This window comes from Actinosynnema sp. NPDC059797, from assembly GCF_042732085.1.
Classification (GTDB): Bacteria; Actinomycetota; Actinomycetes; order Mycobacteriales; family Pseudonocardiaceae; genus Actinosynnema.
Genome location: NZ_JBHWIE010000027.1, coordinates 1 through 55,758 on the forward strand (window position 1 = coordinate 1; position 55,758 = coordinate 55,758).

Consider the following 55,758-nt stretch of genomic DNA (forward strand, 5'->3'; position numbering starts at 1 on the left):
CCTCGACGGCCTGGTTGCTCGACCTCACGAACCAGTCCTGCGCGGCCGCCGCGTGGCTGCCGGCCGCGAGCAGCACGACCGCCACGGGCAGCGCGGCCACGACCGCGGCGATCGTCCTCGGCGGCGCGCTCGGGCCCGCCGGGATCAGGGACCCCACCGGAGCCGGCCCGTCGCGCGCCGACCGCCGTCGCCGGCGTCGTGGTCGTGGTCGTGGTCGTCCATGGTCGGTTCCTCCGATCGGGCATCGGTGGTCCGCCTTCGGCGGGCAGGGCCAGTCTCTGCCGGCGGTGGGCCGCGGCGCGTCACGGAAACCCGGGATGCCCGGAAGCGTGCGACGGGGTGCGACCGGGTGCGGCGGTGCGGCCGTTGGGGTGGTCGTGGGTGCGCGCGGTTGGGCCGGCGGCGGGTGTGCCGGCATCCTGCCGGCGTGCGCAGGTCGTGGGGATCCGTGATGTTCGGCCCGCGGTCTCGCGCACGATCCATCGTTGCCGGATGGTGTGGGCATGCTGCGCGTGCTCGTGGTCGACGACCAGGTCTCGTACCGGCGGCTGGTCGCGCGGCTGCTGCGGACCGGCGGGTTTGACGTCGTGGGCGAGGCCGGCACGGGGCGCGAGGCGCTCGCGCTCGTCGCGGGCAGCGTGCCGGACCTGGTGCTGCTCGACGTGCTCCTCCCGGACTTCGACGGGTTCGAGGTCGCGAGGCGGCTGGAGGCGGGACCGGTGCGGCCGGCGGTCGTGCTGGTGTCCAGCAGGCAGCGGGAGGACTTCCGGGACTTCTCGGACCTGGTGCTGGTGCGAGGTTTCCTCGGCAAGGCCGAGTTCACCGTCGAAGGGCTCGTGGCCCTCCTCGGGGAGGGCTGATGCGCCGGCCGTTCGTCCTCACGTGGGCGCTGTCGACCGCGTCGGCCGCGGTGGCGGTCGTGGACGTGGTGCTCGTCGCGACCGCCGGCAGGCAACCCGCCGCCCGGTACGCGTGGGAGATCGGCTCGCCGCTGGTGTGGGCCGGCGTGGGCGTGCTCGCGGTCGTGATCCGGCCGGACCGGCGGTTCGGCCTGCTGACGCAGGTGCTCGGCCTGGTCCTGCTGCTCGACGCCCCGGCGGGCTTCGTGATCGAGACGACGCGGGCGTGGGCCGCGGTCGACCTCGTCGTGGCCCGCGCCGCGCAGCCGTTCCAGGTCGTCGTGTTCGCGCACCTGTTGCTGTCCTACCCCGAGGGTCGGCTGCGCGACGCGGTGCCGCGCCGGTTCATCGCCGCCCTCTACGGCTACGGCGCGGTGGTCGGCGCCCTCGACGCCGCGCACACCGTTGACACCATCACCTCGCGGCCGTGGACCGGGGCGTCGCCGGAAGCGGGTTTCGCCGGCGGCGGCTCGTCCACGACGATCAACGCCGGCTGGCTCGCCTTCGCCGTGACCTACCTCGCGCTGATGTGGCTCAAGGTCAGGCGGGCCAGCCCCGGCAGGCGCCGGACGCTCGCCTACCCCCTGGTCTGCGGTTTCGTCATGATCACGCTGTTCGTGCTGACGACGGCCCTGGCCGCGCTGAACGCGGAGCCCGCGGGCAGCGCGGTGTCGGACGCGCTCCCCTACCTCGCCGTCCTCACCATGCCCGGCGCCTTCCTGCTGGGCCTGCTGCGCGAACGGCTGCGGTACGGCTCGGTGGCGGACTACGTGCGCGCGATCGAGCACGCGCCCATCGGCGGGCTGCAACCCGCGCTGCGCAAGGCGTTGCGCGACCCGACGCTGCGGCTCGCGTTCCCCCAGGGCGACCGGTGCGTGGACGAGGACGGCGACCACGTCGCGATCGGCGGCGACCAGGCCGTGCTGCCCATCGGCGGCACCCCTCCGATCGGCCTGGTGCTGCACGACCCGGCGTTGAACGACGAGCAGCGGCTGCTGGCGGCGGCCTCCGCCGCGACCCGCCTCGCGCTGGACAACGCCCGCCTGCACGCCACCGTGCGACGACAGCTCGTCGAGGTCCGGGCGTCGCGGCGGCGCATCGTCGAGGCCGCCGCGGCGGAACGGCGGCGGCTGGAACGCGACCTGCACGACGGCGCGCAGCAGCGGATCCTCGCCGTCGGCATCGCCCTGCGGCTGCTCCAGCAGCAGCTCGACCCGGCGGACCGCGCGGTCAACGAGGCGCTGGAGGAAGCCCAGCGGGAGCTGGCCGGCGCGATCACCGGGTTGCGCGAACTGGCGCGCGGCATCCACCCGGCCGCGTTGACCGAGCAGGGGCTGTCCGCCGCCGTCCGCGCCCTGGTCCGCCGCCAACCGATCCCCGTGACCGTGGACGACGCGCTGCCCGGCCGCCTGCCCCCGCCGGTGGAGACGGCGGCCTACTTCGTGGTCAGCGAGGCGCTGGCCAACGTGGTCAAGCACGCGCGGGCGGGGCGGGCGCACGTGCTGCTCGCCCGGCGCGGACCGGTGTTGCGCGTGGACGTGGTCGACGACGGGGTCGGTGGCGCCGATCCCGAGCGCGGCAGCGGGTTGCGCGGGCTGGCCGACCGGGCGGCCGCGTTCGACGGCACGCTGTCCGTGACCGACGTCGAGCCCACCGGCACCCGACTGCGAGTGGAGCTGTCGTGCGACTGATCCTCGTGGACGACTCGTGGCTGATCCGGGAAGGACTCGCGCGGCTGCTGTCCGCGCGGGGGCACGCCGTCGTCGCCGTGGCCGAGGAACCCGGTCGCGTCGGGGAACTGGTCCGCGCCACCGCGCCGGACGTCGTCGTCCTGGACATCAAGATGCCGCCGACCTTCACCGACGAGGGGCTGGAGCTGACGCGCGCGCTGCGCCGCGCGCACCCCGACCTGCCGCTGCTGCTGCTGTCCCAGTACGCCGAACCGGGCTACGCCACCGCGCTGCTCGAACTCACCGGCTCGCGCGCCTGCGGCTACGTCCTCAAGGACCACCTGCTCGACGCCGCGCAACTGGAGACGACGCTCGCCCGCCTCCGCGCGGGGGAGGTCGTGATCGACCCGACCGTGGTGGACGAGGCGCTCGGCGCCCGGCTCGGGGCGCTCACCCGCCGCGAACGCGAAGTGCTCGCGCTGATGGCGCAGGGGCTCACGGACCGGGGCATCGCCGAGCGCCTCTTCGTCTCGCTCAACACGGTCGGCACGCACGTCCAGCGCGTGCTCGCCAAGCTCGACCTGCCCGACACCCCGGCGGACAACCGGCGCGTCCTCGCGGTGCTCACCTACCTGGACCGCCTGCCCGGCCGCTGACGACCGGCGCCGTCGGCTCATGATCGGCCCACCCCCGGTTCGCGTAGGCTGCCGTCCGTGGCTGTGGATGGGCGCGCGGGCGGTGAGGTGCGGGTTTCCCGGATCGCGGACCTGGCCGGGGTGTCCGCCTCGACCGTGTCGAAGGTGATCCACGGGCGGCCCGGCGTCTCCGACGGCACGCGCAGGCGCATCGAGGAGCTGATCCGCGAGCACGGCTTCCAGAAGAACGAGAAGGCCGAGGCGGTCCCGATCGTCGAGGTGGTCTTCCAGTCCTTGGACAGCCTGTGGGCGCTGGAGATCATCCGCGGCGTCGAGGAGGCGATCCGCCCGAACGGGCTGGCGGTGACGCTGACGGAGATGCAGGGCGGCCACACGCCGGAGAGCGCCTGGGCGCGGCAGATGCTGGCCCGCCGGCCGGTCGGCGTCATCGCGGTCTCCGCGGAGTTCAGCGAGGCGCAGTTGGCCCAGCTCGGCAGCCGCGCCATCCCGCTGGTCGCACTGGACCCCACCGGCGAGCCGACCCATTCGATCCCGTCGGTGGGCGCGACGAACTGGAACGGCGGCCTGGTCGCCACCCGCCACCTGGTCGGGCTCGGCCACCGCCGCATCGCCATGGTCAACGGCCCGTCGGAGTTCCTGTGCTGCCGGGCCCGCCTCGACGGCTACCGCGCGGCCCTCGACGCGGCCGGCGTGCCGCAGGACCGCAAGCTCGTGCGGACCGCGCCCCTCTACCACGACGGCGGCCGCGCCGCCGCCCGCGAGCTGCTGCGCCTGCCCGACCGGCCCACCGCCGTCTTCGCCGCCAACGACCTGCAGGCCCTGGGTGTCTGCGAGGCCGCCCGCGAGGCCGGGTTGCGCGTGCCCCGGGACCTGAGCGTCGTCGGTTTCGACGACCTGGCGTTCACCCAGTGGTCCGACCCCCCGCTGACCACCGTGCGGCAGCCGCTGCGGCGGATGGGCGCGGAGGCCGCCGGGATGCTGCTGACCCTGGCGGCGGGCGGTGAGCCGGACAACGACCGCGTCGAGCTGCCGACGAAGCTCGTCGTCCGGGGCAGCACCGCGCCGCCGCCGTGACGGGGCGGTCGTGCCCGCGGGCCGGCCGGGTCAGGCCTTCTCCGCCGCCCACGCCGACAGCCACGCCAGCGCGGAGTTCCAGTTCAGCGCCACCTCGTTGACCGACCAGGCGTTGATGTCGTCCAGGTAGCACTTCTGGGGCTTGCAGCCCGCCAGCCGCTCCTGGGCGACCGGGTCCTGGAGGTCGGCGTTGGGGCCGCCCGCCAGCAGCCCCGCGGGCGGGGTCGGCAGCGACGGGTCGAGCTGGTTGGCCCAGAACCGGTGGTGGGAGTTGCGGGTGGCGCGCTCGCCGTAGCCGGTCACGTAGGAGTGGTTGAACGGGTTGCGCCCGAACAGGTAGTCCAGCGCCTGGTACACGCCCGCCCGGTACTCGGCCCGCCCGGTGAAGTCGTGCGCCAGCGCCAGCACGTTGGCGCCGTTGGCGACCACGCCGTTGGAACCCCAGTAGTAGCCGGCGGCCGGAGCCGGGTAGCCCTGCGTCGACGCCTGGGCGAGCAACCGGTCGCCGTGGGCGGCGAACGCGGCGCGGGTGGCGGCCACGTCGGCGGCGGGCAGCCCGTTGGGCACCAGCGCCAACGTCGTGTCACCCAGGCCCGCGGTCCACCACCAGTCGAAGCCGCCCTGGTCGAAGCCCTTGCCGCGGAACAGCGGCGACCCGGTCACGTCGGCGCGGTAGGCGCTCGACCCCGTGGTGGTGAACAGCTCCGCCGCGGCCCAGTAGAACTCGTCGGTGACGTTGTTGTCGACGTACGTGCCGCCGCCGTTGCCGTCGTCGGGGTCGGCGTAGCGCGTCGGGTCGGCCTTGGCCGCGGCGTAGGCGCGCCGCGCGGCGGCCAGGGCGCGGGAGGCGAAGCCCGCGTCGACGGTCTTCCACACCCGCGCGGCCTGCGCGGCGACGGCGGCCAGGTTCAGCGTCGCGGCGGTCGTGACGGCCGACAGCAGGCGGGGCTGGGGGTCCTGGTCGGGGCGCATCGGCAGGCCGGTCCAGTTCTCGTCGCTGACCTTGTGCCGCACCATGCCCGCGTCCGCGCGGCCCTCGGGGACCTGCATCCTCATCAGGAACTCGACGCCCCACCTGGCCTCGTCGAGGATGTCGGGCACGCCGTTGCCGCGCTCGGGGATCGCCAGCCTGCCGTCGCCCAGGGCCGCCCGGTCCGCGCCGCGCACGTGCAGGGTGCGCTCGTACTCGTTGATCAGCTGCCACGCGGCGATGCCGGTGTTCACGCCGTACTTGCCGTGGTCGCCCGCGTCGTACCAGCCGCCCCGCACGTCGGAGGTGTAGCCGCACGACACCCGGCACGGCACGCCGTCGTCGCCCCGGTTCGGCGCGACGTTGAGGTGCCCGGCGGGCCGCGCGTACCGGTCGCCGACGTACCGCGCCTGGATCGGCGTGCCGCTGCGCTGGTGGTGGAAGAACGCCAGGGCGTCGTACCGCAGGCGCTTGAGCGGCTCGGCGGAGATGTCGAACGGGGCGCTGTCCGCACCCGCCACCGACAGCACGTACCCCCTGCCCCGCCGGTCGAACGACGAGAAGTCCGCGACGTGCACGTTGTCGCCGGACAACGGGTCCGGGCCGCGCACGCTCGTCCACCCCGAGGCCGCGGTCGCCCCCGAGGCGTCGCGCAACGCCCACGCCACGGGCGACCCCGAGTCGTTGACCACGGTGGCCCGCTTCGGCAGTCCGGGCACGTAGGCCACCTGGTTGACCTTCACCGCCGGACCGGCGTCGGGGGCCGCCAGCGCGGCGGGCGCGGACAGGGCGGCGGCGGCCAGCGCCAGCACCGCCGTGACCGCCACCCGCCATGGGAACCGCTGCTGAGCGCGCATGGGCAGATCCTCCTTCGGATCATGCCACCCTGGCCGAAATGTTCTCGATCCAGAACGACAGTGTTGCGGACCGGGAGCGCTCCCAGAAGAGCACTTGGAGCTACCCATACTGGCGCGTCAGCGGCGACGTGGTCAACGTTCGCTCTGGAGAGAGAAATTTTCCTGAGGCCGGTCCTCCTGCTGCCGACGACGCGGGACGATGTGACCGCGGCGGTGGGCCAGCCACAGGAAGGCGGCCGTCAGCAGCACGCCGGCCGCCACCGCGCACAGGCTCCCCTCGGGCCCGAACGCGCCGCCGGTGATCGGGTCGGGGCCCGAGGCGGTGGCGTCCAGCAGGCCCTCGGCCGCGTCGTTGCCCGAGACCCCGGCGCCGAAGACGCCCGCCAGGGCGAAGTTCCAGCCGAAGTGCAGCCCGATCGGCACCCACAGGGTGCGGGTGGCGGCGTAGGCGGCGGCGAGCAGGAAACCCGCCTCGATCGCGATCGCGATCGCGCCCCACATGCCGGCGTGCGGGTTGAACAGGTGCGACGCGCCGAACACCACGCCGGTCAGCGCCAGCGCGACCCACGTGCCGGTGCGCTCCTCGACGATCCGGAACAGCACGCCCCGGAAGATCAGCTCCTCCGTCACGGCGGCGGCGGCCATGAAGCCGAACAGCCCCACCGCGCCCGTGGCGGAGCCCAGGCCGTCGATCTCGTAGTCGCCGAGCCAGGCGATGCCGGCCATCACGGCGCCGCACATCGCCACGCCGATCAGCGCCCCGCGGCCGACGGCGGCGACCGCACCGCCCCGGCCCACCTCCCGGGGCTCCCGGCGTTCGGTCCGCCGCACCACCCACGCGTAGGCGAGCACCGCGAGCACCGCCGTCGCGATCCCGATCACCAGCGTGAGCCAGGGGTTCTCCCCCACCGCGGCGACGCCCTGGCTGCCGACCAGCGCGATCGCGGCGACGACCAGGAGCTGCTTCACCAATCTCATGACGACCCTTCCCCCGTGCCGCGGCCGGAGTGCCGCGACACGGGGGAACGCTAGGGATCGGGCGGCCCGGGGTCGTCACCGCGCGGTGGACACTCGCGGGTAGCTCGCACGGGGGACACGGGCCGCTCCCGCGGTCAGAAGTTCTTCCGGGCCACCGTCCAAGGCGCCCTGGACGCCAGCCCGGACGGTTCGAGGATGTAGTCGCGGGCCGTCCGGTTGCCGTTCAGGACCATGTCCAGGAACTGCACGACCGTGGTCACGCCGTCGTTCATCTGGTAGCCGGTGATGAAGCCGCCGTGCCCGGCCTGCGGGTGGCGGGCCAGCACGGAGGGGACGGTGGCCAGGTCGTAGGTGGCCTGGTTGTTGGCGTAGGCGACGTCGGAGGAGCCGCCGTCCATGAACAGGGCCGGGGTGTGGAGCTTGCGGACCTCGGAGCGCGGGTAGCCGAACGAGCCGTCGGCGAAGAAGCCGCTGTTCAGCGAGACCACGGCGTCCACCCGCTGGTCCTGGGCCGCGACGAGGGCCTCCAGGCCGCCGCACGAGTGGCCCGCGGTGGCCATCCGGCTCAGGTCGAGGCGCTGCTGCAGCGGCGCACCGGAGCGGTTCTGCTCCCGCTCGGCCCAGGTGAGGGCGTCGGTCAGCAGCGAGGGGATGGGGGAACCGCTGGGCAGGCCGTTGGACGAGCCGTTGGCGGAGCCGATGTCCACCACGGCGAAGCCCTTCGACGCGACGGCGGTCAGCAGTTGCGTGACCTCGCTGTTGTTGGTGTGCGCGCAGGCGCCGTTGCCGAAGGCCAGCACGGGCAGCGGTCGGCCGAGGGCCTGCGGGTTCGACGGGCGGAACACGGTGAAGCGGTTGTCGCCGTACGCGCCCTCGCGGGTGACCGGGAAGTTGTTCTCGACCATGGGACGGCCACCCGGCTGGGGTGACGTGGTCGTCGTGGTCGTCGTGGTCGTGGTGGTGGGGTTCCCGCCGCCGACGCGGACGAGCTGCCACTGCTGGTTGGGACCGCCCCAGTCGCTGTACTGGACGATGTTGCCGCCGTCGTTGGTCGCCGCGCCCTGGACCTCGACCGCCTTGTTGCTGTTGCGGTTGACCAGGCGCACGTAGCCGCTGTCGGAGTCGGCCAGCCGGAACTGCTGATTGGCGCTGTTGTTGTCGGTCCACTGCACGATCGCGCCGCCATCGGCGGTGGAGTAGTTGTGGACGTCCAGGACCTTCCCCGACAACCGGGACTTCACCCGGTAATAACCGTTGCCCGAATCCACGAACTGCCACTGCTGGTTGGTGCCGTCGGCACGGGTCCACTGGGTGATGCGGGCACCGTCGTTGGTGGCGAAGTTGTAGACGTCCAGCGCCTTGCCGCTGTTGCGGTTGACCAGCACGTACCACGCGGTCGTGTCGACGGTGGCGGCCGATGCCGGCGTCGAGCCGAGTGCCGCCACCAGGCCGCCGAGCAGCACGGCGACGACGGCGGCGGCACCGGCCAGGCGGCGCCCGCGGGCTCGGGGGACGGCGGTGGGCGGGTGGTGGCCTGATCCGGCCATGGGCGTGCTCCTCTTCGTCGAGGTGGGGAGAACCGCGGCGCGGGCGGCGTGCGAACGACCGCTCGCGCCGAGTGGTCCACCGCCCGCCCCGCCGGGGGAACGACGATCACGTCAACGCGGACAATTCGACGACCGAAAAGAGCCGCATGGGCCCGGGAGCCACTGCCGCGAATGACGGTCGCATTCCTCAGACTGTGGAGGACGGATTCCACGGCGTCAAGGTGCGACGAAAATGTTTCGCACGGACAAATGGCCGACCGGACCGCATTGCGCATTGCTAAAAGTGGTGTGAATTCTTTTAGCCGCGCGGGTCCGGGTCAGGGGGCCAGGCGGGACGCGAGGCCGGCCAGCTCCTCCTCGGCGACCTCGTCGTAGCCCTCGGCCGTGACGACCGCGACGGTCGGGTAGATGCGGCGCCCGAGGTCGGGACCGCCGGTGGCCGCGTCGTCGTCCGCCGCGTCGAACAGCGCCCGCAGCGCCGCGCCGACCGCCTCGTCCCGGGTCAGGTCCCGGCGGTGCAGCTTCTTGAGCGAGCCCTTGGCGAAGTGCCAGCCCGAGCCCGTGCCGCCGAAGTCGTCCTCCTCGGCGGGCGCGCCGGCGATGTCGAAGGTGAAGATCCGACCCCGCTCCTCGGCCTCGTCCCAGCCGGCGAACAGCGGCACCGCGGCCATGCCCTGCAACGCCTTGTCGAGGTTGCCGCGCACCATCGCGGACAGGCGGTTGACCTTCGCGGGGAAGCTCAGCTCGACGCCCTCGATCTTCTCGTAGTGCCGCAGCTCCAACTGGAACAGCCGCACCAGGTCCAGGCCGTGGCCGACGGTGCCCGCGAAGGCGACGCACGAGTGGCTGTCGGCCGGTTCGAGCTTGCGCAGGTTGCGCTGCGCGATGAGGTTGCCGGAGGTGGCGCGGCGGTCGCCCGCCATCACCACGCCGTCGCGGAAGTGCAGCGCCAGGATCGTGGTGCCGTGCGGCGCGTCCACCACCCCGTCCGGCCGCGGCAGGGCGTCGGGAGCGGTGTCGCGGAGCAACCCGTAGAACGACGAGCCCTTGGCCGCCATCAGGTCGGCGAAGGAGTAGGGCAACCGCTCAGGCGAACGCAAGACGAGATCCCCTCATCATCCGTTGATCCTCTGCGACCTCAAGACTACACACCGTGGCGGTCGAACGCGTTCAGGACGAGGTCCGCCGTCGCCGCCGCGGGCTCGGCGTCGAGCACGCCCCAGTGGTCGCCCGGCGCGGGCACGACCTCGATGCCGCCCGGGTACAGGCGGGCCGACCGGGCGGCCAGCCGCCGCGCCCCGGCGTCGTCCACGCCGGTCTTGAGCACCACCGCGGGCGCCCGGACCGGGCGCGGGCGGTAGGCCAGCACGGCGCGGACCGCGCGGTTGTGCGACCGGACCAGCTCGTGCCCGCCCGACAGCACCGCCGCGATCCGGTCGATGCGCGGCACCCGTGACCCGCCCGCCAGCTCCAGGGTCCGGTCGAGCGGGGCCGACCGCCCGAGCCGGGTGCCGGCCAGCAGCGCCACCGCGCGCAGCGCCTGCTCCGGTCGCAGCCCCATCGGTCGTCCCTTGGTGTCGGGCAGCAGGCCGTCGAAGCTGACCAGCAGCCGCACCCGCGCCCCGCTCTCCTCCAGCTGCGCGGCCAGTTCGTGGGCCACGGCGAAGCCCGCCGACCAGCCGCCGAGCAGGTAGGGGCCCTCCGGCTGGACCTGCCGGACCAGCGCGGCGTGCGCGGCGGCGATACCCCGGACGCCGCCGCCGGGGTGGTCGGCGGGCACGTCCAGGCCCAGCACCGGCCGGTCGCGGCCGATCAGCGGCGCGACGTGCCGGTAGCACAGGCTGCTGCCGGTGGCCGGTGCGCACAGGAACAGCGGTGTGCCGTCGCCACCGCCGGACAGCGGCAGCAGGTTCGGCACCGGCCCGTCGGCGCGCGGGGCCCGTTCGGCGACCAGCTCCACCAGCCGGCCGAAGGTGGGCGTCGGCGCGAAGCGGGACGTCTCGACCCGGGCGCCGAGGGTCCGGTGGACCTCGCCCAGCAGGTGCACCAGGGCCAGCGACTCCCCGCCCGAGCGGAAGAAGTCGTCCTCGTCGCGGACCGCGCCCACGCCCAGGTTCTCGCACCACAGGCGCGCCAGCACGGCCCGCCGGTCGGTCGCCGGGGCCGGGGTGGCGACCGCGGTGGTGGCAGGTGCGGTGGAGGTGGCGGTGGACGCGGTCGGGGCGACTGCGGCCGAAGTGGTGGGGGCCGGGGCGGCGGGGGTTGAGGCGGTGGGAGTCGAGGTGCTGTTGGGCACAGCGCCGTTGGGCACAGCGCCGTTGGACCCGGGAGCCTCGACCGCGTGCGGCGCGCCGCCGAGGGCCCGCGGGGTGTCCGGCGGCGGGTTCCAGCGGGCCGACCGCGGCAGGTCCGCGGCGGTCAGCAGGCGGGGCAGCCCGGCCAGCACCCGCCGGTCGAACGCGGCCACCCGCAGGTGGTGCCACGGCGCGGCCTCCCCGTCGGGCGGGTCGAGCCGGTCGCGGAGCAGTTCCGCCCGCCAGTCGTCCGGGTCCTCGGTCAGCACGACCGCCCGCCGCGCGCCGCGCTCGCGCACCGCGGCGCAGAACCCCGGCCACGCGCCGGCCGCCGCGCCCGAGGCCAGGTAGAGCACGGCGTCGGGCCGGTCGTCGCCGAGCAGGCGGGACAGCTCGGCCTCCGGTGACGGCTCACCCGCCGGCCGGGCCAGCACCACCGCGTGGTCGGCGCCGGCGTCGGCCGAGGCCACCTCGCAGTCCAGGCCCGCCCGGCGCGCGGCGCGCCGCCACCCCTCCGCGTCCAGGTGGAGCGAGTCGGTGCGCAGGTCGTCGGCGTAGTCCCACCAGCCCGGCAGCAGCCCGTACACCAGGTGGGTCCACAGCGCCGCGCTGGTCAGCTCGACCAGCGCCAGCAGCCCGTCCGGGCGCAGCAGCCGCCCCAGGCGGGTCAGCGCCACCGCCACGTCCGGGGCCACGTGCACCACGTTGAACCCCAGCACCACGTCGTAGCCGCCCGCCGCGAAGCCCTGCTCCACGGGATCGGCCGTGATGTCGTACCGCGCGCCGCGCAGCCACCCGACGCCGCGCTCGGCGGCCTGCCGCTCGGCCTTGCGCACCTGCAACCCGCTGACGTCGGTGAAGACGTAGTCGACCTCCGCGTCGACGCCCAGCCGGTCGACCACCCGCCAGGTCAGGTCGCCCCGGCCGCCGCCGATCTCCAGCACCCGCAGCGGGCGGTCGCGCCCGGCGCGCAGCCGGGCCACCGCGCCGGCCAGGGCGTCCAGGCACGCCTGCTCGTCGGTCAACGCCACCCGGTTGTCGGCCAGCAGGCGGGCGATCCGCTCGTCCGAACCGTCCTGGTACAGCACCGCGTGCGGGGCGGTCTCCCCGGCGAACACCGCCGGGTAGCTGCGCACGCAGTGGTCGATCAGCTCGGCCAGGCCCCGCACCTCGGCCAGCCGGGCGTCCGCCACCGCGGCCTCGACCCGGGCGGCGGCGTCCTCGGTGAGCAGCAGGCCGCCGTCCCCGGCCACGAGCAGGCCCCGTTCCACCGGGGCCCGCACCACCCGCTCGGCCAGCCGCGGCAGCCGCCCGGCCGGGTCCAGACCCGCCACCAGCGCCGCCGCCGGCACGGGGGTGCCGACCGCGAGCAGGCCGCGTTCGACGAACAGCCGCACCACGTGCGCCGCGCCGCAGTCCTCCACGGCGGCGAGCAGGTCGGGCCGCCCTGACAGGCTCGCCCGGCGCGTCCACTCCAGGTCACCAGCCAGCGCCGGGAGCTCTTCGCGCGCCGGCGCGGACCGCAGGTCGACCGTGGCGGTCACCGGCACCCCGGTGGCGGACCAGGTGTGCGCGGCGGCCAGCGCCGCGTCCGGGTCGTCACCGGCCACGACCACCGGGCCCGGCGTCCCCGCGCCACCGGGCACGGGCTCGGGCGTGGTGGTCAGCGCCCACCAGCGGCCCGCGCGCCAGGCGTACGCGGCGCAGTCCGGCTCCGCCCGGGGCGGACGCGCCGGCGCGTCCTCGGCGCCGAGGTCGAGCAGGGTGGTGTCGTGGCCCGCGCGACGCCGGTGCGCCACCCACGCCAGCAGGTCGGGCCGCCCGTCGTCGGGCAGCGCCGGGTCCCCGGACACGGCCAGCACCAGGCGCACCCCGGCCGCGCGGGCGTGCGCGGCCACGTCGTCCAACCCGGCGAGGTCGATGCCACCGGCCTCGCGCACGCCGGCCCGGTGCACGCCGGCTCCGTGCGCGTCAGCCCCGTGCGCGTCGACACCGTGCACATCGACACCGTTCGCGTCGGCCCCGTGCGCGTCGACACCGTGCACGCTGACCCCGTGCGCGTCGACACCGTGCACGACGATCCCGCCGCGCGGCACCGCCGCCGCCAACCGGTCCGCCAGCGGCGCGCCGGCCGGGTCCCCGGGCAGCTCCACGACCTCCCCGCCCCCGGCGAGCAGCCCGGCCGCGACCCGCGCGGCCGGGTGGTCGGCCGTCAGCACCACCGGTTCGTCGCCCGGCGCGCGGGTGCCCGTGTCGACCCACCGACGGGTGGTCAGCCCGCTCTCCGCGACCGGCGCGACGACCACCGGCACGGTCCCGGTCGGGACCACCGGCGGCGGCACCGGCTCGGGTTCCAGCGGCGTGCCGGGCAGTGAGGTGACCGCGGGGACCGGGAACAGCTCCGCCCACGGCAGCTCGACCCCGGCCGCCCACAGCGCGCCCAGCGCCCGGTGCAGCGCCACCCGCCGGTCCTCCCGGCGACCGCCCAGCAGCGGGACCGCCGCCACGCCGTCCCGGTAGCGCTCGTGCCGCCGCAGGCCGCCGACCATGGTGGACCCCGGTCCCAGCTCGACCGCCACGTCACAGCCGTCGCGCAGCAGCGCGCCCACGCCGTCGGTCAGCCGCACCGGGCTGGTCAGGTGCGCCACCCAGTAGTCGGGGTCGGGCACCCGGTCCGGGTCGACCGGTTCGCCGGTGAGGTTGGAGATCACCGGCAGCTCCGGCCGCCGGGGCGCGCTCGCGGTGATCGCGGCGGCGAGCCGGTCGCCGGCGGGCCGCATGGCCGGGGTGTGGAACGCGCGGTCGGACTCCACCGGGGCCGTGCGCACGCCCTCGGCGGTCAGCGCGCGGACCAGGTCGTCGAGCGCGGGCACCGGGCCGGCCAGCACCGTCTGCCCCGGCCCGAGCGTCGCCACGGCCAGGGCGGGCCGCGCCGCCAGGTGCGGTGCGAGGACCTCCGGCGGCGCGTAGGCGGCCAGCAGCGCGCCCGGTGGCGTGTCGCGCATCGCCAGCGCCCGCTCCCCCACCACGCGCAGCCCGGCGGCCAGGTCCCAGGCGCCCGCCACCGCCGCGGCGGCGTACTCGCCCGCGCTGTGCCCCAGCATCGCCACCGGCCGCACGCCCCACTCCAGGAACTGCCGGCCCAGCGCCCAGCCGATGCCGAACAGGCCGAGCTGCTGGCCCAGGCTGGTGCGCAGCGGCGCGTCGTCCGCGCCCTCGTCCAGCACCGCGCCCAGCTCCACGCCGAAGTCGCGGCGGGCCAGGGCGATCGCCCGGTCCAGCTGCTCGCGGAACACCGGCAGCACCGCGTGCGCCGCCGACGCCGCGCCCGCGTGCAGCGCGCCCTGACCGGGGAACAGGAACGCCACCCGGGGCGGCCCGTCCGGCGCCACCCGCGACGCGCGGCCCGGGTCGCGCAGTTCCGCGATCGCCACGTCCAGGTCGTCGCCCGCCACGGTGAACCGGTGCGCGAACCGCCGCCTGCCGCCCAGCAGCGTCCACGCCACCTCCGCCGGTTCCGGCCGGTGCCCGGCCAGGTGGTCGGCCAGCTCGCGGCGGGCCCGCTCCAGCGCGCCCGCGCTCCGCGCGGACAGCGCGAACACCGCCGGTCCGGCGCCGCGGGGCCGGCTCGGCGCCGCCTCCAGCACGGCGTGCGCGTTGGTGCCGCCGATGCCGAACGAGCTCACCGCCACCAGCCGCCCGCCCAGCGGGCCGACCGCGTCGACCAGGCGGAACGGACTGCGCTCCAGGTCCAGGCGCGGGTTCGGCCGGCGCAGGTGCGCCTGCGGCACGACCTCGCCGTGCCGCAGCAGGAGCACCGACTTGATCAAACCGGCCACACCCGCCGCGGACCCGGTGTGGCCGATGTTGCCCTTCACCGACGACAGGGCGCAGGACCCGGTGCGGTCGGTGCCGTGCCGGAACGCCTCGGTCAGCGCGGCCACCTCCACCGCGTCGCCCACGCCCGTGCCGGTGCCGTGCGCCTCCACGTGCGCCACGTCGCCCGGGTCGACGCCCGCCTGGCCCAGGGCCAGCAGGATCGTGTCGCGCTGACCTGGCACGGACGGCGCGGTGTAGCCGATCTTCTCGCCGCCGTCGTTGGTCAGCGCCGAACCGCGGAGCACCGCCAGCACCCGGTCGCCGTCGCGGACCGCGTCGGCCAGCCGGCGCAGCACCACCAGGCCCGCGCCCGCGCTGGGCACGGTGCCGGTGGCCCCGGCGTCGAACGACCGGCACCGGCCGTCGCGGGAGAAGATGTGCCCCTCCTGGTACAGGTAGCCGTGCGCCTGCGGCAGCCGCAGCGACACCCCGCCCGCCAGCGCCGCGTCGCACTCGTGGTTGAGCAGGCTCTGCCCGGCCACGTGCACCGCGACCAGCGAGGTCGAGCACGCCGTCTGCACGGTCAGGGCCGGGCCGCGCAGCCCGAGCTTGTAGGCGACGCGACTGGCCAGGAAGTCCTTCTCGGTGCCGACCAGGCTGCTCATCACGGCCGGGTCGGTGAAGTCGTGCGGCACGGGTGCGGCGTCGCAGCCCGCGAACACGCCGACCCACCCCGGGAACCGCTCCGGGTCGAGGCCGGCGTGGTCGAGCGCGTGCACCGCGACCTCCAGCAGCACCCGGTGCTGCGGGTCGAGGGTGCGCGCCTCGGCCGGGGAGTAGCCGAACCACGACCGGTCGAACAGCTCGCCACCCGGCAGCACCCCGCCCACCGGCACGTAGTCGGGGTCGCGCACCAGCTCCTCGGGCACGCCCGCCGCGCGCAGCTCGTCCGGCCCGAACCGGGTCAGGGCGTCCGCGCCCGCGCGCAGCACCCTCCAGTAGGAGTCGAGGTCCGGCGCGCCGGGGAACCGGCAGGCCGCGCCGACCACGGCGATCGCGCCCTCCGCCCACTCCTCGCCGGCGGCCTCGGCACCCCGCTCGCCGCTGTCGGTGTTCGCGCCCCACTCCCCACCGGCGGTTCCCGCGCTCCACCCCTCGCCGGCGGCCTCGGCACCCCGCTCGCCGCCCGCCGTCCCCGCGCCCCACTCCCCACCGGTCGCCCGCGCGCCGCTCATCCCACTCCCCTCCGGTTGCCGCCCAGGCGCGCCCGCTGCTGCCGGCGGGCGCGGTCCAGCACCCCGGCGCCACCCGGGCCCTCCGGCCCGGACCGGTCGCCGCGCGCCCACGCCGCCATGCCGCGCACGGTCGGGTGCGCGAACAGCCGGGCCACCGGCACGTCGCGGCCCAGTTCCGCCTCCAGCCGCGCGTGCAGCGACGCCAGCAGCAGCGAGTTGCCGCCCAGGTCGAAGAAGTTGTCGTCCACGCCGACCGCGCCCACGCCGAGCACGTCCGACCACAGGCGCGCGATGCGCCGCTCCAGCTCCGTGCCCGGCCCGGTCACCGCCGCCCTGGCCGCCGGGAACGCGTCCCGCGCCGGTTCGGGCAGCGCGGCCACGTCGGGCTTCCCGTGCGGCGTCAGCGGGATGCGGTCCAGCCACACCACCGCGTCGGGCACCATGAACGCGGGCAGCCGCCGCGCCAGCCGGTCGGCCACCGCCGCCCCGTCCCGCTCCGCCCGCGGGCGCGGCACCACGTAGGCCACCAGCCGCCCGCCCCGGGCGGCCACCGCGGCGGAGGCCACCGCCGGGTCGTCGCCCAGCACCGCCTCCACCTCCTCCGGCTCCACCCGGTGCCCGCGCACCTCCACCTGCCGGTCCACCCGGCCCAGGAACTCCAGCTCACCGGCCGCGGTCCAGCGGGCCAGGTCGCCGGTGCGGTAGACGCGGGCCGGCGCGCCGTCGGGATCGGCGGCGGCGAACCGCTCCGCGGTCAGGTCCGGCCGCCGCCAGTAGCCCAGCGCCACCGACGCCCCGGACAGGTGCACCTCGCCGGGCACGCCGACCGGGCAGCGCCGCCCCGCCGGGTCCAGCACGTGCGCCGCGGTGCCGTCGATCGGCCGGCCGATGGTGGTGCGCGACCGCGGCCGGTCCGGGTCCAGCGGCAGCGCGGTGGCCACCACGGCGTTGGCGGTGGGCCCGTAGGCGTTGCACAGCCGGAACGACGTGCCCGCGGGCAGGTCGGCGCTCGGCGCGGCGCCGCCGAACAGCAGCAGCCGCAGGTCGGGCAGGTCGGGGTCCCGGGCCAGCACCGCCTCGGCCAGCGGGGTCGGCAGGAACGCCTGGGTCAGCCGGGAGCCCGCGATCCAGCGGGCGACCTCCCCGGCGACCAGCGGGCCGCCCGGGTGGGTCACGACGGTCGCACCGGCCACCAGCGCGGGCCAGTGCTCCCACTGGCAGGCGTCGAACCCGACGCTGGCCACCGCGCCCACCCGGTCGGCCGGCCCCAGCGGGAACACCCGCAGGTGCCAGCGCACGAGCTGCGCCAACCCCCGGTGCGTCACGGCCACGCCCTTCGGCCGCCCGGACGTGCCGGAGGTGTAGAGCACGTAGGCCACGTCGTCCGGGTCCGGCGACACCGGCTCGACCGGCGGCCCGGCCGCGTCGGGCCGCAGCACGGCCACGCCGGACGCGTCCGCGACACCGCCCACGGGTCCGTCCGCGACGATCGCGACCGGCCCGAGGTCGTCCAGCACGGTCCGCACCCGCTCGGCCGGGTAGGTCGGGTCGACCGGGCAGAACGCGCACCCGGCCCGCCAGGCGGCCAGCATCGCCACCACCAGGTCCGGCCCGCGCGGCAGCAGCAGCGCCACCGCGTGCGGCCCGTCGCCGGGCGGCAGCACCGCGCGCAGCGCGCCGGCCAGGCCGTGCGCGCGCCGGTCCAGCTCGGCACGGGTCAGCTCGCCGGCCGGCCCGGTGACGGCGGTGCCCCCGCCGCGCAGGGCGTCGGCGAGCAGGGCGGGCACGGTCGTGGCGGGCGCGGGCGGCGCCGGCCGTTCGAAGGACCGCACCCGGCCCAGGTCGGCCGGGTCGAGCAGGTCCACCTCGGCCACCCGCTCGTCGAGCACGTCGGGCAGGCGGCCGAGCGCGGTGGTGAGCACCCGCGCGAACTCGACCGCGTCCGCCGCCGCGATCCGGTCGCCCCGGAACGACAGGTGCCCGGTCAACCGCCCGTCCCGCTCGGTCAGGGTCGCGGTCAGGGTGAACTTGGTGTCGTAGTCGTGCAGGGCGGTCAGGTCCAGCGGGCTCAGCACCGCGCCGCCGAACCGGACGGGTTCGGCCGCGCCGAAGTTCAGCACGACCTCGGAGTACGGCGTCCACCCGGCGCGGCGCGGCGGGCGGCACCCCTCCACCACCCGGTCGAACGGCGTGGTCGCGTGCCGCAGCCCGGTCAGCACCGAGTCCCGCACCCCGGACAGCAGCCCTCCCACCGTGGTCCGGTCGTCCACGGTGGACCGCAGCACGACGGTGTTCAGGCACGGCCCGATCACCCGGTCGCGGCCGGGCAGGTCCCGGTTGGCCACCGGGACCGCCACCGTCACGTCGTCCGCGCCGGTCCAGCGGTGCAGGGTCGCGCACAGCGCCGCCGCGGCGGCGGTGAACGGCGACACGCCCCGCAGGCGCCGCAGCCGGGGCAGCAGGTCGTCGGGCAGGTCCAGCGGCACCGACCCGGGCGGTTCCGGCACCACCGGCGACCTCAGCGCCGGGTAGGCCGGGGCGCCCGCCAGCCGCCGCGCCCAGTGCGCCAGCTCGGCGCGCTCGGCCTCCGACCCGGCGTGCGCCCGTTCCGCCTCGACCACCGAGCGGTACTGGGTCACCGGCCCGGTCGCGCCGGCCAGCTCCTCGACCAGCACGGGCAGCGACCCCAGGTCCCACACCAGGTGGTGCAGCACCAGCGCCAGCACCGGTCGGTCACCGGGCCGCTCCACCAGCGTGCAGCGCAGCAGCCGCCCGGTCTCCGGTGACATCCCGTCGGCCAGCTCGGCGCGCAGCCACCGGTCCAGCGAACCGCCGTCGAGGCGGACCCGCGCGACCCCGGGCCGCCACGGCTCGCCCACCACCTGCCGCGCCCGCCCGTCGACCACCTCGAACCGGGTGCGCAGCACCTCGTGCCGCCGCACCGCGCGGGCCAGCGCGTCGGCGAGGCGGTCGACGTCCAGCTCCCCCTCGACCGACCACAGCAGCGGCACCAGGTAGCGGTGCGCGCCGGGATCGACCTGCGCGGCCAGCCGGATGCGCTCCTGGAACGCCGACGCGGGCACCGGCCCGGCCGGCGCGTCGTCGCTCCCCGCGCCGCCGTCCGCCGCGCCGCGAGGGGCGAGTTCCCGCACGGCCTCGGCCAGGTCGGCCAGCACGGGGTGCTCCAGCACGGTGCGCACCGGCACCGGTGCGCCGATCACCTCGCCCAGCCGCACCGCCACCCGGCCGGCCTGCAACGAGTGGCCGCCCAGCTCGAAGAACGAGGCGCCCGGCGGCGGGGTGGGCACGTCCAGCAGCTCCGCCCACAACCCGGCGATGACGCCGACCAGGCCGTCCCCGACCGGCGCGGTGGCCGGCGCGGCAGCCGGCGCGGGGGCGCGCCGCAGCAGCGCCTGCCGGTCCAGCTTGCCGTTGCGGGTCACCGGGAACGGCCCCGGCCACCGGCGAAACTCGCCCGGCACCGCGTACGGCGGCAGCAGGGCGGCCAGGTGCGCGCGCAGCGCGGCGTCACCGGGGTCCTCGCCGTCGGTGCGGACGAACGCGACGAGCCTGCCCTCGGAGCCGCCCACCAGCAGCACCACCGCGTCCAGCACGGCCGGGTGCCCGCGCAGCGCGGCGGCCACCTCGCCCGGCTCCAGCCGGTGCCCGCGCAGCTTGACCTGGTCGTCGGCGCGGCCGAGCACCTCCAGCGACCCGTCGGGCAGCCGCCTGCCCAGGTCGCCGCTGCGGAACGCCCGGCCCGCGCCGAACGGGTCGTCGAGGAACCGGGCGGCGGTCAGCGCCGGGCGGCGCAGGTAGCCGCGGGCCACCCCGGAGCCGCCGACCACGATCTCGCCCACGCACCCCTGCGGCACCAGCCGCCGGCCGGTCACCCGGTCGACCAGGTGGACGGTGGTGTTGGGCAGCGGGCGGCCGACGACGCTCGCGCCGCCGGCCAGGTCGGCCTCGCCGACCAGGTGCACCGTGGAGTGCACGGTGGTCTCGGTGATGCCGTACATGTTGACCAGCGCGGTGCCCGGCGCGCGGCGCGCCCAGCCGGCGAGCCTGGCCGGTTCCAGGCGCTCCCCGCCGAAGATCACGTAGCGCAGGTCCGGCAGCGCGGCGTCGCGCCGCTCGGCGACCTCGGCGAGCTGGTGGAAGGCGGTCGGCGTCTGGTTGAGCACGGTGACGCGCTCGGCCGCGAGCAGGTCGAGCAGCCGCTCGGCGTCGCGGGCGGTGTCCTCGGGCACGACCACCAGCCGCGCGCCGGTCAGCAGCGCGCCGAACAGCTCCCACACCGAGAAGTCGAAGTGCGCCGCGTGGCACAGCGCCCAGGTGTCCCCGGGCCCGAACGACAGGTGCGGGATGTCGGCCCGCACCAGCCCCACCACGTCGCGGTGGCTGATCGGGACGCCCTTGGGGCGCCCGGTGGTGCCGGAGGTGTAGATGCAGTAGGCCAGGGCTCCCGGCTGCCCGGCCGGCCGCCGCGCGACGGGGTCGTGGGCGAGCAGGTCCGCCGGCGCGACCGCCACCGCGTTCTCCGGCGCGTCGTCGGCGGCGATCACCAGGTCGGCGCGGGCGTCGGCGACCAGGAACGCGCGGCGGTCGACCGGTGCGGCCGGGTCCAGCGGCAGGTAGGCCGCGCCCGCGCAGAGCACGCCCAGCACCGCCCGCACCTGGTCCAGCCCGCGCGGCAGCTGCACCCCCACCAGGTCGCCGGGTCGCACGCCGCGGGCGAGCAACCCGGCGGCGACGCGCTCGGCGTCGGTGAGCAGCTCCCGGTAGGTCAGCTCGCGGCCGGCGTCGGTGACAGCCGTCCGGTCCGGGTCGAGCGCGACCCGCTCCCGGAACAGCTCCACCAGGTCGCGGTCGTCGTGCGGCGCGGCGGTGTCGTTCCAGTCCACAAGCTCCAGCCGGCGCTCCTCGTCGGTCAGGGGGTCCAGCTCGCCGACCGGGCGGTCCGGCTCCGCCTCGCCGGCCTCGGCGAACCGCGCGAGGTGCGCGGCCAGGCGCCTCAACCACGCCTCCGGCACACCGCCGTCGCCCACCAGTCGCGGCCGGTCGGTGACCAGGCGCAGCCGGTGCGGTCGCGCGGTGCCCCGCCCGCCCGGGTCGACCAGCACGTCCAGCCGGTCGAACGGCACGGGCGCCCGGGGCGCGCGCAGCGCCGCGCGGACCCGCTCGGTCAGCGCGGCGAACCCGGCCGCCGGGTCGGCCTCGACCCGCAGCGGGGCCACCTCGCCGTCCTCGCCCACCACGCCGACCACCACGTCGGTCGTGCCGCAGTACCAGGACAGCACCCCGACCAGGGCCGCCACCAGCACCTCCGGGTCCGCGGCGGCGACCGGCGCGGTCGAGCCCCCCTCGGCGGGCGGCGGCAGCGGCAGGGCCGGCGGCTCGGCGCCGGCCAGGTCCACCCCGGACACCACCACCGCGCCCGGCTCGGCCACGACCTCGGCCAGCACGCCCAGGTAGGTCGCGGCCAGCGCGTCGACCACGTCGCCGCCGATCGTGCCGCCGGGGTCCTTCCACAGCAGCGACAGGCCGTCGCGGTCCACCCGCAGCATGGCCTGGAGCCGGTAGGTCGTCACGTCCAGCATGTCGCCCAGCCGCAGCGCGCCGGCGCGGTCGCCGTGCCGCAGCGGCAGCCGCAGCACGTCCACGCCGTCGAGCACGGTGGTGTCCCAGTACTGGAACACGGTCTGGCCGATGCTGCGCGCCACGTCCGCGTGGCGCACGCCGGCCGCGCGCAGGATCGCCGGCTGCGGCAGGTCGGCGAAGCGCAGGCAGCCGCGCAGCGCGGCGTCCACCCGCCGGACCAGGTCGGCGAACCGCTCGCCGGCGGTCAACCGGACCCGCACCGGCACCGCGTTGGTGAAGAACCCGTACGCGTCGCGCAGCTCCGGCAGGGCGCGGCGGGGGTGCGTGGGGAAGGAGACCACCAGGTCGGTGTCGCCGGTGTGGCGGTGCAGCGCGACCAGGTAGGCGGCGAACAGCACCGCGAACCGGCTCACGCCCAGCGAGGCGGCCAGCGGGCGCAGCGCGTCGGCCAGTCCGGCGGGCACCGGCCTGGACGTGGTGTGCGGCGGGAGCCCGGCGCGGTCGGGCGCCAGGGTCAGGGCGGGGGGCTCGGCGCCCAGGTGGTCGCGCCAGAACGCGCGGTGCGCGGCGCCCGCCGGGCCGTCGGCCAGCTCGCGCTGGCGGTGCGCGAACGCCGCCGCCGCGGCCGGGTCCTCCGGTCGGCCCAGGTCGGCGCCACCGTAGGCCAGCGCCAGGGCGTGCACCAGGGCCAGCACGGAGTGCCCGTCGCCGACGATGTGGTGCAGCGCCAGGACCAGGGTCCGCCGGTCGCCGGACTCCACCAGCTCGAACCGGGCCGACGGCCCGACCCGCAGGTCGAACGGGGCGTGCGCGGAGCGCTCCACCTCCGCGTCGTGGTCGCCGGCCGCGGTGCGCCGGGTCAGCACCAGGTCGTCGTCGCCCCAGCGCAGCACGGGCGGCTCACCGGCCTCGACGCGCGCCCGCAGCACCGGGAACCGGCGGCCGACCGCGACCACCGCCGCGGCCAACCGGTCGAGGTCCACCTCGCCGGTGACCTCCAGCGGCATCCCGATCAGGTCGGTGCGGTCCCCGGGCCGCACCTGCCAGGCCAGCCACAGCGCTTCCTGCATGACGGACAGCGGGATCATCGCGGCACCCCGTCCCCCGCGCGGTCGTCGGCCGGGCGCACCAGGTCGGTGTCGGGCGTCCACCCGGCCCCCGAGGTGGTCCAGTGCTCCTCGCCCGGCGGGTCGGCGTGCTCCCGCTGCGCCAGCTCGCGCCAGTGCGCGGCCAGCCGGTGCCGGGCCGAGCGGCAGGCCGCGGCGGCCAGGTCGGCCTCCGCCGGCGCGCCCGCCGCCCGCGCCAGCACCAGGGCCGCGGTGTGCAGCTCGTTGCCGATCGCCCCCAGCAGCACGAGCAGGCGCTGGCGGGCCAGCAGCTCGGCCCGGTCCGGGAAGCGGCGGGCCAGCCGCAGGCAGGTCGCGGCGAACCGGTGGACCTGCCGCACCACCTCGCGCAGGTGCTCCCGGTTCTCCGGCGACAGCGGCACCTCGTCGCACCAGCGGTCGTCGGGCGGACCCGCGTCGATCTCGGCGGCGTCGTCCGGCTCGGGGTAGTACAGGGTGAGCGCGATCAGCGTCATCGACCAGTAGTCGAGCAGGAAGTCCACGCCGCCGGAGATGCGGAAGTTCCGCGCGTCCCGGAACGCCCGCTCCAGCGGCACGTCCGGCGCGCCGCGCCCCCGCTTGCTGGCCGCGGTCTCGTAGCCCTCGGCGGCCATCAGCGCCATCGCCCGGTCCACCACCCGCCAGGCCGCCACCGAGCTGATGTTCTTGGTGGCCATCTGCTCGGGCAGCGCGTTGCCCGGCGTCGCGGTCGCGCCGTCGTCCACCAGCATCGCCCACCGGCACGCCGTCTCCACCGCGTAGGTGTCGGCCAGGCACTCGGCCAGCTCGTGGCGCACCTGCTCGTAGCGGCCCAGCGGCACGCCGTCCACCGCGCGGCGGCCGACGAAGTCCCGCGCCCACCCGGCCGCGCGCTTCGCCAGCGCCAGCGACGGCGCGGCGATCAGGTACATCCGCCCGCGCACGATCAGGTTCAGCATCCGGGGGGTGAGCCGGGTGTCGTCGCCGTCGGGCCGCTCGTCCAGCAGGTGCCAGGCGGGCACCCGGACCCCGCGCAGCCGCACCGCGCCGTTGGGGAAGCCGCGCACGCCCAGGAACCGGTGCGCGGTCACCACCTCGAAGCCGGGCGCGGAGGTGTCGACCAGGAACAGCCGCCGCTCGGCGCGGTCGCCGTCGCGCAGCGTCGCCGACACGGTCAGCACGTCGGCGATCGGCCCGTTCCCGATGTGGATCTTGTCGCCGTCCAGCACGTAGGCGGCGCCGCCGTCCACCGGCCGCGCGGTGGTCTCCCGGTCCCGGTTGGCCGCGCCGGACGGCTCGGTGTCGGCCGACCCGGACACCTGCCGGGCCAGCACGCGGCGGCGCAGCTCGTCGCGCAGCGGTCCCGGCGACACCGTGGCGTGCATCGCGCCGGTGCCGATGGACTCCTGGATGGCCAGCACCAGCGCCACCGGCACCGACCAGCTCGCCGCCGCCTGGATCACCCGGAACACGTTCGTCGCGGACAGGCCGCGCCCGCCCAGCTCCGGGTCGACGCCCAGGGCGAGCCAGCCGCCGTCGCGCAGCGCCGCCAGCGCCGCGTCGGGCAGCTCGCCGGTCCGGTCGACCTCCTCCGGGTCGACGTGCTCGCGCAGCAACCGGCCCAGCTCCGCCACCGCCCCGTCCCCGGCGGCGCGGTCGTGGTCGGGTTGGCTCGGGAAGGGGTGCAGCAGGTCCCACCGGACCCGGCCCAGGTAGAGCTGTTCGAGGAAGCTCGGTCGCGTGCCGCTGAACTGGTTGCGGGTCGACCGGTCGCGCGTGCCGTGCACGATCACCATCCCTCGCTGGTAGGGGTTCAGCGCGTGGTCAGCGGCAGGGCCTCCAGGGCGCGGACGAAACCCGTGCGCCAGCGCAGCGCGGCGGGTTCGACGGCGAGGCGGAGCCCCGGGTGGCGGGACAGGAGCGCGCCGATGGCCTCCTCCCCCTCGATGCGCGCCATGCGCGCGCCCAGGCAGTAGTGGATGCCGTGCCCGAACGCCAGTTGCCGCTGCCGGCGCTCCCGGGTCACGTCGAACTCGTCGGGCCGGTCCCAGACCCGGGGGTCGCGGTTGGCGGCGGCGGTGGCGAGGATGACGTGCGCACCGCGCGGCACCACCACGTCGCCCACCGGCACGTCCTCGGTGGCAAGCCGCGGCAGGCCGGGGTTGGCGGAGCCGTCGAAGCGCAGCACCTCGTCCACCGCGTCCGGCAGCCGGCCGGGGTCGGCGCGCAGCAGCGCGGCCTGGTCGGGGTTGGCGAGCAGGGCGAGCACGCCGCCGCCGATGAGCTGCACCGTGGTCTCGTGCCCGGCGAAGATCATCAGCGCCAGCATGGCGACCAGTTCGTCCCCGGTCAGCCGGTCGCCCTGGTCGGACACCTCCACCAGCGTGGTCAGCAGGTCGTCGGCGGGCCGGCGGCGCTTGTGCGCGACCAGGTCGGCGGCGTAGTCGGCGAACCGGTCCATCGCCCCGATCATCTCCGGCGCCGACGCCTCGTCGGCGAAACCGCCCAGCACGCGCGCCGCGGCCCGGAAGACCTCGGTGTCCTCCGCGGGCACGCCGAGCACCTCGCACACCACGGTGATGGGCAGCGGCCGGGCGAGCACGGCCATCAGGTCGAACTCCCCGCCCGCGTCGTCCAGGGCCGCCGCGACCAGCTCGCGCACCCTCGGGCGCAGCGCGTCCATCGGCCGCGCGCCGAACGCGGCGGACACCAGCCGCCGCAGCCGGGTGTGGTCGGGCGGGTCGGTGTTGGCCATCGCCCGGCCGAGCAGGTCGTTGGCGCGCAACAGCACCCGCTGCCCGGCGGGCAGCTCGGCGCGGTCGACGTCCGGTGGCGCCAGCGCGGGCACCACCACGTTGCTCAGGCGGGGGTCGGTGAAGCCCGCGACCACGTCGGCGTAGCGGCCGACGAACCAGCGCGGCACGCCGAACCCGTCGGCGAACAGCACCGGGGTGGCGGACGCCCGTTCCCGCAAGCGGTTCAGGGCGGGGAACGGGTCCTGGAAGAACGACTCGTCCACGACCACCGGGTCCGGAGTGGACGCTCCCGGCGTGGGAGCGGTTCGGGTGGACACTGCTTCGGGCATGAGGACCGACCTCCTAGGCGGGGCGGACCGACAGCGCGTGCCGGAAGACGTCCAGCGGGTCCCAGCGGGCCTTGGCGCGGGACAGCCGCGCGTAGTTCTGCTTGTAGTACAGCTCGTGCCACGGCACGCCGGACCGGTTGACCTCCGGGTCCGCCAGGTCCACGTCCGGGTAGTTCACGTAGGCGCCGTCGCGCCGGTCGGGCACGCCGCCGGTGTCGGCGTAGACCTCGCGGTAGAACTCGCGGACCCAGTCGACGTGGACCGCGTCCTGCGCGGGGTCCTCCCAGGCCGACACGTACAGCAGCTTGATCACCGCGTCCCGGTGCGCGGTGGCCGTCGCGTCCGGCGCCACCGCGTTGATGGCGCCGCCGTAGCTGCTCAGCCCCACCGACCCCAGCAGCCGGCCGTGGGTGTCGGTGCGGGTGAGCTGGCGGTGGATGACGCCCAACTGGTCGTCGGTGAACGGCTCGCGCAGGTAACCGGACTTGAACTTGATCCGGTACAGCTTGGACTCGTCCGGTCCGGCGAAGACCGCGGTCAGCCACGGCCGCCACTGGCGCACCACCCGGACCGGCCGGCCGACGCCCTCGGCGAGCACGTCGAGGAACCGGTCGAGCTGAGCATCGGCGTCCGCGCCGGACACCTCGCCGATCAGCAGGTGCGTGCCGGTGCCGACGTCGCGCAGGATCAGCTCGGCGTAGAAGCGGTCGGTGGGCGTGCCCGGGGCGGCGTTCTCCGCGCACCACCGGGCGTGGTTGCCGGCCAGCCTGCGGAACGCCGCCTCGTCCATGCCCTCCCACGACCACTCGGCGGTGAAGTCCAGCACCATCGCGGGCGGGTTGGGCAGCAGCCGCGACGGGTCGGTGCCCGTCGAACCCGGTGTGCGCAGCCAGTACCGGGTCACGATGCCGAAGTTGCCGCCACCGCCGCCGGTGTGCGCCCACCACAGGTCGTGGTTCGGGTCGGCCGGGTCGCGCGTGGCGATCACGGTCCGCGCCGCGCCGGAGGCGTCCACGACGACCACCTCCACGGCGTCGAGGTGGTCCACCACCAGGCCGTGCCGGCGCGACAGGACCCCGTAACCGCCGCCCGCGATGTGGCCGCCGGCGCCGACCCTCGGGCACCACCCGCCGGGCACGGTCACGTTCCAGCCCAGGAACAGCCGGCGGTACACCTCGCCCAGGGTCGCGCCCGCCTCCACGGCGAACGCCTGCCGCTCCGGGTCGAAGTAGACCTGCGTCAGACCCGACAGGTCGATCACGGCCCGGATCCCGGACGAGTCGACGAAGTCCTCCAGGCAGTGCCCGCCGCTGCGCACCGCGAGCCGCTTCCCGGCCCGCACGGCGCTCTCGACGGCTCGTCGAACCTGCTCCGTCGTGCCGACGACGTCGACGTAGTCGGGGGTGCCGACGAAGCGCTTGTGGCCCCGGCGAACCAGTTCCGGGTACCGGGCGTCGTCCGGCAGGACGCGCACCGGCCCCAGCGGCGGCGCCCCGCCGACGGGATCGGCCGCGGCGGCGCCGGTGAACAACCGCCCGGCGGCCAGGCCACCGGTCGCCAAAGCGGTGGCGCGCAACGCATTCCTGCGACTGAGTTGGTCCAACGCGAACTCCCCCAGGTCATTGCCGTCCGAGCTTCCCCGTCAGCGCCGCTCGACGGCCGTCGCGCCCGGGCACCTGCCGGGCGCCTCGCAATCCGTTCTGCCACGGATTCCACCTGGCTGCAACCGGAAGGGCGCGCCGGCCGGGCACGCGCGCCGCCGAGAGCAGGGAGGATTACCGAGCGGGTGTCATATGCACCACCCATCCGGCCTAATGCCCGCCGCCACCTTCAGTCTACAGTGGACAGTCACGGGAAAAGCGAACCACCTGGCGGGACAAAGCTCTTTGCGCACCGAGGTGGAATAACCTCCCGCCGGCGGGCGGGAACCTCAGGTGGGGTCGAGGTCGCGCACGCCGCGGGACCCGGGCCCGCGGTTCGGCGCCGCCGCGAGGGAGGCGGGCAGGCCGTCAGGCCCCGCCCTTGCGACGACGGGGCGCCGCCGAGCGGGGCGGCGTCGAGCGCATGTGGTCCCGCACCGGCGCCAGCAGGCCGGCGAGGGCCTCGACGTCGTCGGGTGAGAGCGGTTCGAAGAGCAGGCCGCTGACGACCTCGACGTGACCGGGCAGCACCTCCGCGAGCAGCGCGCGCCCGGCGTCGGTGATGGTGACCGTGGTGCTGCGCTCGTCGTCCGGCGTGGGCGCGCGCACGACCAGGCCCGCCTTCTCCAGCAGGCCCGCCTGGTAGGTCAGGCCGCTGCGGCTGTAGACGACGCCGTCGGCCAGGTCGGTCATGCGGTGGCTGCCCGTGGGCGAGTCGCCGAGCCGGGCCAGCAGCTGGAACTGCACGTAGCTGAGGTCGCCGGCTTCGCGCAGCTGCTGCTCGACCGCGTGCCGGAGCAGGCTGGTCACCTCGATCAGCGCGAAGTAGGCGCCGAGCTGGACGGGGTCGAGCGACCGCGGCGAATCGGACATGGCGGGAGTCTACTGCTTCGAATTCGAAGGAGCACCCGTCGGCGCCCCCGGGCAGTGCCGCAGGTCACTTTGCTTCGAATTCGAAGCAGTAGTAGCGTCCTCCTCAGTGCTTCGAGTTCGAAGCAAATCTGAGCGGAAGAAAGAGGCTCCCCCATGAAGGCAGTGCGCTTCCACGAGCACGGCGGTCCCGAGGTCCTGCGCTACGAGGACGTGGACCGGCCCGTGCCCGGCGCCGGCCAGGTCCGGGTCCGGGTCGCCGCGACCTCGTTCAACCCCGTCGACGGCAACATCCGCGCCGGCTTCATGCGCGGTCCCATCCCCGTGGCGCTGCCCCACACGCCCGGCTTCGACGTCGCCGGCACGGTGGACGAGGTGGGCGAGGGCGTGACCGGCCTCGCCGTCGGCGACCGGGTGATCGGCTTCCTGCCGATGACGGAGCCCGGCGCGTCCGCCGAGCACGTCCTCGCGCCGGCCGGCGCCCTGGCGCCGGCGCCCACCGGCATCCCGCTGCCCGACGCCGCCGCGCTGCCGGCGGTCGGCCTCACCGCGTGGCAGTCGCTCTTCGACCACGGCGGGCTGACCGCCGGGCAGCGCGTGCTGGTCAACGGCGCGGGCGGCGCGGTCGGCGGCTACGCCGTGCAGCTGGCCAAGGGGGCCGGCGCCCACGTGATCGCCACCGCCGGTCCGCGCAGCCGCGAGGCGGTCCGGTCGGCGGGCGCCGACGAGGTCGTCGACCACACCACCACCGACGTGACCGCGGCGGTGACCGAGCCGGTCGACGTCGTGCTCAACCTCGCGCCGATCGACCCGGCCGCGCTGGCCGCGCTGGTCACCCTGGTCCGACCGGGCGGCGTCCTGGTGAACACGACGGTGTGGATGCCCGCGCCCTCCGACGAGGGGCGCGACGTGCGCGGGATCGACGTCTTCGTCCGCAGCGACGTCGAGCAGCTGTCGCGGCTGGTGGCGCTGGTCGACCGCGGCGAGCTGCGCGTCGACGTCGCCCGGCGGGTGCCGCTGGCCGAGCTGCCGGCGATCCACGCCGAGGCCGCCGCGGGCACGCTGCACGGCAAGGTCGTCGTCCTCCCGCCCACCGACTGACGCCTCCCGGTGCGCACCCCACGGCCCGGTGAAATTCCGGGCCCCGGGTTTCCCTCCCCGGGACTTGCTGGTTCCGTGGGGTCACATCGTCTTCCTGGGGGTGTCGTGCGTCGGTCGGTGGCCCGGGTGGCGGTCGCGGGACTGGTGGCCGCCTCGGTCGTCGCGGTCGGGCCCGTCGCCGCCCGGTCCGTGTCGGCGGGCCTGGCGCCGACCCCGCCGATGGGGTGGAACTCCTGGAACAGGTTCGGCTGCGACGTCGGGGACCGGATGGTCCGCGAGATCGCGGACGAGATCGTGGAGTCGGGGATGCGCGACGCCGGCTACGCGTACCTGAACCTGGACGACTGCTGGATGGCGCGCGAGCGGGACGAGGGGGGACGGCTGGTGCCGGACCCGGTGAAGTTCCCCGACGGCCTCCGGCCGGTGGCGGACTACGTGCACGAGCGCGGGCTGAAGTTCGGCCTCTACGCCGACGCGGGCTCGAAGACGTGCGCGGGTTACCCCGGCAGCCTGGGGCACGAGCAGGTCGACGCGCGCAGCTTCGCCGAGTGGGGCGTCGACTACCTCAAGTACGACAACTGCAACAACGACGGCAGCCCGGCCGTCGAGCGGTACGGGAAGATGGGGCGCGCGCTGCGCGAGTCGGGCAGGCAGATCGTGTTCAGCATCTGCGAGTGGGGGCACGAGCGCCCGTGGGAGGGTTGGGGCCGCAAGGTGGGCGGGCACCTGTGGCGCACGACCCGCGACATCACCGACTCCTGGGCCGGGTGGACGGCGCTGCTGGACCTCCAGGTCGGACTGGAGGACCACTCCGGGCCGAACGGCTGGAACGACCCGGACATGCTGGAGGTCGGCAACGGCGGCATGGCCGACCACGAGGACCGAGCCCACTTCACGCTGTGGGCGCTGCTGAACGCGCCGCTGATCGCGGGCAACGACCTCAGGACGATGGGCCCGGCGACCAGGGAAACCCTGTTGAACCACGACCTCATCGCCGTGAACCAGGACTGGGGCGGGCGGCAGGGCCACCGGCTGCGCGACGACGGCGAGCAGGAGGTGTGGGCGAAGCCCATGTCGGACGGGTCGGCCGCCGTGGTGCTGTTCAACCGGGGGCTGTCCGACCGCGAGATCGGCACCACCGCCGACGCGATCGGCCTGCCGTCCGCGGCGAAGTACCGGGTGCTCGACCTGTGGTCCAAAGAGGAGGCCGAGACCACCGGCGAGGTGCGCGCCCTCGTGCCCGCGCACTCCGCCGCGGCCTACCGGATCTGGCTGGTCTGACGGGTCACCCGCACGAGTGCCGTCCGGCGGATTCCGTTGGGGGCGCGGCGATGTGCGGGTAACGTCCCCCTCGATCCACCCCCGGACGAGGAAGTGATCAACCATGACTTCCGGAATCACGAGCAAAGCGCTCGCCCTGGCGGCACTGACGGCCCTCGGCGGCTCGGTCCTCGTCTTCTCGGGCACCGCCTCGGCCGAGGCGCCCGGGATGGTCCACAACGGTGCCAACGCCCGGTGCCTCGACGCCGACCTGGGCACCATCGGCGGCGACGGCACCAGGGTCCAGCTCTGGGACTGCCACGGCGACGACAACCAGCTGTGGGACTTCGAACCCCGCGGTCTGGTCCGCAACAGCCAGAGCGGGCGCTGCCTGGACGCCGAGCTGGGCGGCATCGCCGCCAACGGCACGAAGGTCCAGCTCTGGGACTGCCACGGCGACGACAACCAGATCTGGGACTTCGACGCGGACCGCGGGGTGCTGGTCAACTACCAGAGCGGGCGCTGCCTGGACGCCGACCCGAACACGATCACCGGCAACGGCACCGGGGTGCGGCTCTGGGACTGCCACGGCGGTGCGAACCAGCGGTGGTCCTTCTAGCACCGCAGCCGAGAACGTCGACCCGGTGATCGGCGTGGTGGGCCGGGCGGGTGTACTGCCCCCATGGCCGAACACCGCCGACGCCACACCGACGAGTGGTCGGCGCACTTCACCCGTCGTGGCCACCGCGCCCCGCGCCCCCTCGCCGCCGGCCTGGAGGGAGCCGTCTACCACCTCGGCGAAGGTCTCGTGGCCAAGGTCTGGAGCGGCCCGCCACCAACCGACCTCGACCTCTTGCGCCGGGTCCACGCGGACCTCTCCCGCCACCCGCTGACCTTCGCCACGCCGGAAATCCTCGACACCGAGATCCACGACGGCGTCCTCGTCACCTACGAGCGCGAGCTGACCGGATCACCCTTCCGCACCGAACCCGCGTCGACCTCCTCCGAGCGCGACCTGCCCGCTGCCGAGACCGCCACGGCGACTTCGCCGGGGAGCTCGGCCACCCGGTCGAGACCCTCGCGCTCTACCAGGCCGCCTACGCCCTGACCACGTACGACCTGTTCTCCCAGGACGGCAGCGACGGCCACTTCACCTGGTGCGCCGCCCTGCTCCGGAGAAATCGGGTGGTGTCGGCCACCCGGTGACCGGCGGCGCGTGCTCGCCGACCAGGCCGTGGCGCGTCAGCTCCCAGTGGTGGCGCTTGCTCGGGCGCAGGAGCTGGCCCAGCGCCTTGTAGGCGGCGACGCTCATCAGCGCCCAGTACAGGGGCACGGTGAGCATCGTCGGCACGGCGCGGTGGAGGCCGCGTTCCATGCACCCGGCCATGAACAGGTACAGCACGGCGAGGTTGCCCCCCAGCAGGGCGGCCGTTCCCGCGTAGAGCACCGCCGGCGGGAACAGCGGCTCGATCCGCTCCGGGCCCGCCACCAGGTACAGGCACGTCAACGCCCAGAACAGCGGGTTGACCAGCGTGGTGACCGTGGTGGAGCCGAAGGCCAGCTGGAAGCCGACGAACCCCCGGGGACCCAGTTCCCGCAGCAGCCGGCCCGGCTCGCGCATGTGCACCAGCCACGTCTGGAAGTAGCCCTTGATCCAGCGGCTGCGCTGGCGCACCCAGTTGCCCAGTTCGCTGTTGGCCTCCTCGTACGTGGTCGAGTCGATGATCCTGACGTCCCAGCCGCGGCGCGCGATGCGCACGCCCAGGTCGGCGTCCTCGGTGACGTTGTGCGGGTCCCAGCCGCCGAGCGCGCGCAGGGCGTCCACCCGGAAGTGGTTGGACGTGCCGCCCAGCGGGATGGGCAGCCGGAAGCGGTCCAGGCCGCGCAGCACCAGGGCGAAGTTCAACGCGTACTCGGCGGCGAAGTTGCGGGTCAGCCAGTTCGTCCAGGGGTTCCAGTAGGCCAGCTCGGCCTGCACGCACACCACCCGGTCCGGTTGCGACTCGAACGCCGCCGCCGCCTTGCGCAGCTGGTCGGCCTCGGGCCGGTCCTCCGCGTCGTAGACGACGCACAGCTCGCCGGTGGCGCGGGCCAGGCCGGCGTTGCACGCGTTGGGCTTGGTGCGCGGCCCGCCCTCGGGGACGAGCAGCACCTCGAACTCCGGCGGCAGCTCCAGGCGGTCCAGCGCCGGGCCGGTGATGTCGTCGTCCCGCTCGACCAGCAGCAGCACCTGGAGCAGGTGGGCGGGGTAGTCGAGCCGGTGGACGGTCTCGACCAGGCCCGGCAGCACCACGTCCTCCCGGTGCAGCGGGATGAGCACCGTGTAGGGCGGCAGGTCCGGCTCGGCGGTCAGGTCCTCCGCCCGCACCCGGATGACCCGCGCGCCGGGGCCGGCGAACGCCACCAGGCACCGGAAGCAGATCACCACCACGTAGACGGCCGTCACCGCGGCCACGAACGCCTGCGCCCACCACAGCGGGCGCGGTGCGGCCCCGCCGACGGCGCCCACCAGGACCGCGCACCCCAGGGCGGCGCACGCCACCGCCAGCCAGACCTCCTGACCCCGGCTGAGCAGCCTCGAAGCGCTGTACCGCTCGGGGAGGGCGCAGGTGACCGGCTTCACCGGTTCAGGATCCGGTCGCCCGACTTCGCGGGCCGGTCCGGCGCGACCTGCTCCGGGGTGCGGACCTGCTCCGAGGCGCGCTGGTCGGCGGCCGTGCGCACCGACGAGACGGTGTAGAGCGGTCGCCGCTGCGCCTCGGCGTAGGTCCGGCCGATGTAGCTGCCCAGCACGCCCTGCATCGTGATCTGCACACCGCTGAGGAAGAACATCGCGATGGCGGTGAAAGCCCACCCCGGCACCGCCGTCTCCGGCGCCAGGACCTTCACCCCGACCGTGTACAGGATGCCCAGGAAGCTCAGCAGGGAGATGCCGTACCCGAGCCGGCTGATCAGCTTGAGCGGGGCGGTGGAGAAGCCGAAGAGGCCGTCCGCGGCCAGCTTCAGCATCTTGCTCAACGGGTAGCCGGTGGTGCCGGCACGCCGTTCGTCGCGGTCGAACAGCACCCCGGTCTGGCGGAAGCCGATGTAGCTGACCAGGCCGCGCAGGAACCGGTCGCGTTCGCGGAACCTGCGCAGCTCGTCGACCACCTTGCGGTCCAGGAGCCTGAAGTCGCCGGTGTCGCGCGGGATGTCGACCGAGGCGAGCCTGCGCAGGGTCCAGTAGAACGCGCTCGCCGTGCACTTCTTGAACGTCGAGTCGCGGCGGGAGCGGCGTTGCGCGTACACCACCTCGTAGCCCTGCTGCCACTTCGCGATCAGCTCCAGGCTCACCCGCGGCGGGTCCTGCAGGTCGCTGTCCATGACGATCACGGCGTCGGCGTCCACGAGGTCCAGGCCGGCGGTGACCGCCGTCTGGTGGCCGAAGTTGCGCGCCAGCTCGATCACGGTGACGCGGTGGTCCACGTCCGCCAGCGCCTGCAGGCGGCCGGCGGAGTCGTCCGCGCTGCCGTCGTCCACGTAGATGAAGGTGAAGTCGTACCGGTCGGCGAGCGCCTGCGTGGCCTGGCACACCGCGCGGTGCAGCGGCGCGATGTTCTCCGCCTCGTTGTAGACGGGGAAGACGTAGGCGATGGACTGCCTCGCGGCCCGTCCCGCACCCGGGGTCACCGGTCCACCACCTCCGCGCGCCGGTAGAAGACGTGGTGGTCGTCGGCGTAAGCCGGTTCGTACTCGGTGTGCATCAGCGGGCTGTCGTGCAGGCGCCGCCACACCTCGTCCTCGCCACCGGGCGTGCGACGCAGGTGGATCCAGCGGATCCCCTGCCCGACCGGGTCGTCGAGCGATGCCTCCCACTGGCGGAAGCTGCCCTCGTAGACCACCCGCGCCACGGGCACCCGGGAGTCGAAGCCGACCGTTTCGTTGCTCCACGACTGCATCAGCACCCGACCGCCGTCGTAGTGCTCGCGCAGCCAGGCCGCGGCCCGCGCGTTGACGCGCTCGGCGGCGCCCGCGCGGAACGCCTCGGCCTCCTGGAGCGTGGCCGTTCCCGCCAGGGCGAGGTGGCCGCAGCCCGCCAGCGCCACGACCGCGGGCAGCGACCGGGTCAGCGCCCGGCCCGCCGGCGCGACGAGGTAGCCGGTGAACACCGCGGCGGGCAGCACCGCGACGAGGGCGAACCGGACGTTGTAGAGGTCGCCGCTGATCTCGGGCACGTGCAGCGGCCGTTGACCGGTGTACAGCGCGCACACGAAGAACGGCAGGAACACCAGCAGGGGCAACGGCGCCAGCGCCTCGTCGCGCAACCTGGTCCGCCACGCGAAGCAGACCAGCCCGGCCCCGGCCGTCACCAGCACGACCGGACCGAGGTCGTGCTCCACGGCGTGCAGGTAGGTCCACAGCGACGCGGCCCAGTCGCCGACCGCCCGCTCGTCCGCGCCGACCCACAGCGCGGGCTTGGCGAACTCGCCGCGCACGAAGTTCAGCGGGTCGCCGAAGATCGCGGCGTTCCACACCGCCCAGCCGACCGCGCCGGCGGCCGCCAGGCAGCCGAAGAGCACCAGGTCGGCCCGCACGAGGACCGAGGGGTTCGGCTCCGCCCTCGACCGCCGCCACGAGCGCACCCCGACCACCACCGCCACCGCGGCCAGGAAGACCCACCCCTCGTAGCGCACCAGGGTGGCGCAGAGGACGGCGAAGGCCGTCGCCAGCAGCTGCCGGTAGTCGCCCTCCCGGCACCAGCGCAGCAGGTGCCAGGTCGCCGCAGCCAGGCAGGCCAGCAGCAGCGACTCGGTCATCGGGGTGCCCTGGAGGTACAGGACGTTGGGGTTGGCGCAGAAGACCAGCGCGGCGGTGACCCCGCCCGCGCGGCGCCCGGTGAGCGCGGAGCCGGTGCGGTAGAGCCAGCCGGCGGCGGCGACGTAGGCGCACATGGACACCGCGCTCGGCAGGACGCCCGCGTGGTACCAGGTCTCGTCCACGACGAGCGGCAGGGCCAGCACGTGCGACAGCGGCAGCCAGACCCCGCCGAGCTGCGCGGCGCCCGGCGTCGACGCGTCCAGCACCCGGCGGGTGATCAGGAGGTGCGACACCGCGTCCGGGTAGGCCAGCGTCATCCCGTTCGAGGCGACCACGGCGCAAGCGCCCACCGACAGCACCACCGCGACCAGGAGCACCGCGGCCAGGAGGGGGTCCCGTGTCGGGACCACCCCGCCGACGACGCGGCGCAACGGTCCCGGGCGGACCACACCCGCCCAGGCCCCCGGCCTGCCCGTGCCGTCCCGGACACCGGACCCGTCCTCGCCCTCCCGGACACCCGGCCTGCCCACCGCCTCCGCCGCACCCGGCCCGCCCACGACCACCGAGGCGTTCGGGCCGTCGTCCTCCCGACCGCGGACGGGCAGGACCAGGACCCTCGCGCCACGTCGGCGCAAACCGGCGAGCAGTCCCACCCGCGCCACCGCGGACCGCGTGGCCGGGTCCAGGCCGGTCAGCGTCCTCCGGTCGACGAGGTGGTGCGCCGGGCCGGCGCGGCGACGGCCGGCGCGCGGCAGGACGAGGCGCACCACCGCCCGCAACCACGTGGGCACCCCGCGAACCGGTGGGCCGACGCGGTCGTGGCGGTACCCGACGACGAGGTCGGCCCGTTCCTCGCGCGCCACCGCCAGCAAGTCGGACAGGTGCGCGGCCGCGAAGCTGCCCTCGGTCAGGAAGATCCGCCGGTGGTCGGTCTCCGCCAGCGCCACCGCCAGGTCCGTGCGCGGCAACGACTCCCCGTCGCCGCCCGCCTCGTGGCGGACCACCTTCACCCGGTCCGGGTACCGGTCCGCCAACCCCTCGGCGGCGTTCCCCGCGGTGGCCGGGCTGCCCTCGCCGAGCACGAGGAGCACGCAGTGCCGTTCGCCGGCCCGGTCCAGGGTGGACACCAGGTCGTCCACCTCCGCCGCCAGGTCGCCCCGGTCCCGGTGGAGGGACATGACCACGGTGACGCCCTCGGCGGCTCTCTGCTCGGACGGACCAGGGCGGGGCATGGACCTAGTCACTCCTCGTGGAGAAGACCGATGCGTCTTCGTCGCGGGCACGGCCGGAGCGGCCGGGGGGCGCGGTCGCCCGCCGGCGCTCTTCCGCGACAGAGCATGGGTTCCACGACCGGCACCCGCAAGCCGGAACGGCTCGGCTCTCGGCTCTTGCACCCGTGTAGGTGACAGGCCGCGCCGGGGCGGGAGGCCAGGCGTCGATGAAGCGGGCGACGAGGTCCCAGCCCTGCTCGGCGCCGCCGTTGGCCGACCACTGGATCACCTCGGCGCCGTTGGCGGTGCCGGGGTCACGCCGCCGCGTCGAGCGCCCGGTTGAGGGCGGTGACGTTGACCCCGGGCTCGCCGAGGAACCCGAGGGCGCGGCCGTCGGTGTGCTCGGCGACCAGTTGCCGCACCCCGTCCTCGGCCAGCCCGTTCTCCCGGGCCACGCGCGGCACCTGGAGGTCGGCGTAGGCGGTGCTGATGTGGGGGTCCAGGCCGGAGGCCGAGGCGGTGACGGCGTCGGGCGGGACGCGCTCCTCGCCCACGCCCTCGCGCCGGGCGACCTCGGTGCGGCGTTCGGCGATCACCGCGTCGTAGTCGGTGTTCAGCTCGCCCTTGTTCGAGCCGCCCGACGCCGGCAACGTGGCCGCCGAGGGTCGGGGGACGAACCACCGGTCGCCCTCGCGCGGGACGGCCACGAGGGTGGTGTCCACGGCTTCGGCGTTGGCGTGCAGGCCCGGGACGCGGGACACGGCCCAGACTGCGGCGGGGTAGAGCACGCCGGTGATGGCGGTGAGCACGAGCAGGACGCGCAGTCCGGCCAGTGCCTGCTTGGCGAAGGCGGTCATGTCAGGCGATCCCGGGGACGAGTCGGACGAGGAGGTCGATCAGCCAGATCCCGGCGAACGGCGTCACGACGCCGCCCAGCCCGTAGACCAGCAGGTTGCGCCGCAGCAGCGCCGAGGCGCTGGAGGGCTGGTAGCGCACGCCCCGCAGGGCCAGCGGGATCAGCACCACGATGACGAGGGCGTTGAAGATCACCGCCGAGAGGATCGCCGACTGCGGCGAGGCCAGGTGCATGATGTTGAGCCGGTCCAGCTGCGGGTGGATGGCGGCGAACATCGCCGGGAGGATGGCGAAGTACTTGGCCAGGTCGTTGGCCAGGCTGAACGTGGTCAGCGCGCCGCGCGTGATCAGCAGCTGCTTGCCGATCTCCACGATCTCGATCAGCTTGGTGGGGTCGGAGTCCAGGTCCACCATGTTCCCGGCCTCCTTCGCGGCCGAGGTGCCGGTGTTCATGGCCACGCCCACGTCGGCCTGGGCCAGCGCGGGGGCGTCGTTGGTGCCGTCGCCGGTCATCGCGACCAGCTTCCCGCCCTCCTGCTCCCGCTTGATCAGCGCCATCTTGTCCTCGGGCCTGGCCTCGGCGAGGAAGTCGTCCACGCCGGCCTCGGCGGCGATGGCGCGGGCGGTGAGCGGGTTGTCGCCGGTCACCATGACCGTGCGGATGCCCATCGCGCGCAGTTCGGCGAACCGCTCCCTCATGCCGCGCTTGACCACGTCGGACAGCCGGATCACGCCCAGCACCCGGTCGTCCACGGCCACGACCAGGGGCGTGCCGCCCTCGGCGCTGATCCCGTCCACGACCGCGCGGGTGGCCTCGTCCAGGGTGAACGCGCTCGCCGCGCCCTTGCGCACCCGCCGCCCGTCGAGGTCGACGCCGCTGACCCGGGTCTGGGCGGTGAACGGCACGAACTCGCCGGACCTCTCGTGCTCGTCGGGCTCGGGGCTGCGCCCGTACCGCTCGGCGCACAGCTCGATCACGCTGCGGCCTTCCGGGGTGCCGTCGGCCAGCGACGACAGCCGGGCCGCGTCGACCAGGGCATCCAGCTCCACGCCGGGTGCGGGGATGAACCCGGCGGCGCGGCGGTTGCCCCAGGTGATGGTGCCGGTCTTGTCCAGCAGCAGCGTGTCCACGTCACCGGCGGCCTCCACCGCCCGGCCTGAGGTGGCCAGCACGTTGCGCTGCACCAACCGGTCCATGCCCGCGATGCCGATCGCCGAGAGCAGCGCGCCGATCGTGGTCGGGATCAGGCACACCAGCAGCGCGGTCAACACGACCACCGACTGCTCGCCGCCGGAGAAGACCGCGAACGGCTGGAGTGCCACCACGGCCAGCAGGAAGATGATCGTCAACGTGGACAGCAGGATCGTCAGCGCGATCTCGTTGGGGGTCTTCTGCCGCCGCGCGCCCTCGACCAGGGCGATCATCCGGTCCACGAACGTCTCGCCCGGCCTGGCGGTGATCCGCACGACGATCCGGTCGGACAGCACGGTGGTGCCGCCGGTGACCGCGGACCGGTCGCCGCCGGACTCGCGGACGACGGGCGCGGACTCGCCGGTGATCGCGGACTCGTCCACGGTGGCGATGCCCTCGACCACGTCGCCGTCGCCGGGGACCACCTCCCCCGCCTCGACCACCACGAGGTCGCCGACCTCCAGCTCGGAGCCGGGCACGGTGCGGCCGTCGGCCAGGCGGGCGACCGCGTCCTCCCTCGCCGCCCGCAGCGAGTCGGCCTGGGCCTTGCCCCGGCCCTCCGCGACGGCCTCGGCGAGGTTGGCGAACAGCACGGTCAGCCACAGCCACACCGCCACCGCGACGGTGAACACGCCCGGGTCGGTCGCGGCGAACACCGTCACCAGGACCGAGCCGACCCAGACGACGAACACGACCGGGTTGCGCGCCTGGTGGCGCGGGTCGAGCTTGCGCAGCGCCCCGGGCAGCGAGGTCAGCAGTTGGCGGGGGTTGAACACGCCTGCCGCCACCTGGCGGCCGGGGTCCTGCGCGTGGCGTTCGCGGGTCTCCTCCGGAGTCCGCTGCCGGGTGTCGGTGGTGGTCACAGCAGGGCCTCCGCGATGGGACCGAGGGCGAGGGCGGGCACGAACGTGAGCGCGGCGACCAGGACGATCGCCCCGCCGAGCAGGGTGGCGAACAGCGGACCGGTGGTGGGCAGCGTGCCCGCCGTGACCGGCGCCTTGCGCTGCGCGGCCAGCGAACCGGCCAGGCACAGCACCGCGACGATCGGCACGAACCGGCCCAGCGCCATGCACACGCCCAGCGACGCCTGGAACCAGTCGCCGGTGACCGTGATGCCGGCGAACGCGCTGCCGTTGTTGTTCGACGCCGACGCGTAGGCGTAGAGGACCTCCGACAGGCCGTGCGCGCCGGGGTTGTTCAACGCGCCCGACGTGGACGGCAGCACGGCCGCGACGCCCGAGCCGATCAGCATCACCGTCGGCATGGCCAGGATCGACACCGCCGCCGCCGTCACCTCGCGGCGGCCGAGCTTCTTGCCCAGGTACTCGGGCGTGCGGCCGACCATCAGGCCGGCCAGGAACAGGGCGATCACGGCCATCACCAGGATGCTGTAGAGGCCGGTGCCCACACCGCCCGGCGTCATCTCGCCGAACAGCATGTTCAACAGCGCGCCGCCGCCACCCAGGCCGGTGAAGCTGTCGTGCATCGAGTTCACCGCGCCCGTGGACGTGGCGGTGGTGGTGTTGGCGAACAACGCGCTCGACGGGACGCCGAACCGCAGTTCCTTGCCCTCCAACGGGCGCAGCCCGCTCGCCTCGGCCGCCCAGATCACCGCCAGCATCGCGCCCCACAGCGCGCCCATGACACCGAGCAGCACGTGGCCCTGCCGGCGCTCGCCGACCATGGTGCCGAAGGTGCGGGTGAGCGAGACCGGGATGACCAGGATGAGGAAGACCTCGACCAGGTTGGTCCAGGCGTCGGGGTTCTCGAACGGGTGGGCGGAGTTGGCGTTGAGCACCCCGCCGCCGTTGGTGCCCAGCAGCTTGACGGCCTCCTGCGACGCCACCGGTGCGATGGCGACGACCTGCCCGTCGACGTCCACACCGGACTCGAGGCTCATCACCGCGCCCGAGGCCACCAGCACGATCGCGAACGCGAACGCCACCGGCAGCAGGATCCGCACCGTGCCGCGGGTCAGGTCGACCCAGAAGTTGCCCAGCCGGTCGGTGCGGCTGCGGACGAACCCGCGCACCAGGGCCATCGCCACCGCCAGGCCCACGGCGGCGGAGACGAAGTTCTGCACCGTCAGACCGATCATCTGCACGGCGTGGCCCATGGCGGTCTCGGGCACGTAGGACTGCCAGTTCGTGTTGGTCACGAAGCTCACCGCGGTGTTGAACGCCATGCCCGGTGGCACGTCACCCCGGCCGTGGGCCCACGGCAGCACCGACTGCACCCGCTGGAGCACGTAGAGCAGCACCACGCCGACGAACGAGAACCCCAGCACGCCGAACGCGTAGGTCGCCCACCGCTGCTCGGAGTCCGGGTCGACGCGCGCGACCTTGTAGACCGCGCGTTCCACCTTCGAATGCTTGGCGCCCGTGTAGACGCGGGCCATGTAGTCGCCGAAGGGCCGGTGCACCACGGCCAGGGCGACGATCAGCAGGCCGACCTGGAGCAGGCCGGCCGCGGTCGAGGACATCAGAACTTCTCCGGCCGGATCAGCGCGACGAACAGGTACCCGATCAACAGCAGGGCCGCCACGCCGCCGACGACGTTGGCCACCACGCCGGTGCCGCTCACAACCGCTCCAGACCGCGCACGCCGAGCGCCGGCAGGAGGAACACACCCATGATCAGCAGCACGTGGGCCAGGTCGGCCATTCCCGCGCTCCTTCCCGACTCCGAGCGGTCCACGAGCGGACCGCGACGCCGGGAACGATGCACCGGGGCGTGGCCGGTCAGCCGGTTCCTGACGGGTCTTTGACACCCCTGACCGGGTCCTTTGCGGAATGTTGACGGCAGGGGCCGCCGACCGGCCCGACGGGGGCCGCCGGGCCACCGGCACGACCGCCGGGACGCGAGGCGGCCGTCGTGTCAGCGCCGTGACTGCCCCGTGTCAGCACCGCGGCCGACGCTGGTCGCGGTGACCGGTTCCGCAGGCGGAACTTGCACGCGACCACTATTCAGTGATACTCAGTACCGGTACTCAGCGACACTGAGTAGCAGAGGGGGAACTGATCATGGGAATCACGGATTTGGCGACGAAGGTCGTCGGTGACAAGCGGCGCTGGCGGGCGTACAAGGCGCGCACGCGGCAACTCCCGGCGAACTACCGCACGGCGGTCGAGGCGCTGGAGCGGTACTTCATGCACTTCGGTCCGACCGACGCCGACGGCGTGTCCACGATGTTCGAGGACCTGGCCGACCTGTTCGAGCGGGCCGCGGCGGACGGGACGGCGATCCGCGACGTCGTCGGGGAGGACCCCGTGGAGTTCGCCGAGGCGTTCCTCCGGAACTACTCGGAGGGGAGCTGGATCGCCCGGGAGCGGGCGCGGCTGACCGACGCCGTCAAGCGCGCCGGGGAGGAATCCGGGGGTACCGCCCGATGACCACCGAACCGGCGATCCGCGTGCGGGGCCTGGAGAAGTCCTACAAGGACCTGCGCGTGCTGCGCGGGGTCGACTTCGACGTGGCGCGCGGCAGCATCTTCGCCCTGCTGGGCTCCAACGGGGCGGGCAAGACCACGGCCGTGAAGATCCTCTCCACCCTGCTCAGGGCCGATGCGGGGACGGTGGGCGTCAACGGCTTCGACACCGCCACGCAGGCGGCGGACGTGCGGGCGTCCATCAGCCTCACCGGGCAGTTCGCCGCCGTGGACGAGATCCTCAGCGGGCGGGAGAACCTGGTGCTGGTGGCCCGGTTGCGGCACCTGCGGAACCCGGGCGAGGTCGCGGACGGCCTGCTGAGGCGCTTCTCGTTGACCGAGGCCGGCGCGCGGAAGGTGGCGACGTACTCGGGCGGCATGCGCCGCCGGCTCGACATCGCGATGAGCCTCGTCGGCGACCCGCCGGTCATCTTCCTCGACGAGCCGACGACGGGGCTCGACCCCCAGGGCCGCATCGAGGTGTGGCAGGCCGTCAAGGAGCTGGCCGCCCGGGGCACGACGGTGCTGCTCACGACGCAGTACCTGGACGAGGCCGAACAACTCGCCGACCGGATCGCGATCCTGCACGAGGGTCGGATCGTCGTGAACGGCACCCTGCACGAGCTCAAGCGACTGCTCCCGCCGGCCGAGGTGGAGTACGTCGAGAAGCAGCCGACCCTGGAGGACGTCTTCCTCGCGCTCGTCGGCGCGGACGACGACCGCGGCGCGGCGAGGACGGACGAAGGACGATCATGACCAAGCACTTCTTCGGCGACACCGCCGCCCTGCTGGGCCGGTCCCTGCGGCATATCACGCGCAGCCCGGACACCATCATCACGACCACGGTCATGCCGATCGCCATGATGCTGATGTTCGTCTACGTGTTCGGCGGCGCGATCGACACCGGGTCGGAGTCGTACGTGCAGTACCTGCTGCCCGGCATCCTGCTCATCACGGTCGCGTCCGGCATCTCCTACACCGCGTTCCGGCTCTTCGGCGACCTGAAGAGCGGCATCTTCGAGCGGTTCCAGTCCATGCCGATCGCGCGCTCGGCCGTGCTGTGGGCGCACGTGGTGACCTCGCTGGTGGCCAACCTGGTCTCGCTCGTGGTCGTCGTGCTCGTCGCCCTCCTCATGGGCTTCCGCACGTCGGCCGGCCTGCCGGCGTGGCTCGCGGTCACCGGCGTCCTGCTGCTGTTCACCCTGGCGCTGACGTGGCTCGCCGTCATCCCCGGCCTCACCGCGAAGACGCCGGACGGCGCGAGCGCGTTCTCCTACCCGCTCATCTTCCTGCCGTTCCTCAGCTCGGCGTTCGTGCCCACCGGCACCATGCCCGGCCCGGTGCGCGCCTTCGCCGAGAACCAGCCGGTGACCTCGATCGTCAACACCCTGCGCGCCCTGTTCACCGAGCAGCCGGTCGGCGACGACATCTGGGCGGCCCTCGCCTGGTGCGTCGGCATCCTCGTCGTCGCCTACGTCCTCGCGACGGCCACCTACCGCCGCCGGACCTCCTGACCGCCGGGGTCCGGGACGGGTCACGAGCCGGGCCGCGCGGCGCCTCCGCCCGGCGGTCGCCAGCCGTGCGCGAGGAGGTCGAAGACCTCCTCGACGGCGGCCCGGCGGTCCGGCCGGTTGCGGGCGAGAGCCGGGACCTCCAGCACGAACCGGGCGAGGGCCGCGCAGGCGAGGTCGTCGCGGTCGGCGCCGACCTCGTCGGCGATGGCCGCGGCGAGGCCGTCGGTGTGCCGGGTCCACATGCGCTCGGCGTACGCGCGCAGCGCGGGCGTGGAGTCCACGAGAGCGGTGAACCCGGCCGCCTGCGGGTGCGCCGCGATCGGCAGCCAGGTGTCCAGTACGTGCCGGCGGAGGGCGTCGAGGACGCCCTCGCCGTCGGCTCGCCGCCGCACCGCGGCGACCAGTTCCGCCTCGCGGTCCTCGTCCCGGTCGAACACCAGCGCTTCCTTGCCGCTGAAGTGCTTGAACACCGTGGTGGTCGACACGTCGGCCTCGTCGGCGACGTCGCGGACGCTGACCTGGTCGTAGCCGCGTTCCAGGAAGAGCCGCAGCGCGGCGTCGGCGATCGCTTGCCGGGTGGCCGCCTTCTTGCGCTCGCGGCGGCCGGCGGGGGGCGCGGTCATGACCGGAGCGTATCCGATCGTTGCCCGTGTAGCTAAGTTGACTCGTTGCACTTTTGCACTCGGTCTGCTTTTCTGTGGTTGTCCGTGCCCGAGCGGCACACCCCGTCGACCACGAGGACCGACCATGCGCTCCCCAGCACCCGCCCGCGCCAGGATCAGCGTCATCGGCGCCGGACCCGGCGGGCTGACCTGCGCCCGCGTCCTGCAGCGCCACGGCCTGGCGGTCACGGTCTACGACCGCGACCCCGGCCCCGACGCGCGCGACCAGGGCGGCACCCTCGACCTGCGCGCCGACAACGGCCAGGTCGCCCTGCGCGAAGCGGGCCTGCTCGACGAGTTCTTCAGGCTGGCCCGCCCCGAGGGGCAGGAGATGCGCCAACTGGACTCGGCCGGCGGGATCACGTTCCGCGCGGTCCCGGAGGCCGACGAGCTCTTCAAGCCGGAGATCGACCGCGGCCTGCTGCGCGACCTGCTCCTCGGCTCCCTGCGGCCGGGCACCGTGCGCTGGGGGCACGCCCTCGACGCGGTCGGCGGACCGCCCGAGGGGCCGCGGCGGCTGCGCTTCGCCAACGGCGCGACCGTCGAGACCGACCTGGTCATCGGCCCCGACGGCGCCTTCTCACGGGTGCGGCCGGCCGTGTCCCCCGCCGTGCCCGGGCACACCGGCGTGAGCTTCCTGGAGGCCCGGTTCTCCGACGTCGGGACCCGGCACCCCGACCTCGCCGACCTGGTCGGCCCCGGCAGCGCCGCCGCGGCCGACGGCGAGCGCGGCCTGTTCGCCCAGCGCAACAGCGGGGACCGCATCCGCGTCTACGCCATCCGGAAGGTCCCGGTCGACTGGCTCCGCGCGAGCGGCCTGAGCACCGACGACACCGACGGCATCCGCGCCCTGCTGCTCGACGAGTACGCCCACTGGTCGCCGCTCATGCGCCGGATGATCAGCGACAACGACGGCCCCTACGTCGACCGCCCGATCTTCGCGCTCCCCGTGCCGCACACCTGGGAGCACGACCCGACGGTGACCCTGCTCGGCGACGCCGCCCACCTCATGCCCCCGCTCGGCGTCGGCGTCAACCTCGCCATGCTCGACGCCGCCGAACTCGCCCTCGCGCTGGCGAACTCCGCCACCGTCGACGACGCCGTCCGCACCTACGAGAAGACCATGCTCCCCCGCTCCACCGAGACGGCCGAGCTCCTCGAGAACGGCGCCGAGCAGCTGCTGTCCGCCGACGTGCCCGACTTCGCCCACGACGACCGGCCCTGAGCGCTCCGCGCCGGGGAGGGGGCGTCCACCGGCCCCGTCAGTCGAGGCAGAACTCGTTGCCCTCGATGTCCTGCATCGCGATGCAGGACTCGTTGAAGCCGTCGGCCCGCAGCACCTGCACGCACACCGCGCCGAGCGCGACCAGTCGTCCGCACTTGGCCTGGAGCGCGGCCAGGCGCTCCTCGCCCACGAGCCCGGTGCCGACCCGCACGTCGAGGTGCACCCGGTTCTTGACGACCCTGCCCTCGGGGACGCGCTGGAAGTACAGGCGCGGGCCCACGCCCGAGGGGTCGACGCAGGCGAACGCCGCGCCCCGCCGCTCCGGCGGCAGCGAGCGGTCGAAGTCGTCCCACGTGGCGAACCCCTCCGGGGGCGGCGGCACGACGTACCCGAGCACCTCGCACCAGAAACGGGCGAGGCGCTCGGGTTCCGCGCAGTCGAAGGTGACCTGGACCTGCCTGACCGGTGCCACCCGTCCACAATAGTCGGAGGGCGCGCCCGGCTGGGAGGCGTCCGACGGAGATCGACTCCCGGTGGTCGGCCGGGGCGCGTCCGCCACGCCGCACGGGTGACCGACCGGCGCCCGTGATCGCACCCCGGGGTCGCCACTCGTTCCGGTGACGGCCCTTCACCGCTCGGGTTCCCCGAGTGGCGCGGGTGACGGACCCCCGGTGACGATGACCGCCAGACACCACGAGGCGGACAGGGAGCCGGCGATGGGTACCCGGTCGACGCATCGACGCAGTGCCCCCGCTCCGACCCGCGGCCGGCGCGGGTTGATGCTGGGACTGGCCACGGTCGGCTTCGCGATCAACTTCTGGGCGTGGGCCCTGCTCAGCCCGCTCGGACCGCTGTTCCAGGACACGCTGGGGCTCAGCGCGTTCCAGGAGGCGCTGCTGGTCGCCGTCCCCGTCGTGGTCGGGTCGGTGGGGCGCATCCCGGTGGGCGCGCTGACCGACCGGTTCGGCGGGCGGGTGATGTTCCCGGCGGTCTCGGCGCTCACGATCGTGCCGGTGCTGTTCCTCGGGCTGGTCGGGCACGGTTCGCTCGTCGCGCTGCTCGTCGGCGGGTTCTTCCTCGGCCTCGGCGGCACCACGTTCGCGGTGGGCGTGCCGTTCGTCAACGCCTGGTTCCCGCCCGAACGGCGCGGGCTGGCGATCGGGATCTTCGGCGCGGGCATGGGCGGCACCGCGATCAGCGCCCTGACCACCGTGCGCCTGGTGGACGACGGCGGGGTGGCCACCCCCTTCGTGATCACCGCCGTGGTGCTGGCGGTGTACGCGGCGGTGGCGGCGTGGCTGCTGCGGGACGCACCCGGGCGGACCGTGCCGACCGAGCCGGTGACCCGCAGGCTGCTGGACACCGCGCGGCTGCCGGTGACCTGGCAGGCGTCGGTGCTGTACGCGGTGGCCTTCGGCGGGTACGTCGCGTTCTCGGTGTACCTGCCCGCCTACCTGAAGACCGCCTACGGGCTCACCCAGGCCGACGCGGCGAACCGGATGGCCGGTTTCGTGCTGCTGGCGGTGCTGATGCGCCCCGTCGGCGGCTGGTTGTCCGACCGGTTCGGCGCGATCCGGGTGCTGGCCGTCGCCCTGGGCGTGGTCGCGGTCTGCGCGGCCGTCCAGGCGTTCACCCCGGCGCTGATGCCGCTGGGCACGGCCGCGTTCCTCGCCATGGCCGCCGCGCTCGGCGCCGGCAGCGGCGCGGTGTTCGCCCTCGTCGCGCTGCTGGCGCCGGCGAGCCAGGTCGGCTCGATCACCGGTGTGGTCGGCGCCGCCGGCGGGCTGGGCGGTTTCGTCCCGCCGCTGGTCATGGGCGCGCTCTACGGGGCGTTCGGCTCGTACGCGCTCGGCCTGGCGGCGCTGTCCGTGGTCGCCGCCGCCGCGCTCGCGTTCACCCTGACCGGCGTGCGGGCCACCGCGCGACGCCACCGCCCCTGACCCTCCAGGAGGGACCGCCACGTGAGCACCGACACCGAGCCGCCCGCCCGCGCACCCGGCCTCGACGGCGGCCTGGCCGACGCGCTGGTCCGGACGCGCCGCTTCTTCACCCGCGGCGAGGTCTCCCCGGACCTGCGGGCGTTGCACCAGGTCGGTGGCCGGCAGGCGGACGAGTTCTACCGGGACCGGTGGAGCCACGACAAGGTGGTGCGCTCCACCCACGGGGTGAACTGCACGGGGTCGTGCTCGTGGAAGGTCTACGTCAAGGACGGGATCATCACCTGGGAGGCGCAGCAGACCGACTACCCGTCGGTCGGTCCCGACCGCCCGGAGTACGAGCCGCGCGGCTGCCCCCGCGGCGCGGCGTTCTCCTGGTACACCTACTCCCCCACCCGCGTGCGGTACCCGTACGTGCGGGGCGTGCTGCTGGAGATGTACCGGGAGGCCAAGGCCCGCACCGGGAACGCGGTGCTCGCCTGGGCGGACGTCGTCGGCGACCCCGAGCGGGCGCGCCGCTACAAGGCGGCCCGGGGCAAGGGCGGCCTGGTGCGGGCCACCTGGGACGAGGCGACCGAGATGATCGCCGCCGCGCACGTGCACACGATCGAGCGGTACGGGCCGGACCGGATCGCGGGGTTCTCGCCGATCCCGGCGATGTCGATGGTCTCGCACGCCTCGGGCTCGCGGTTCGTGTCGCTGGTGGGCGGGACGATGCTGTCGTTCTACGACTGGTACGCCGACCTGCCGGTGGCCTCGCCGCAGGTGTTCGGCGACCAGACCGACGTGCCGGAGTCCGGCGACTGGTGGGACGCCGGCTACCTGATCATGTGGGGTTCCAACCTGCCGGTGACCCGGACGCCGGACGCGCACTGGATGGCCGAGGCGCGCTACCGCGGGCAGAAGGTCGTGGCGGTGGCGCCGGACTACGCCGACAACGTCAAGTTCGCCGACGAGTGGCTGCCCGCGCGGCCCGGCACGGACGGCGCGCTCGCCATGGCGATGGGGCACGTGGTGCTGCGCGAGTTCTTCGTCGAGCGGCAGGTGCCGCGCTTCACCGACTACGTCACGCGCTACACCGACCTGCCGTTCCTGGTGCGGTTGGAGGAGCGCGGCGACGCGCGCGTGCCGGGCAAGTTCCTCACCGCCGCCGACCTCGACGGCCACGAGGGCGTCGAGAACGCGGCGTTCAAGACCGTCCTGCTCGACTCGGCGACGGACGAGCCGGTGGTGCCCAACGGCTCCCTGGGCCACCGCTACGGCGAACAGGGCGCGGGCAGGTGGAACCTCGACCTCGGCGACGTCGTGCCCCGGCTCTCGCTGCTCGGCGGGGACGCGGTCGAGGTGGACCTGCCGCGCTTCGACGCGCCCGGCGGCACGCCGGGCGCGGTGCGGCGCGGCGTCCCCGTCCGGCGTCTCGGCCGCCACCTGGTCACCACGGTGTTCGACCTGCTGCTGGCCCAGTACGGGGTGGGCCGCGACGGGCTGCCGGGGCGGTGGCCGACCGGCTACGACGACGCCGGGCAGCCCTGCACGCCGGCCTGGCAGGAGGCCGTCACCGGGGTGCCGGCCCAGGCCGCGGCCCGGATCGCGCGGGAGTTCGCCGCCAACGCGGAGGACACCGGCGGCCGGTCGATGATCATCATGGGGGCCGGGGCCAACCACTGGTTCCACTCCGACACCATCTACCGGGCGTTCCTGACGCTGACCACGATCACCGGCTGCCAGGGCGTCAACGGCGGCGGGTGGGCCCACTACGTCGGGCAGGAGAAGTGCCGCCCGGTCACCGGCTGGTCCCAGCTGGCCTTCGGGCTGGACTGGTCCCGCCCGCCCCGGCAGATGATCCAGACCGCCTACTGGTACCTGCACACCGACCAGTTCCGCTACGACCGGTTCGACGCGGACACCCTCTCCTCCGCCACCGCCGGGGGGCAGTTGGCGGGCAAGACCACCGCGGACGTGATAGCCCAGTCCGCGCGCCTGGGCTGGATGCCCTCCTACCCGACCTTCGACCGCAACCCGCTCGACCTGGCCGACGACGCCGAGCGGGCCGGGGTGCCCGTCGGCGAGCACGTGGTGTCCCGCCTCAAGGCCGGGACGCTGCGGTTCGCCTGCGAGGACCCGGACTCGCCGGAGAACTTCCCGCGCGTGCTGAGCATCTGGCGGGCCAACCTGCTCGGCTCCTCGGCCAAGGGCAACGAGTACTTCCTCCGGCACCTGCTCGGCACCGACGACTCGCTGCGCGCCGAGGAGGCGCCGCCCGGGGCGCGCCCGAGGGACGTGGTCTGGCACGACGAGGCGCCGGTCGGCAAGCTCGACCTGCTGCTGACGCTGGACTTCCGGATGACCAGCACCACGGTGTTCTCCGACGTCGTGCTGCCCGCCGCCACCTGGTACGAGAAGCACGACCTCAACACGACCGACATGCACCCGTTCGTGCACTCGTTCAACCCCGCCATCGCGCCGCCCTGGCAGACCCGCACCGACTGGGACGCCTTCCAGGCCATCGCCGAGTCCTTCAGCCGGCTGGCCCGGGACCGCCTCGGCGTCCGCAAGGACGTGGTCGCCGTGCCGCTGCTGCACGACACCCCCGACGAACTGGCCACCCCGCACGGTCGGGTGTCGGACTGGAAGGCCGGCGAGTGCGAACCGGTCCCCGGCGTGACGATGCCCAAGCTGGTCGTGGTCGAACGCGACTACGCCGCCGTCGCCGCGAAGATGAAGGCCCTGGGCCCGCTGCTCGACACCCTCGGCGCGACCACCAAGGGCGTCACCTACCGGGTGGAACGCGAGGTGGAGCACCTGCGGCACGCGAACGGCGCCGTCCGGGGCGGACCCGCCGACGGGCGACCGGCGCTGGAGAGCGACGTGCACGCCTGCGAGGCCATCCTCGCCCTGTCGGGCACCACCAACGGCCACCTCGCCACCCAGGGCTTCCGCACCCTGGAGGAGCGCACCGGGACACCGCTCGCGGACCTCGCCGCCGAGCACGAGGGCAAGCGGATCACCTTCGCCGACACCCGGTCGGCCCCGGTGCCGGTGATCACCTCGCCGGAGTGGTCCGGCAGCGAGACCGGCGGGCGCCGCTACTCGCCGTTCACCACCAACGTCGAACGGCTCAAGCCGTGGCACACCCTGACCGGTCGCCAGCACTTCTTCCTCGACCACGACTGGATGGCCGAGCTGGGCGAGCAGCTGCCGGTGTTCCGGCCGCCGCTGGACATGACCGCGCTGTTCGACGAGCCCCGCATCGGCAGCCGGGGCGCGCTGGGCGTCGCGGTGCGCTACCTCACCCCGCACAACAAGTGGTCCATCCACTCGGAGTACCAGGACAACCTGATCATGCTCAGCCTGTCCCGGGGCGGCCCGTCGATCTGGATGTCCAAGGAGGACGCCGCGAAGGTCGGCGTGGCGGACAACGACTGGGTCGAGGCGGTCAACCGCAACGGCGTCGTCGTCGCCCGCGCGATCGTGTCCCACCGGATGCCGGAGGGCACCGTCTACATGTACCACGCCCAGGACCGGCTGATCGACGTCCCCCGCGCCGAGACCTCCGGCAAGCGCGGCGGCATCCACAACTCCCTGACCCGGCTGCTCGTCAAGCCCTCGCACCTCATCGGCGGCTACGCCCAGCTGTCCTTCGCGTTCAACTACCTCGGCCCGACCGGCAACCAGCGCGACGAGGTCACGGTCATCCGCCGCCGCTCCCAGGAGGTGGTCTACTGATGCGGGTCATGGCGCAGCTGGCGATGGTGATGAACCTCGACAAGTGCATCGGCTGCCACACCTGCTCGGTGACCTGCAAACAGGCGTGGACCAACCGCTCCGGCGTCGAGTACGTCTGGTTCAACAACGTCGAGACGCGACCGGGCCAGGGCTACCCCCGCGCCTACGAGGACCAGGAGCGCTGGCGCGGCGGCTGGGTCCTCGGCAGGCGCGGCAGGCTCAAGCTCGCGGCCGGCGGCCGGCTGCGCAAGCTGCTGACCATCTTCAGCAACCCCAAGCTGCCGGGCATCGACGACTACTACGAGCCCTGGACCTACGACTACGACACCCTCACCAGCGCGCCGCAGCAGGAGCACACCCCCGTCGCCCGCCCGCGCTCGCTCATCAGCGGCGAACCGACCGGGATCACCTGGTCGGCGAACTGGGACGACGACCTCGGCGGCGCACCCGACCACGGTGACGAGGACCCGCTGCTCAAGGGCATCGCCGACAAGGTGCGCTTCGAGTTCGAGCAGACGTTCATGTTCTACCTGCCCCGCATCTGCGAGCACTGCCTCAACCCCTCGTGCGCCGCCTCGTGCCCCTCCGGGGCGATCTACAAGCGCAGCGAGGACGGCATCGTGCTGGTCGACCAGGACCGCTGCCGCGGCTGGCGCATGTGCGTCACCGGCTGCCCCTACAAGAAGGTCTACTTCAACCACCGGACCGGGAAGGCCGAGAAGTGCACCTTCTGCTTCCCCCGCGTCGAGGTCGGCATCCCGACCGTCTGCGCGGAGACCTGCGTCGGCCGCCTGCGCTACATCGGCCTGGTCCTCTACGACGCCGACAAGGTGCTCGAAGCGGCGTCCACACCGGACGACCGGGACCTGTACGAGGCGCAGCGGCGGGTGTTCCTCGACCCGCACGACCCGGCCGTGGCGCGCGAGGCCGAACGCGCAGGCATCCCCCGCGACTGGGTCGACGCCGCCCGGCGCTCACCCGTCCACGCGCTGATCAACACCTTCGAGGTCGCCCTGCCGCTGCACCCGGAGTACCGCACCATGCCGATGGTCTGGTACATCCCGCCGCTGTCCCCGGTCGTCGACGTCGTCCGCGACACCGGCCACGACGGCGAGGACCACGGCAACCTGTTCGCCGCCATCGAGGCGCTGCGCATCCCGGTGGAGTACCTGGCCCGGTTGTTCACCGCGGGCGACCCGGGGCCGGTCGACGCCGTGCTGCGCCGGCTCGCCGCGATGCGCTCCTACATGCGCGACATCAACCTCGGCCGCGAGCCGCGGGAGGAGGTCGCGGCGAAGGTCGGCATGACCGGCGAGCAGGTCTACGACCTGTACCGGCTGCTCGCGCTGGCCAAGTACGACGAGCGCTACGTCATCCCGCCCGCCCATGCCGAGCAGGCCCACGGCCTGGAGGAGCTGGCCACCACGTGCAGCCTCGACTACGAGGGCGGTCCCGGCATGACCGGCTCGGGGCCGTTCGGGGAGAACTCGGGCGCGAACTCGCCGATCGCCGTGGAGAACTTCCGGATGCTGCGCGACCGGCAGACCACCGACAGCATCGCCGCGCCGGTCGACAAGGGCAACCGCGTCAACCTGCTCAACTGGGACGGCAAGGGCCACCCCGAGGGGCTGTTCCCGCCGGGCGGGCGGCCGGCGCGCGACCGGCCGGGCGGAGGCGACCCGGCGGGCGAGGTGGAGCCGAAACCATGACCGCCGTCGAGCCGCACCACGTCACCGCCTGGCAGGTCCAGTCCCTGCTGATCGGCTACCCGGACGACCGGTTCGCGTCGCGCGTGCCCCTGCTGCGGGCCGTGACCGCGACGCTGCCGGCGCCGCTGGGCCGGCCGCTGGCGTCGTTCCTCGACCACGTCCGGGACACCTCGCCGACCGGGCTGGCCGCCGAGTACGTGGCGACCTTCGACCACCGCAAGCGGTTCAGCCCCTACCTGACCTACTTCGCCTACGGCGACACGCGCAAGCGCGGCATGGCCCTGCTGCGGTTCAAGCACGCCTACCGCGCCGCCGGGCTCGAACTCGACGACGGCGAGCTGCCCGACCACCTCGCCGTCGTGCTGGAGTTCGCCGCCACCGGGGACCCGGTCGTCGGCAGGCGGCTGCTCGTCGAGCACCGCGCCGGGCTGGAGCTGATGAGGCTGGGCCTGCGCGAGACCGGTTCCCCGTGGGCGCACGTCCTGGCGTCCGTCTCGGCGACCCTGCCCCCGCTGGGGCGCCGTGAGCACGAGGCCGTCGCCCGCCTGGCGGCCGAGGGGCCGCCCGAGGAGGAAGTCGGGCTCGTCCCGTTCGCCCCGCCCGAGCACATGCCCCCCGGAGGCCGCCGATGAGCACGCCGCCCGCCGCCGCCCAGGGCGGCGACGCCACCGTGACCACGCCGGAGATCCTGCTGTGGGTGGTCGTGCCGTACGTCTCGATCGCGATCTTCGTCATCGGCCACGTCTGGCGGTACCGGTACGACAAGTTCGGCTGGACCACCCGTTCGTCCCAGCTCTACGAGAACCGGCTGCTCCGCCTGGGCAGCCCGATGTTCCACTTCGGCATCCTGCTCGTCGCCCTCGGCCACGTCGGCGGGCTGCTCGTCCCCAAGTCCTGGACCGAGGCGGCGGGGGTCGGTGACACCGCCTACCACGTCGTGGCGGTCGTGCTCGGCGTCCTCGCGGGGGTGTGCACGCTGGCCGGCGCGGCGATCCTGGTCTACCGCCGCCGCACCGTCGGCCCCGTGTTCTCCGCCACCACCCGCAACGACAAGGTCATGTACGTCCTGCTGGTGGGCACCATCGTGCTCGGCCTGGGCACCACGGTCCTGGGCAACCTCACCGACCACCCGCACGACTACCGCGAGACGGTCTCGCCGTGGTTCCGGTCGATCTTCTACTTCGAGCCGCGCCCCGAGCTCATGGCCGTCGCACCGCTCGGGTTCCGGCTGCACGCGCTGTCGGCCTGGGCGCTGTTCGCGTTCTGGCCCTTCAGCCGGCTGGTGCACGTCTTCTCCATGCCGCTCGGGTACCTGACCCGGCCCTACATCGTCTACCGGAGCCGTGACGACCGGCTGGGCAACCGGGCGCCGCGACGGGGGTGGGAACGCGTGAAGTGACCGACCCGACATACCTCGTCGGACAGCGGGCTCCTCGCGTCACGTCGGGTCCGGTTCGCTCCTATGCTTGACCGGATGAGCGAATTGGGTGATTTCCTGCGCGCTCGGAGGGCCCGGGTGGCGCCCTCGGAGGCCGGGCTGCCCGTGGCGGGCCGGCGGCGGGTGGCCGGGCTGCGGCGGGAAGAGGTGGCCGTGCTGGCGGGCGTGAACTCCGACTACTACGCCCGCCTGGAACAGGGCCGGGAGCGCAACCCGTCGCCCCAGGTGCTCGACGCCCTCGGCACGGCGTTGCGGCTGGACGACGCCGCGCGCGACCACCTGCACCGGCTGGCCGGCGTGGCGCCGCGGCACCGCCCGGTCCCGGCGTCCCGCGTCGTGGCCCCGGCGTTGCGGCGACTGCTGGACGGCTACCCGACCACGCCGGCGTTCGTGCTGGACCACACCCTGGACCTGCTGGCCTCCAACGCCCTCGCGGACGCCCTGTTCTCCCCGTTCACCCCGGCGGACAACCTCGCGCGCATGGTGTTCGCCGACCCGGCGGGGCGCCGGTTCTACGACCGCTGGGAGAGGGTCGCCGAGGCCACCGCCGCGCACCTGCGCGAGGGCGCCGGGCACGACCCGGGCTCACCCCGGCTGCGGGAGCTGGTCGCCGAACTGGGCGCGGCGAGCCCCGAGTTCACCGCGCTGTGGGAGTCCCACGTCGTGCGCGGCAAGACCAGCGAGGGCGACAAGCGACTGGCGCACCCCGACGTCGGCCCGCTCACGCTGACCTACCAGGCCTTCGACGTCCGCGGCGCGGCCGGCCAACAGCTCGTGGTCTACCACGCCGAGCCCGGCAGCCCGAGCGCACGGGCGCTGGCGCTGCTGGGTTCCCTGCACGCCACCCGCCGCGCCGGCCGGTCGCCGGACGTGCTCAGCGGCGGGTGAAGCGGTACCCGGCGTGGTGCAGCACCTCGCCGTCGAACTCGCCGTACGCCCAGAAGCCCAGGTCGTCCAGGTAGGTGATGTGGTCGCCGGTGACCCAGTAGCGGCCCCGGTAGGCACCGGGCCGGTTGCCGCGCGCCTCGTCGTAACGGCCGTCGGGCAGCAGCTCGTGGCGGATGAAGTCCTCCTCGTCCACCCACATCCCCAGGTGGTGCTCGGCGGAGGCGGGTTCGGCGGGGCTGGTGCCGTCGAGGCGGCGGCCCCGCCACAGCTCGACCCGGCCGCCCACCACCACGACGTCGAGGTGGCCGCCCCGGTACGGGACGGCGCCGGTCGGGACGCCCGGGGTGTCGGCGACGCGCACGACGGCCACGTCCGCGCGGCCGCCGGGCGCGAGGGTGACCGGGGCGCCGGTGGAGTCGACGATCGCCGGGAGCGCGACGCAGCCCGTGCAATCCACGACGATCGCGCCGTCGTCCTCGGCGGCGGTGCGCAGGTCCGGGCCGACGCCGACGACCCGGTCACCGTCGATGAGCACGT

38 protein-coding genes are annotated in these 55,758 nt (G+C 74.6%); 18 read left to right on the plus strand and 20 right to left on the minus strand.

The genetic code is table 11. The annotated features are described in order from the left end of the window. The first annotated feature begins 503 nt into the window (after nt 1-503). Genes ACFV4N_RS10775 through ACFV4N_RS10790 form a run of 4 tightly spaced genes read left to right on the plus strand, consistent with a single transcriptional unit; the run spans nt 504 to nt 4,299 of the window. Nucleotides 504-860, plus strand: a complete 357-nt coding sequence (locus ACFV4N_RS10775; RefSeq protein ID WP_499672272.1) for a response regulator — start codon at nt 504-506, stop codon at nt 858-860. After that, nucleotides 860-2,590, plus strand: coding sequence for a histidine kinase (locus ACFV4N_RS10780; protein ID WP_499672273.1), 1,731 nt, complete (start codon nt 860-862; stop codon nt 2,588-2,590). Before ACFV4N_RS10775 ends, ACFV4N_RS10780 begins: the two co-directional genes overlap by 1 nt. Continuing rightward, nucleotides 2,581-3,225: a response regulator gene (locus ACFV4N_RS10785; protein WP_499672274.1), complete on the plus strand. Its 645-nt coding sequence runs from the start codon at nt 2,581-2,583 to the stop codon at nt 3,223-3,225. The genes ACFV4N_RS10780 and ACFV4N_RS10785 overlap by 10 nt, the downstream gene beginning before the upstream one ends. A gap of 57 nt (nt 3,226-3,282) precedes the next feature. Next, nucleotides 3,283-4,299 (plus strand): LacI family DNA-binding transcriptional regulator, encoded by a 1,017-nt coding sequence (locus tag ACFV4N_RS10790; RefSeq protein ID WP_499672275.1) that lies wholly within the window; start codon nt 3,283-3,285, stop codon nt 4,297-4,299. 30 nt (nt 4,300-4,329) lie between these two features. Here ACFV4N_RS10790 and ACFV4N_RS10795 read toward each other — a convergent pair whose 3' ends face one another. The 10 genes from ACFV4N_RS10795 to ACFV4N_RS10840 form a co-directional block, all read right to left on the minus strand. Then, complete coding sequence (locus ACFV4N_RS10795; RefSeq protein WP_499672276.1) at nt 4,330-6,126, minus strand: glycoside hydrolase family 9 protein; 1,797 nt, start codon at nt 6,124-6,126, stop codon at nt 4,330-4,332. A 132-nt stretch (nt 6,127-6,258) separates the two neighbouring features. Further along, entirely contained in the window at nt 6,259-7,104 is an 846-nt protein-coding gene (locus ACFV4N_RS10800; RefSeq protein ID WP_499672277.1) for a CPBP family intramembrane glutamic endopeptidase, read from the minus strand. Between the two features lie 134 nt (nt 7,105-7,238). Next, complete coding sequence (locus tag ACFV4N_RS10805) at nt 7,239-8,651, minus strand: RICIN domain-containing protein (protein WP_499672278.1); 1,413 nt, start codon at nt 8,649-8,651, stop codon at nt 7,239-7,241. Nucleotides 8,652-8,968: 317 nt separating this feature from the next. Next, nucleotides 8,969-9,751: a proteasome subunit beta gene (prcB, locus tag ACFV4N_RS10810; protein WP_499672279.1), complete on the minus strand. Its 783-nt coding sequence runs from the start codon at nt 9,749-9,751 to the stop codon at nt 8,969-8,971. Nucleotides 9,752-9,795: 44 nt separating this feature from the next. Further along, the gene (locus tag ACFV4N_RS10815) at nt 9,796-15,999 is read right to left on the minus strand and encodes a type I polyketide synthase (protein WP_499672280.1); all 6,204 of its coding nucleotides are present in this window, start codon (nt 15,997-15,999) and stop codon (nt 9,796-9,798) included. Further along, nucleotides 15,996-22,688, minus strand: coding sequence for an amino acid adenylation domain-containing protein (locus ACFV4N_RS10820; protein WP_499672281.1), 6,693 nt, complete (start codon nt 22,686-22,688; stop codon nt 15,996-15,998). The genes ACFV4N_RS10815 and ACFV4N_RS10820 overlap by 4 nt, the downstream gene beginning before the upstream one ends. Then, nucleotides 22,685-24,481, minus strand: a complete 1,797-nt coding sequence (locus tag ACFV4N_RS10825) for an acyl-CoA dehydrogenase family protein (RefSeq protein WP_499672282.1) — start codon at nt 24,479-24,481, stop codon at nt 22,685-22,687. Before ACFV4N_RS10825 ends, ACFV4N_RS10820 begins: the two co-directional genes overlap by 4 nt. A gap of 17 nt (nt 24,482-24,498) precedes the next feature. Beyond that, the gene (locus tag ACFV4N_RS10830) at nt 24,499-25,770 is read right to left on the minus strand and encodes a cytochrome P450 family protein (protein WP_499672283.1); all 1,272 of its coding nucleotides are present in this window, start codon (nt 25,768-25,770) and stop codon (nt 24,499-24,501) included. Nucleotides 25,771-25,783: 13 nt separating this feature from the next. Next, entirely contained in the window at nt 25,784-27,346 is a 1,563-nt protein-coding gene (locus tag ACFV4N_RS10835; protein WP_499672284.1) for an FAD-binding oxidoreductase, read from the minus strand. A 433-nt stretch (nt 27,347-27,779) separates the two neighbouring features. After that, the gene (locus ACFV4N_RS10840; protein WP_499672285.1) at nt 27,780-28,283 is read right to left on the minus strand and encodes a MarR family winged helix-turn-helix transcriptional regulator; all 504 of its coding nucleotides are present in this window, start codon (nt 28,281-28,283) and stop codon (nt 27,780-27,782) included. Between the two features lie 153 nt (nt 28,284-28,436). Here ACFV4N_RS10840 and ACFV4N_RS10845 point away from each other — a divergent pair, with 153 nt between their 5' ends. From ACFV4N_RS10845 to ACFV4N_RS10860, 4 genes are all read left to right on the plus strand, one after another. Next, the gene (locus ACFV4N_RS10845; RefSeq protein ID WP_499672286.1) at nt 28,437-29,381 is read left to right on the plus strand and encodes an NADP-dependent oxidoreductase; all 945 of its coding nucleotides are present in this window, start codon (nt 28,437-28,439) and stop codon (nt 29,379-29,381) included. Nucleotides 29,382-29,486: 105 nt separating this feature from the next. After that, nucleotides 29,487-30,662 carry a glycoside hydrolase family 27 protein gene (locus ACFV4N_RS10850; RefSeq protein WP_499672287.1) on the plus strand — a complete coding sequence of 392 codons (1,176 nt, stop codon included), beginning with the start codon at nt 29,487-29,489 and terminating at the stop codon, nt 30,660-30,662. A 103-nt stretch (nt 30,663-30,765) separates the two neighbouring features. Further along, the gene (locus ACFV4N_RS10855) at nt 30,766-31,260 is read left to right on the plus strand and encodes an RICIN domain-containing protein (RefSeq protein WP_499672288.1); all 495 of its coding nucleotides are present in this window, start codon (nt 30,766-30,768) and stop codon (nt 31,258-31,260) included. A 63-nt stretch (nt 31,261-31,323) separates the two neighbouring features. Continuing rightward, nucleotides 31,324-31,749 carry a hypothetical protein gene (locus ACFV4N_RS10860; protein ID WP_499672289.1) on the plus strand — a complete coding sequence of 142 codons (426 nt, stop codon included), beginning with the start codon at nt 31,324-31,326 and terminating at the stop codon, nt 31,747-31,749. Nucleotides 31,750-31,791: 42 nt separating this feature from the next. On the opposite strand, the gene ACFV4N_RS10865 is transcribed toward ACFV4N_RS10860, so the two are convergent. The 7 genes from ACFV4N_RS10865 to kdpF all read right to left on the minus strand — a co-directional run bounded on the left by ACFV4N_RS10865 (nt 31,792) and on the right by kdpF (nt 41,279). Then, nucleotides 31,792-33,264, minus strand: a complete 1,473-nt coding sequence (locus tag ACFV4N_RS10865; RefSeq protein ID WP_499672290.1) for a glycosyltransferase family 2 protein — start codon at nt 33,262-33,264, stop codon at nt 31,792-31,794. Then, the gene (locus ACFV4N_RS10870) at nt 33,261-34,310 is read right to left on the minus strand and encodes a glycosyltransferase family 2 protein (RefSeq protein WP_499672291.1); all 1,050 of its coding nucleotides are present in this window, start codon (nt 34,308-34,310) and stop codon (nt 33,261-33,263) included. Before ACFV4N_RS10870 ends, ACFV4N_RS10865 begins: the two co-directional genes overlap by 4 nt. Continuing rightward, entirely contained in the window at nt 34,307-36,670 is a 2,364-nt protein-coding gene (locus ACFV4N_RS10875) for a glycosyltransferase family 39 protein (protein ID WP_499672292.1), read from the minus strand. Before ACFV4N_RS10875 ends, ACFV4N_RS10870 begins: the two co-directional genes overlap by 4 nt. Nucleotides 36,671-36,963: 293 nt before the next feature. Next, nucleotides 36,964-37,506, minus strand: coding sequence for a potassium-transporting ATPase subunit C (locus ACFV4N_RS10880; RefSeq protein WP_499672293.1), 543 nt, complete (start codon nt 37,504-37,506; stop codon nt 36,964-36,966). Nucleotide 37,507: 1 nt separating this feature from the next. Next, on the minus strand, nt 37,508-39,559 hold the full coding sequence (gene kdpB / locus ACFV4N_RS10885) for a potassium-transporting ATPase subunit KdpB (RefSeq protein ID WP_499672294.1): 2,052 nt from the start codon (nt 39,557-39,559) through the stop codon (nt 37,508-37,510). Beyond that, nucleotides 39,556-41,178: a potassium-transporting ATPase subunit KdpA gene (gene kdpA / locus ACFV4N_RS10890; RefSeq protein ID WP_499672295.1), complete on the minus strand. Its 1,623-nt coding sequence runs from the start codon at nt 41,176-41,178 to the stop codon at nt 39,556-39,558. Before kdpA ends, kdpB begins: the two co-directional genes overlap by 4 nt. After that, nucleotides 41,178-41,279, minus strand: a complete 102-nt coding sequence (gene kdpF, locus ACFV4N_RS10895; RefSeq protein ID WP_499672296.1) for a K(+)-transporting ATPase subunit F — start codon at nt 41,277-41,279, stop codon at nt 41,178-41,180. Before kdpF ends, kdpA begins: the two co-directional genes overlap by 1 nt. Before the next feature lie 439 nt (nt 41,280-41,718). On the opposite strand from kdpF, the gene ACFV4N_RS10900 reads away from it, so the two are divergent. Genes ACFV4N_RS10900 through ACFV4N_RS10910 form a run of 3 tightly spaced genes read left to right on the plus strand, consistent with a single transcriptional unit; the run spans nt 41,719 to nt 43,636 of the window. Then, entirely contained in the window at nt 41,719-42,087 is a 369-nt protein-coding gene (locus ACFV4N_RS10900) for a DUF1048 domain-containing protein (RefSeq protein ID WP_499672297.1), read from the plus strand. Beyond that, the gene (locus tag ACFV4N_RS10905) at nt 42,084-42,878 is read left to right on the plus strand and encodes an ABC transporter ATP-binding protein (protein ID WP_499672298.1); all 795 of its coding nucleotides are present in this window, start codon (nt 42,084-42,086) and stop codon (nt 42,876-42,878) included. The genes ACFV4N_RS10900 and ACFV4N_RS10905 overlap by 4 nt, the downstream gene beginning before the upstream one ends. Then, nucleotides 42,875-43,636, plus strand: a complete 762-nt coding sequence (locus tag ACFV4N_RS10910) for an ABC transporter permease (protein ID WP_499672299.1) — start codon at nt 42,875-42,877, stop codon at nt 43,634-43,636. Before ACFV4N_RS10905 ends, ACFV4N_RS10910 begins: the two co-directional genes overlap by 4 nt. A gap of 20 nt (nt 43,637-43,656) precedes the next feature. On the opposite strand, the gene ACFV4N_RS10915 is transcribed toward ACFV4N_RS10910, so the two are convergent. Beyond that, nucleotides 43,657-44,259: a TetR/AcrR family transcriptional regulator gene (locus tag ACFV4N_RS10915; RefSeq protein WP_499672300.1), complete on the minus strand. Its 603-nt coding sequence runs from the start codon at nt 44,257-44,259 to the stop codon at nt 43,657-43,659. A 124-nt stretch (nt 44,260-44,383) separates the two neighbouring features. Between ACFV4N_RS10915 and ACFV4N_RS10920 the strand changes: the two genes are divergently transcribed. Next, a complete protein-coding gene (locus tag ACFV4N_RS10920; protein WP_499672301.1) occupies nt 44,384-45,523 on the plus strand; it encodes an FAD-dependent oxidoreductase in 1,140 nt (379 codons plus the stop codon). Nucleotides 45,524-45,560: 37 nt separating this feature from the next. Here the strand turns inward: ACFV4N_RS10920 and ACFV4N_RS10925 are convergent, their stop codons facing one another. Further along, nucleotides 45,561-45,995: a VOC family protein gene (locus tag ACFV4N_RS10925; RefSeq protein WP_499672302.1), complete on the minus strand. Its 435-nt coding sequence runs from the start codon at nt 45,993-45,995 to the stop codon at nt 45,561-45,563. A gap of 307 nt (nt 45,996-46,302) precedes the next feature. Here ACFV4N_RS10925 and ACFV4N_RS10930 point away from each other — a divergent pair, with 307 nt between their 5' ends. From ACFV4N_RS10930 to ACFV4N_RS10955, 6 genes are all read left to right on the plus strand, one after another. After that, entirely contained in the window at nt 46,303-47,463 is a 1,161-nt protein-coding gene (locus ACFV4N_RS10930) for an MFS transporter (protein WP_499672303.1), read from the plus strand. 21 nt (nt 47,464-47,484) lie between these two features. Further along, nucleotides 47,485-51,186 carry a nitrate reductase subunit alpha gene (locus ACFV4N_RS10935; protein WP_499672304.1) on the plus strand — a complete coding sequence of 1,234 codons (3,702 nt, stop codon included), beginning with the start codon at nt 47,485-47,487 and terminating at the stop codon, nt 51,184-51,186. Next, entirely contained in the window at nt 51,186-52,895 is a 1,710-nt protein-coding gene (narH, locus tag ACFV4N_RS10940; RefSeq protein WP_499672305.1) for a nitrate reductase subunit beta, read from the plus strand. The genes ACFV4N_RS10935 and narH overlap by 1 nt, the downstream gene beginning before the upstream one ends. Beyond that, nucleotides 52,892-53,527 carry a nitrate reductase molybdenum cofactor assembly chaperone gene (gene narJ / locus ACFV4N_RS10945; protein WP_499672306.1) on the plus strand — a complete coding sequence of 212 codons (636 nt, stop codon included), beginning with the start codon at nt 52,892-52,894 and terminating at the stop codon, nt 53,525-53,527. The genes narH and narJ overlap by 4 nt, the downstream gene beginning before the upstream one ends. Further along, complete coding sequence (gene narI, locus ACFV4N_RS10950) at nt 53,524-54,294, plus strand: respiratory nitrate reductase subunit gamma (RefSeq protein WP_499672307.1); 771 nt, start codon at nt 53,524-53,526, stop codon at nt 54,292-54,294. The genes narJ and narI overlap by 4 nt, the downstream gene beginning before the upstream one ends. Before the next feature lie 75 nt (nt 54,295-54,369). Next, nucleotides 54,370-55,221 carry a helix-turn-helix transcriptional regulator gene (locus tag ACFV4N_RS10955; protein WP_499672308.1) on the plus strand — a complete coding sequence of 284 codons (852 nt, stop codon included), beginning with the start codon at nt 54,370-54,372 and terminating at the stop codon, nt 55,219-55,221. Here ACFV4N_RS10955 and ACFV4N_RS10960 read toward each other — a convergent pair. Next, the coding region (locus tag ACFV4N_RS10960) for an Atu4866 domain-containing protein (RefSeq protein WP_499672309.1) at nt 55,208-55,758 on the minus strand (551 nt) is incomplete at its 5' end. The genes ACFV4N_RS10955 and ACFV4N_RS10960 overlap by 14 nt on opposite strands.

What these genes read in the sequence shown, in the direction of transcription:
- ACFV4N_RS10825 (WP_499672282.1), bottom strand. Translation starts at nt 24,481, where the DNA reads ATGGTGATCGTGCACGGCACGCGCGACCGGTCGACCCGCAACCAGTTC.
- ACFV4N_RS10845 (WP_499672286.1), top strand. Translation starts at nt 28,437, where the DNA reads ATGAAGGCAGTGCGCTTCCACGAGCACGGCGGTCCCGAGGTCCTGCGC.
- ACFV4N_RS10780 (WP_499672273.1), top strand. Translation starts at nt 860, where the DNA reads ATGCGCCGGCCGTTCGTCCTCACGTGGGCGCTGTCGACCGCGTCGGCC.
- narH (WP_499672305.1), top strand. Translation starts at nt 51,186, where the DNA reads ATGCGGGTCATGGCGCAGCTGGCGATGGTGATGAACCTCGACAAGTGC.
- kdpA (WP_499672295.1), bottom strand. Translation starts at nt 41,178, where the DNA reads ATGTCCTCGACCGCGGCCGGCCTGCTCCAGGTCGGCCTGCTGATCGTC.
- ACFV4N_RS10880 (WP_499672293.1), bottom strand. Translation starts at nt 37,506, where the DNA reads ATGACCGCCTTCGCCAAGCAGGCACTGGCCGGACTGCGCGTCCTGCTC.
- ACFV4N_RS10795 (WP_499672276.1), bottom strand. Translation starts at nt 6,126, where the DNA reads ATGCGCGCTCAGCAGCGGTTCCCATGGCGGGTGGCGGTCACGGCGGTG.
- ACFV4N_RS10860 (WP_499672289.1), top strand. Translation starts at nt 31,324, where the DNA reads ATGGCCGAACACCGCCGACGCCACACCGACGAGTGGTCGGCGCACTTC.
- ACFV4N_RS10875 (WP_499672292.1), bottom strand. Translation starts at nt 36,670, where the DNA reads ATGCCCCGCCCTGGTCCGTCCGAGCAGAGAGCCGCCGAGGGCGTCACC.
- ACFV4N_RS10955 (WP_499672308.1), top strand. Translation starts at nt 54,370, where the DNA reads ATGAGCGAATTGGGTGATTTCCTGCGCGCTCGGAGGGCCCGGGTGGCG.
- narJ (WP_499672306.1), top strand. Translation starts at nt 52,892, where the DNA reads ATGACCGCCGTCGAGCCGCACCACGTCACCGCCTGGCAGGTCCAGTCC.
- narI (WP_499672307.1), top strand. Translation starts at nt 53,524, where the DNA reads ATGAGCACGCCGCCCGCCGCCGCCCAGGGCGGCGACGCCACCGTGACC.
- ACFV4N_RS10920 (WP_499672301.1), top strand. Translation starts at nt 44,384, where the DNA reads ATGCGCTCCCCAGCACCCGCCCGCGCCAGGATCAGCGTCATCGGCGCC.
- ACFV4N_RS10900 (WP_499672297.1), top strand. Translation starts at nt 41,719, where the DNA reads ATGGGAATCACGGATTTGGCGACGAAGGTCGTCGGTGACAAGCGGCGC.
- ACFV4N_RS10805 (WP_499672278.1), bottom strand. Translation starts at nt 8,651, where the DNA reads ATGGCCGGATCAGGCCACCACCCGCCCACCGCCGTCCCCCGAGCCCGC.
- ACFV4N_RS10775 (WP_499672272.1), top strand. Translation starts at nt 504, where the DNA reads ATGCTGCGCGTGCTCGTGGTCGACGACCAGGTCTCGTACCGGCGGCTG.
- ACFV4N_RS10840 (WP_499672285.1), bottom strand. Translation starts at nt 28,283, where the DNA reads ATGTCCGATTCGCCGCGGTCGCTCGACCCCGTCCAGCTCGGCGCCTAC.
- ACFV4N_RS10800 (WP_499672277.1), bottom strand. Translation starts at nt 7,104, where the DNA reads ATGAGATTGGTGAAGCAGCTCCTGGTCGTCGCCGCGATCGCGCTGGTC.
- ACFV4N_RS10905 (WP_499672298.1), top strand. Translation starts at nt 42,084, where the DNA reads ATGACCACCGAACCGGCGATCCGCGTGCGGGGCCTGGAGAAGTCCTAC.
- ACFV4N_RS10855 (WP_499672288.1), top strand. Translation starts at nt 30,766, where the DNA reads ATGACTTCCGGAATCACGAGCAAAGCGCTCGCCCTGGCGGCACTGACG.
- ACFV4N_RS10820 (WP_499672281.1), bottom strand. Translation starts at nt 22,688, where the DNA reads ATGATCCCGCTGTCCGTCATGCAGGAAGCGCTGTGGCTGGCCTGGCAG.
- ACFV4N_RS10930 (WP_499672303.1), top strand. Translation starts at nt 46,303, where the DNA reads ATGCTGGGACTGGCCACGGTCGGCTTCGCGATCAACTTCTGGGCGTGG.
- ACFV4N_RS10915 (WP_499672300.1), bottom strand. Translation starts at nt 44,259, where the DNA reads ATGACCGCGCCCCCCGCCGGCCGCCGCGAGCGCAAGAAGGCGGCCACC.
- ACFV4N_RS10830 (WP_499672283.1), bottom strand. Translation starts at nt 25,770, where the DNA reads ATGCCCGAAGCAGTGTCCACCCGAACCGCTCCCACGCCGGGAGCGTCC.
- ACFV4N_RS10910 (WP_499672299.1), top strand. Translation starts at nt 42,875, where the DNA reads ATGACCAAGCACTTCTTCGGCGACACCGCCGCCCTGCTGGGCCGGTCC.
- ACFV4N_RS10815 (WP_499672280.1), bottom strand. Translation starts at nt 15,999, where the DNA reads ATGAGCGGCGCGCGGGCGACCGGTGGGGAGTGGGGCGCGGGGACGGCG.